Origin of the sequence: Bacteroides sp. AM54-2NS, assembly GCF_003602935.1 — a bacterium.
Classification (GTDB): domain Bacteria; phylum Bacteroidota; class Bacteroidia; order Bacteroidales; family Bacteroidaceae; genus Bacteroides; species Bacteroides xylanisolvens.
Genome location: NZ_QTMZ01000041.1, coordinates 1 through 52,636 on the forward strand (window position 1 = coordinate 1; position 52,636 = coordinate 52,636).

Here is a 52,636-nt window from a genome sequence, read left to right on the forward strand (position 1 = left end):
GTATACGGTTCCGCCCTTTCAGGGCTTGTGGCTGGTGTGTTTTTTTCGTAGGGCGTTGCCCTACGCTATATAATTAAGCCCTTTCAGGGCACCCCAATAAATATATAATTGTAAGGCTTTCAGCCTAACTGCAAAATTCCCATTTAACCGCTAAATTCCCATTTAACTAATAACCTGTACCGTGATGGATGAAAAAGAATTTACCACAGATTTACAGGTTACACAGAATTTGAGGATTGCCTACAAAGCAATCGTTTTTTCGGATTGATCCTAATTTAGTCTGTAAATATATTTGTGTATGATTCGCCAAAGGATACAATGGCTCTCCAAGGGGTTGTAGGTGGGGGATCCGTTCCTCGGTGAGCAATGCTCTCTTTCTCGGTGAGGAACAGGTCTTTCCTCGGTGAGGAACGGGGTGTTGGTCGGTGAGGAAGAAAACGGACGGTTTCCGTCTTCTTCTTTTATGTAGATTTATTACTTCTTCTTTTTCTTCAGTTCCTCTGCAATTCTCCATTGTAACGCAGCTTCCACTTCTTTTCCGGCTTTTAACAGGGCATCCCCGAAAAGTTCGTGTGCGCCGGCGTGTTCGGGTTTCAGGCTGGTGGCTTTGTCCAGGTCGGCGATGGCGCCTTCTGTGTTTTCTGTTTTTAGTCGGAGCTTTCCACGGTTATAGACTGCTTTAAAGTTTGCAGGATGGAGGCTGACTGCGGTGTTGAAACAGTTTTCAGCGTCGAAGTACTCTTTGCTGTTGAAGAGTGTGATTCCTTTTCTTATCCAGGCATCTATATAGTTGGGGTCGAGGCTAAGGGCTTTGTCGTAGTTGGCAAGGGCGGCACGTACGTCGTGGGCTTGGGTGATACATTCGTTTCCCATTAACAGGTACTCGTGGGCGTATTGTCGTATACGTTCCTGTTGTTCGCGCATCTGTTCTTTGAGTTTCTTGTTCTGTTCTTTCAGTGTATTGATAATGCCGAGTTTACGGCGGATCAAACGACGGGGAACGGGTTTCTCAATATCGTAGCGGGAATGGATGGCACGGAAAAACTGTTCCAGACATTCTTCCATATCCCTTTGTCGAAGGCACGTGAGGCAGCGGCATATTGCACATCGGCTTGTGCTTGTTTCAGGGCTTTGTCGATGGCTTGGCGGTTGTTGAAGCGTCCGGCAAAGTTGACGATTTCGGGACGGACGAAGACATCAGCACGGTTGACAGGCTTTTTGAGCTGGATGCCGTCCAGTGAGGTACAACGGCTAAGTGCTACGTATGCTTGTCCTCCGGCAAATACACCGCCGGTGAAGTCGATGACTACACGGCTGAAGGTCAGTCCCTGGCTTTTATGAACAGTGATGGCCCATGCTAACCGGATAGGGTATTGAGTGAAGCTGCCTAATACTTCTTCCTCTATTTCTTTTGTTTTTTCGTTGTAGTGGTAGCGGATATTTCGCCATGATTCCAGTTTTACGTCACATTCTTTTCCATCGTCGGTGATGACGTAGATCGTTTCTTCTTCCTCATCAATTCCGGCAATGACACCAATCGTACCGTTTACCCACCTGCGATCAAAATCATTCTTGATGAAGATGATTTGTGCACCGGGTTTGAGTACAAGCTCTTGTGAAGTAGGCAGACTGCTTTCCGGAAAGTCTCCTTCGATAACCCCTTCAAAAGTAATGGGTTCTCCGGGGAGTTCTGCTAATTTCTTCTCATTAATGGAGTCGACCGTATCTCTTCGGGTGGCGAGTGTGATGTACATATCTGCTTCAGATTCTTCAATCTGGCTTCCGTAGCGGGTGTTGAGTAGTTGCAGGTCTGCAGCTCCGGCTGTATTGGTGCGGATATGGTCGAGGACACTGACGAATACAGGGTCTGTCTGTCGATATACTTTTTGAAGTTCGATAGAGACGAGGTCTATTTGTCCGAACACTCTGGCAGAGAAAAAGTAAGGAGTGGGATAGAAGCGGTTCAATATTTCCCGCTCATCGTTCTTTACAACGGGTTCCAGTTGGAAGACGTCTCCCACTAATAAGAGTTGTTTTCCACCGAAAGGTTCGCGAAGATTATGTGAATAAACTCGTAAGATACGGTCGATGGCATCGATGATGTCTGCCCGTACCATAGAGATTTCGTCGATAATGACCAGTTCTATTTGTTCCAGCAACTTACGATGTGGCTTGGTGTATTTGAAGAACTCGTGAATACGGCCACGTTGGAGACTTAAATTAGGATCATCCGGCAATAGCGGATAAAAAGGTAGTTTGAAGAAGCTATGCATCGTACTTCCACCGGCATTGATTGCGGCAATTCCGGTCGGTGCAAGTACAACATGCTTCTTCTTGGTATGCTCGCAGACATAACGCAGGAATGTAGATTTTCCCGTACCGGCTTTTCCTGTCAGAAAAACCGATTGGCGGGTATATTGAATCAGATTCAGTGCATCCTGAAACTCGGCGTTGTTAGTGTCTACGCTCATAATATAATAATATGCAAATTTGTTGATGTGTTAATTTGCCAATACGTTGTGTCATGAAATCGCGGGATAATAGTTTTTTTGGCGCATTGGTAAATCGGCACATTATTAAATAATTCCGAAATGTTTCATTGCCTTACTTATTCCGTCCTCGTCAATGGGAGCCGTAACGTAATCGGCAGCGGCTTTCACGTCTTCCTTAGCCTGTCCCATAGCAACTCCGATGGCTGCGTGGCGAAGCATACTGATGTCGTTTCCTCCGTCTCCGAATGACATCGTTTCTTCCAGTTTAATATCGAAGTATCGGATTATTTCATCAATCCCTTTCTGCTTGGTATCTCCTTTAGCCGTGACGTCAGCAAAGGCAGGATACCAGCGCCCGATTTCGCAGGTAGGGATGGACGGTCGGATTTCTTTTTCTTCTTCCTCTGTGATAAAAGGAGTCATCTGTATAATTTCCTTGCTTGTTGCTTCTTCAAAAGATACAGTAGGAATTACATTCACATGCAGAAAATCGTAGAATATCTTTTTCACCATATCATCAGGTTGGCAGACAGAAATATGATGTTCCTCTACGAAAATGCAGGGAACACCTTTCTTCTCGCAAAAAGCTGCCATTGCTTTCACTTCTCCCTGTGGTATGGCACTTTTATAAATAACCTGTTCACCGACAAAACAATAGGCTCCGTTCATGGTTATATATCCATCGATAAGGTTCCGGTCCTGCAATTCGGAAAGGTTGTTGATAATGGCTTTCGGGCGTCCGGTAGCAATAAATATCTTCAGCCCTTTTGCGTGGGCAGCTTCCAACGCCTCGATGGTAGAAGACGGTATACGGTGAGTTTCAAAACTGACCAGCGTTCCGTCTATATCAAAAAATAAAGCTTTCGTCATAAATTCCTTTTTGAATTGAGTACAAATGTACTACTTTTGTCTCACATAACATAAAAACATTATGCAGTATGAACTATAATTTTGATGAAATAATAAACCGTAACGGTACAGATTCCGTAAAATGGGATGCTGTAGAAAGCCGTTGGGGACGCAATGACTTGATTCCAATGTGGGTAGCTGATATGGATTTCCGTACGGCTCCTTTTGTAATAGAGGCTTTGAGAAAACGGCTGGAACATGAAGTGCTCGGATATACTTTTGCTTGCAAAGAATGGTCGGAGTCTATTGTTAACTGGGTGAAAGAGCGTCATGGCTGGACGATCCGTGAAGAGATGTTGACTTTCACTCCCGGTATTGTCCGCGGATTGGCTTTTGTTATTCAATGTTTTACGCAAAAAGGTGATAAAGTAATGGTCATGCCTCCTGTTTATCATCCTTTCTTTTTGGTAACGCAGAAGAATGAGCGTGAGGTAGTATACAGTCCATTGGTACTGAAAGATGGACAGTATCATATTGACTTTGATCGTTTTCGCCGGGATGTACAAGGATGCAAATTGCTGATTTTAAGTAATCCTCATAATCCGGGTGGACGCGTATGGACGAAAGAGGAACTTTCTCAAATAGCTGATATCTGTTATGAAAGCGGTACTCTGGTGATCTCTGACGAAATTCATGCCGACTTGACTTTACCTCCTTATAAACATCCTACTTTTGCTTTGATTTCGGAAAAAGCACGGATGAATTCACTTGTCTTTATGTCTCCGAGCAAAGCGTTCAATATGCCGGGGCTGGCCAGTTCTTATGCAATCATTGAAAATGATGAACTTCGTCACCGTTTCCAGAAGTATATGGAAGCAAGTGAATTCAGTGAAGGGCATCTGTTTGCTTATCTTAGCGTAGCGGCTGCTTACAGTCATGGAACAGAATGGCTGGATCAAGTGGTAGGCTATATTAAAGGAAATGTAGACTTCACGGAAACTTATTTGAAGGAGTATATTCCCGCCATTAAGATGATTCGTCCGCAAGCCTCTTATCTTATTTTCCTGGATTGTCGTGCGTTGGGACTCAATCAGGACCAGCTGAACCGCCTTTTCGTAGAAGATGCACATCTTGCATTGAATGACGGAACAACATTTGGCAAGGAGGGGGAAGGCTTTATGCGATTGAACATCGCTTGTCCGCGTGCCGTGTTGGAACAAGCATTGAAACAATTGGAACAAGCAGTAAACAATAGATAGATTTATTTATTCTCAACTGTACTTATCCCTATGAGAAAAAATACTCATACCTATGAGAATATATTTCCATTGGTATGAGAATCTTTCTCATAGGGATGAGAATAATCTCTTGTCTGCATGGAATGAAACAGCGTTTATAATCACTTGTCTACTAGCTTGTAACTACCTGAAAAGGTTGATTACTTTGAAATTTGTACGGAAAATATGTAATATTAGACTTTATCAGCCGAGATGAGGCGTTTTATCTCTTCTGCAGTCTCCGTGATGTATTGAGGCGCAAATTCTTCCAGTTCTGTGCGCGGTCGAAATCCCCATGTCACTCCGCAAGCGGTTACACCGGCATTGGCTGCTGTTTGCATATCTACACCGGAATCGCCTACATAAAGAACATCTTCTTTTCGTACATTGGCAAGTTTTAATATATCAAGAACGACTGTCGGGTCGGGCTTGACATTCACTCCTTCCCGCTGCCCGAAAACAGCAGTAAAGCGGATTTCCGGGAAATAATGAGCAACGAGTTTCTCGGTAGCAGCCTGATATTTGTTGGAGCTACGGCAATCTGAATACCTGCGGATTGCAGATACGACAATAACGCTGAAATACCCGGATAGGGACAACTATCGTCTGCATTGTGAATATCATAATAAGGAATAAACTCGTTGCGAACGCGGAGCACATTTTCTTCCGTCTTTTCCCCTTCGGGTAATGCACGTTCAAAGAGTTTGTTGATGCCGTTTCCTACCATGAAATTATACTTTTCTATTTCGTGTGTAGGATAGCCTAATTTATTTAAAGCGTAATTTGTACTGTGGGCAAGGTCGGCGATGGTATTCAGCAATGTTCCATCCAGATCGAATATAACTAGTTTCTTCATTGAGTTTTTGGTTTATTGTTTATCCTATATAGACTATCTTTTAGATGCAAAGGTAGAAATAAAAAATGGATTAAAATGAAACGAGGGTGCCTTGAAAGTAAAAACAGTCTATAAATATGAAATTATTTAGGCACGGATTTCACGGTTCTTAAATTAGCTAAAACCGTGTAATCTGTGCCTAAAAGACAGTTGTTGGAGACTTTTGACATCCTCATTAACTATGCTTGTTCAGAATAAAGCTGCTTACTTCTTGGTGATACGGAACCAGTCTACATCTGTCCATCCTCCGTCGTTAGTAACGATGGCAGGACGTGTGCAGAACATACCGACCTTAGCGCCGATCCATTGTCCTTCTTTTGCCTGGAAAGGATTACCCAATGATTCATACTTCTTTCCATCGAGGCTATAGCTGAAGTTGCACATCACAATGAGGTCATGTCCGCCTTCGCTACCCTTGATTTTCTTGCCATCACAACTGAAACGAACTTTCAGGTAAACTGTATTTTGAGAAAGATCGACAGAAGCATTTGCCTGTTCCGGTTTTCCTTTATCCGCTCTTTTACATTCAACTTGAGATAAGATCAAACCTTTATCTGTATTTTCCAGAATGATTCCGGCATAATCTCTGCCCATAACAACAAGTCCGGTGCGTTCACCTTTAAGTTTAGGATTAGGGCTGAACGTAAGTTTCATTGTTGCGGTGAAATTATCAGAAGGAGTTTTCTGCAAGAGCAGATTGGCTACATCCCACAAATTCTTATATTCTTTTAAAACCGGATAAGAATATAATCTCACATAACTCTTGTCACCTGCATAATAGGCCCATTTCTCATTGATGTTAGCGTGCCATTGCCATTGTGGAGAAAGTGTATATCCGTCGAACTCGTCACTTTCCTGCGGAGTGCAGATAGGGTATGTTTTACCTACATTCGGCTTCTTGTAAGTCAAAACAGGTTCGCCGCAGCCGTCACCGTCTTTATCGATGCCGATCACAGGCCAGTCGTTCACCCACTTCATCGGTTGGAGATGCATAATACGTCCGTAAGCGCCGACATCCTGAAAGTGGAGGAACCAGTCTTCTCCGGTAGGAGTATCCACCCATGCACCCTGGTGAGGACCGTTGACTGGAGAGTTACCTTGCGCGAGTACTGTTTTCCATTCGTAAGGACCGTAGATGTTTTTAGAACGTAGTACGACCTGCCAGCCTGTCGGTACCCCGCCGGCCGGATGGAAGATATAATAATAGTCGTTTCTCTTATACATTTTAGGACCTTCGCAAGTTTGATGTGCTTCGTGACCGTCGAAGATAATACGAGAAGGAGTGATCGCTGCATTTGCTTCCGCATTCAGTTCGCAGATAGTGATTACACTTTTCAGTCCGGCACGGCTTCCTGCGTATGCGTGTACCATATATACTTTTCCGTCTTCATCCCAAAACGGACAAGTGTCAATAATACCTTTTCCCGCTTTCACCAAGACCGGTTCGCTCCACGGACCTTTCGGATCTTTGGCTTTCACCATAAAAGCTCCCTGATCGGGATCTCCCCAAAAAATATAGAACTCACCGTTGTGGTGACGGATAGCCGGAGCCCAGACACGATTGCCGTGTTCCGGCCGTTCCGGAGTTTCGATAGGAGGGAGGGCATTGGGAACTGCAGCACCAATGATTGTCCAGTTGACTAAATCTTTGGAATGAAGGATTTGCAATCCCGGCAAGCAGTTGAAACTGGATGAAGTCATATAGAAATCATCCCCTACGCGACAAGCGTCCGGATCGGAGTAGTCGGCATAAAGTACCGGATTTTTGTATTTACCGTTTCCGAGGTCGGAAACCCATACTTCAGATACATAGTTCTTCTGTGCTACTGCGGTGAAAACCGTTAATAAGCAAAAAGCTAAAGTCTGTGTCAATCGTTTCATGTTATAGATAGATTATTTTATAGATATGATTCGTTGGTTTTATCTGATGGCAAAGGTAAATAAAAAGACTCTGCACAAGGAGGAATATTTGTGCAGAGTCATAGAAAAATTGGTAGAAACCTCGTAATTTTTGTTTAGTTGTATTTGTTTCTACCCTATTTATTGGTGCGGTTATCTTTTATTTTCACTGTCACCGGATGAGCCAGCTCTTCTTTCCATTCGCGGAGATGAGCAAACCATGCTTCCGGTGTTTTATATCCGAATGTCTCTTTCATCGAAGTGAAAGTAGTGTGATACTGGAAATATTTATTTCCCGGAGCGGTAATGGTATAAAGGAAATTGGCTTTATCCTTTTCTTCCGATTTCACATAACGTTGAGGGATACAAGTGCCCAGCCCTACAGTTTCTTTGGCATATTTCACGGTGTCGTTGACCGGCCAGTCTGTTCCCCAACTTCCTACGAGCCCTTTATGATCGGAGAAAGACTTGGAAGTACCTACGATGTCTTGCACACCTGTGCAGAAAACTTCTTTATTGAGTGGTTCGTCAAAGAATGTTTCGATATGAAGATCGCGATGTCCGGCATAAAGCGTGTAGCGTGTCATCATATTCAGTTCCTGATCCTGATATTTCCATCCGGTCACTTCAATTTCTGCAATCACCCGCACCGGTCCGTAAGAGATGATACGTTCTGTGCGAGTGTCCACCGGAGTGATATGCGTTGCTTTTTGTCCGTCCCAACCTTTCAATGCGCCCGGTCCGCAGCTGTCGAACACACGAAGTACGTCGTCTCCGAATCCTTTAGCTAACTGTTCATCCGTCGGGTAGAATTGCGATTCTTTAATCTCCAGTCCTTTGTTGAACTTGCCGTAAATATCCGGTGTCTGTTTCTCATTGAAATAAAGGCGATAGCCCACTAGTTCCGATTCCAAAACCGGACCGTGCGGACGTACCATGCTGTATATATTGCTGGTGCCGGGAACGGTGATAGCCTGTACCCGTTGATGTTTGCCTTTCCGGTTGTCTACTATAAACATATCGGCATAAACCCGTTCCGGATAAGTCTTTGCACTTTTCTCGGAAGAGAGTGTAACCTGGAATGTTTTTCTACCGTGAGCAGGGAGGTCGGTCACAAAGACCAGTTCGTCCATCTTGCGGTCTCTGTTCAAATCGTCCAGCTGCGATGGAATTTCTTTTGTTCCTTCCATGACAACAGCGGATTTAACTTTGAAGCCGGCGTGCAACTCATGCAGCTTGATAACAACCGGAGCATCCGCTTTGGCCTGATTCCAGTTGTTTTGTACTTCAACTGTGATGGTTTTCTCCTGTTTCTGCGCCTGGGCAGACAGACTGAAAACTCCTAAAAGGAAAGTAAAAATAAAAAGATTCTTCTTCATGATTTTCTAAGGCTGAAATTATACGTCGTATTTCTCCTTGCAAAAGTAACAGAAAAAATAGCAGACTGTCTATCTTTTGAAAAGATTATAGTCTGCTATTTGAGCTTTTTACTCTATATAATGATATTGTGGTTTTCTTTTTTGCAATGAACTTTATTTGAGGCTTAAAATTTCTTCTTTCGCTCCCAATTCTTCATAAACCTTTCCGTCTACGATCAGATTCTTAGCATTTTTGACATTTAATATATTGTTACCTTTGGATGATTCTACATATACATTCTCCAAAGTAACTCCGTCAACTTGGCTGATAACAACTCCGTCCGTAGCTTCTGTCATCACGACATTCTTAACGGTAATATTGCTGATCGGCATTTCCGGCAAACCATTGAAGAACATGGCACGTCCCGAACCTCTACAAACAATATTAGAGATATGAATATTGCGGAAAGCGGGTGTTTCTTCCGTTACCGGAGGAATACTTGTCTTCATGCGGTTCAGCAAATCCTCTTCCGATTCTTCGCCGGCACCTTTTCCACCGTAGAACAGGTCGAACAACAACGGTTCGTTCGGAATATTAATCATGTTGATATTATTAATGTAGATGTTTTCTACCACACCGCCACGTCCGCGAGTGCTCTTGAAGCGCAAACCTACGTCTGTGCCCATAAATGTGCAGTCTTCTACATAGATGTTCTTCACGCCACCCGACATTTCACTACCTACTACGAATCCACCGTGTCCGTGCAGTACCGTATTATTTTTAACGATAACGTTCTGGCAAGGTTCACCGCGACGGCGGCCGTCTTCATCTTTACCGGATTTGATACAGATAGCATCATCTCCCGCATCGAATACACTATTAATAATGAGCGCGTTCTTGCAAGATTCCAGGTCGATAGCGTCACCATTCTGGGAATACCACGGATTGATGACCATGATATTGTTAACTGTAAAATCTTCGCAGGACAAGGGGTGCAGACACCAGCTTGGTGAGTTTTTGAAAGTAACACCTTCCAACAGTACTTTCTTGCTTTTGACGATGCTTAACAACACCGGGCGCAACCACGGACGGATTTCAGCCCATTCTTCGTCTGTATTGATACCTTCGGGTACATTGAAATCTTTACAAGCCATTGCACCTTTCAGTGAACCGGCCGTGGGGTACCATATCTCTTGTTTTTCATCAAGAACACCTCCCGAGTTTACTAGCTTTTTCCATTGTGAAGCAGTCAGTTTGCCTTTTTTTACCGGACGCCAGCAGTCGCCGTTCCCGTCAAATGTGCATATCCTGTGATAGCGATGTTCTCTGCATTGCGTGCGGAAATAGGCGATTGGCAACGACGGGTTTCCAATCCTTCAAAAGAAGTGGCAATGATAGGATATGCCTCAAAATCACCGGTGAAAAGCACCAATGCATTCTGTTCCGTATATAAATTCACGTTGCTCAACAGTTCGATAGGTCCTGTCAACCAGATGCCTTCCGGGATAACCACTTTACCCCCTCCGCGTTGATTCACCTCTTTAATAGCATCGTTGATTGCTTTGGTATTCAGAAACAGACCATCGCCTTTGGCTCCGAATTTCTCAATGTTTACCTCGTAAGCAGGAAAAACCGGTTGCTGTACTTTGGGCATTTCAAAAGGTAGATTCTGGTAGAGAGCGTCACTGATGGAGCTTTCTTTTACGGCAGTCTCGCTTTGTTTACATCCTGATGAGATAAACGGTAAACAGCATAGGGCCATCCAGAAGAGTCTTTTTGTCAATGTGTTCATTTAGTAACTTATTTCTATAGGGTTATACATCTATTGTTTTTCTTGGTAGTTGGGTGATGATTAATGAGGGTGATTTCATAATCCTTATGTCCTTCCGCAGGCGATCTGTCGCAGGCAGCCTGCAGGAGAGGAATAAGACAAATTCATGTTAACCTAATTCTAACCTTAAATAAATATTATGAAAAAACCTCTTAATTATCGATTGCAAAGATAGGTGGCAAACCCCAAGAGGATGTGGACTAATTGATAGAATACGTGTATTTTTTGTCATTTCTGTCTATTATTTGCACACTTCTCGTGTTTTTATGCAGAAAGTTCCTATCTTTGCACAAAATTTAACTATTAAAAGATATGAGTTATAACTTGTTGAAAGGAAAAAGAGGTATTATCTTCGGTGCTTTGAACGATCAGTCTATTGCCTGGAAAGTAGCAGAGCGTGCCGTAGAAGAAGGTGCAACTATTACATTATCAAATACTCCGATGGCTATCCGTATGGGAGAAGTCGACGCTTTGGCCCAGAAATTAAATTGCCAGGTTATTCCGGCAGATGCCACCAGCGTAGAAGATTTGCAAAATGTATTCAAGACCTCCATGGATATACTGGGTGGACAAATTGATTTTGTACTCCACTCTATCGGTATGTCTCCCAACGTGCGCAAAAAACGTACTTACGATGACCTTGACTATGGAATGTTGGATAAGACATTGGATATTTCAGCTGTTTCATTCCATAAAATGATTCAGTCGGCCAAGAAATTGAACGCTATTGCAGATTACGGTTCTATCGTTGCTTTGAGCTATGTGGCCGCGCAGCGTACTTTCTACGGCTACAATGATATGGCAGATGCTAAGGCATTGCTGGAATCTATTGCACGTAGCTTTGGTTACATCTACGGACGCGAACATAGCGTACGTGTGAACACTATCTCGCAGTCTCCTACATTTACTACTGCCGGTTCGGGCGTGAAGGGTATGGATAAACTGTTTGATTTCTCCAATCGTATGTCTCCGCTCGGAAATGCTACGGCTGACGAATGTGCCGATTATTGCATCGTGATGTTCTCCGATCTTACCCGTAAGGTAACTATGCAGAACTTATTCCATGACGGTGGATTTTCCAGTGTAGGTATGAGTCTTCGTGCCATGGCTACTTACGAGAAAGGACTCGATGAGTATATGGACGAAAATGGTAACATCATTTACGGATAAAAGATTATGAAACTACGGATCTCTCTTCTTATTATTTTAATTAGTATGCTTTTCGCCTCCTGCGGGATAAGCACGGGAAAGGGTACGGAGCAGAAGGAAGAGGAGATTTCTGTTCTAAGATATGATAAGCTGTTGAGCGAATACGTTCGCTCCAACAGCTTTTCTGCTATGCAGAAGTTGACGATGGACTACCGTATGCCGACGAAAATCCTGATTGAGGATGTATTGTCTATCGGTACGGTGAAAGATGATACCATTTCGCAACGTCTGCAGAAATTCTATTCGGATACGACTTTAGTCCGTTTGCTTAGCGACGTAGAAGCAAAGTACCCTAATCTGGATGAGGTGGAAAAAGGACTTAACAAAGGATTCCGGAAACTGAAGAAGGAAGTGCCTGATACGAAAGTGCCGTTTATCTATTCGCAAGTGTCTGCCTTCAACGAATCTATTATTTTGGTGGATTCTTTATTAGGGATCAGTCTTGATAAATATATGGGGGAAGATTATCCTCTTTATAAGCGTTTCTATTACGATTATCAATGTCGCTCGATGCGTCCGGAACGGATTGTGCCGGATTGTTTTGCTTTTTATCTTTTGAGCCGTTACGGAATGAACTATCATGAGGGTACTTGTTTGATTGACTTGATGATGCACTCCGGAAAAATCAACTACGTCGTGCAAAACTTATTAGGATATAGTGATATCGGCGAAGCGATGGGATATTCCAAGGAGGAAAACGACTGGTGTAAGGAGAATGAAAAGGAGATATGGAATTATATCTGTACCAACGATCATCTGCATGCACGAGACCCGATGGTGATCCGCTATTATATGAAGCCTGCTCCTGCTGTCGATATGTTGGGTGCTCAAGCTCCGGCATTGATCGGAACATGGATGGGAGCAAGAATCATCGCTTCTTATATGAAAAAGCATAAGGACATGAAACTGAAAGATCTCCTGGAATTTACTGATTATCATGTGATGTTAAGTGAATCCAACTATTTGGCTTCCTAAACTGTTGCATTTTTCAATTTTTAATTAGCTTCGCTCAAAACCTTATTTGATTTTTAATATTAAAGTATAGTCTTAATTCTCAATTTAAAAAGTGGAAACTGCCCTCTATTTGTTGCCCGTGACGTTAGGTGATACGTCTATTGAAAAGGTATTGCCTTCTTATAATAAGGAGATCATTTCTGGTATCCGGTATTTTATAGTCGAAGATGTTCGTTCTGCCCGGCGTTTCCTGAAAAAGGTGGACCGGGAGATTGATATTGATGCATTGACATTTTACCCGTTGAACAAGCATACTTCTCCTGATGATATTTCCGGTTATCTGCAACCTTTGGTGGGTGGAGCTTCAATGGGGGTTATCTCCGAAGCAGGTTGTCCGGCAGTAGCTGACCCGGGAGCGGATGTGGTTGCTATCGCACAACGTAAAAAGCTGAAAGTGGTTCCTTTGGTCGGACCTTCATCCATTATCCTTTCCGTGATGGCTTCCGGCTTTAACGGACAGAGTTTTGCGTTTCACGGTTATCTGCCGATTGAACCGGGAGAACGTGCCAAGAAACTAAAAGCATTGGAGCAGCGTGTGTATGCTGAAAGTCAGACGCAACTTTTCATAGAGACGCCTTACCGGAATCATAAGATGGTAGAGGATATTTTGTTGAATTGCCGTCCTCAAACAAAGCTCTGTATCGCTGCCAATATTACTTGTGAAGGAGAATATATACAGACGCGTACAGTGAAGGACTGGAAAGGACATGTGCCCGATTTATCTAAGATTCCCTGTATTTTTCTCTTATATAAATAACGCCTTTCAGGTGTTCATATTCATCTTCGAAGCAGCTGCTGAAGAAGCCTTTTCCTAAGTTTTCCTCTATCTGTTTGAAATTCCACAGCTTACTGTTTTTAAAGCGGGGGGTACAAAGGATGGAGTCATCTTTGATATCGACAATGAATAGATAGATAAGACGGTTGGTCACTTCATTCTCGAAGTGATAAACGATGTTGAATTCAGGTTTGATACCTTTTTCATGAGGAAAAGCATTGTTGATTAAACGAGTGGCGCCTGCTTCCAGAGATTCTCCGTAGCGGAGATAACATTCCATGGGAATATCTACTTTTCCTCTATCCAGAATGGCTGTTGATGGCCTGTCGCAAAGGAATAACATTCCGTGAGTGGATATGGCAATTCTTATCACCGGATTGATGTATGCGTTTTTGTAATTAACAGCTTCTATTGCAGGTGTTTTCCCGATCACGTCTCCTTTGGTATTCACAATAGGAACATATTCCGTGTGTGACATTAAATGATTGAAGAAACGGATGGCGATCTGATTGAACAGGATACTCATCAGAAAGACAGTAGGAGGTAACACTTTATAGAGTACAAACAGACTTGTCTTACTTAGTGGGTTTTGGAAAATGACGGTGATGCTGATTATAATAAAATGCAGTATTCCGAAAATCAAGGCAATGCGGGCAGATACAACGGCTGCTTCTGCTCCCTGCGCATATAACGTTTGTTGCAAGAACCTATCTGTTTTAAGAAGTGGTTGATAAACCTTTTCTTATGCATGTAAAGGCTCAACATCGGAATGAGAATACTGACTTCCAGCGTAAGTGGAAGTGCACCGGATGGAACGTAATCACCAGGAATGAGAGCTGCTACGGATAATAGTGCTAACACTCCGGTTGCTATATAGAGGATAAAATTAGGAATTAACAATCCTTTACGTCGATAAGAAAGGTATATACCTATAATACCTATGCCTGTACCGATGTAAATAGCCGTGTCTTGCGTTATAAGTTCACACAATAAAATGGAAATAATAACGGGGATAAAACCCAGCGACATGTTAAATGCGGAAGAAAGTGTTCCTTTATGAGCCATCTCTATATTTATGTTTATTTGTCGGTTCTATCAATAAAACAAATAGGGGATATGTTTTGTTTGCTAACGAATATGTTTCTCTGCATGGTAGGAGGAACGAACAAGGGGAGCGCTTTCTACGATGTTGAATCCTTTCTCTAACCTACAGTTTTATATTCTGCAAATTGTTGCGGAGTGATGTATGCTGCAACGGGATAATGCCGGTGACTCGGTTGAAGGTATTGGCCTATGGTAAGAATCTGGCAACCGGTTGCTAACAGATCATCCATCAATGTTTCGACTTCCTCCGGGGTCTCACCCAGTCCGACCATAATGCCGCTTTTAGATTTAACTCCCTTTCCGGAAATGTGTCTGATGACTTGCAGACTTGTATCATAATTTGCCGCGCTACGCACTAGCGGACTAATGCGGCGTACGGTTTCCATATTGTGTGAAATAATGTCGGGACGGGCTTCGATTACCAAATCTAACAATTCCATCCTGCCTTGAAAATCAGGAATGAGCACTTCGATTGTTGTTTGTGGATTCAGCCGTTTTATTTCCTGGATGGTACGTGCCCAATGTGTTGCTCCCAAATCCGGCAGATCATCTCTGTCTACGGAAGTGATGACAGCATGATCCAGTTTCATCAGTGCGATGGATTCTGCGACATGGGTAGGTTCGTTTGCATCTAGCGGGTGCGGGCGGCCGGTTTGTGTGTTGCAGAATTTGCAACTGCGCGTGCAGATGTCACCGCCAATCATAAAGGTAGCAGTTCCTTTTCCCCAGCATTCTCCCATATTAGGGCAACGCCCACTGCTGCATATAGTATGCAAGCAGTGGGAGTCGACAATCCGTTTGGTTTCGGTGTATCGTTCGTTGGCACCAATATTAATTTTCAGCCATTCGGGCTTACGTACTCTGTCCGTCATTATAAATTGTTCAAGAAAAAGTTGGTCAACCGTGTGTATAGGTGTTGGCGGGTATTGCCACCATATATTCCATGATTGCGGTTTGTATACACTTGCATATCAAATTGTTTTCCAAGCTGAACCAACTGCTCGGCATATTCCGCACAATTTTGGAAGTGCACATTATCGTCTGCCATGCCATGCACCAACAACAAGTTCCATGTAGTTTGTCAGCGCGGGTGAAGGCTGATGATTCCTTATATCCTTCCGCGTTCTCTTTCGGAGTACGCATGAAGCGTTCGGTATAAATCGTATCATAGAAACGCCAGTCGGTGGGTGCAGCTACTGCTACTCCTGCTTTGAATACGGGAGTTCCTTCGCTCATGCTCATAAGAGTCATGTATCCGCCGTAGCTCCAGCCCCAGATTCCGATGCGATCTTTATCCACGTATGGCTGTTTGCGAGATACAAAGCAGTCTCTACCTGATCTTTGGCTTCTTTGACTCCGATTTTCAGATAAGTGCATTTCTCGAAAGCTTCTCCACGACCTCCTGTGCCGCGACCGTCCACGCATACCACGATATAACCGAGGCTTGCCATGTATGTTTCCCAACTGATTCCCCAGGTATCTAATACCTGTTGAGAGCCCGGACCGCTATATTGATACATCAGTACCGGATATTTTTTAGATGCGGAAAAATTAACCGGTTTCATCATCCAGCCGTTCAACTTCACGCCATCTGTGGTTTGGAAAGTGAAGAACTCTTTTTGTGGCACAGCATATCCAGACAATGTTTGTTTCAATCCGTCATTGGTAATAAGCGTTTTGAGTGTTTTGCCCGAATTATCATTCAGTGTAACCAGCATCGGAGTATTCAAGTTGGAGAACTTGTTCATGTAATACTTCATCGATTTGCTGAAGAGTGGTGTATTGGTTCCTACCTGTTGGGATAGTTTGAGCTTCTTGCCCTTCTTGTCTATTTTATAGACAGCTTTGCGCAGAGGGCTTTCTTCATTGCTGGTATAATAGAAAGAACCGTCTTCTTCATCATATCCCAGAAAATCTTTCACCTCAAACTTACCGTTAGTAACCTTTTTAATCAGATTCCCCCCCATGCTATACCAATAGAGGTGACTGTAACCGTCACGTTCGCTAAGCAGGCTGAAGTATTCCGGATAGAACTGGATATTATCGAAAATATTCTCCTTTATGTAATAAGGAGACTCATCACGAAGTATAAGTTTGCAAAGTGTGGAACGGGGATCGGCAAAGTAAAGATCAAAACGGTCTTGATGGCGGTTCAATGTCATGATAGCCAATTTGTTGGCATCCTTTGTGAAACGGATACGCGGAATGTATCCGTCCGCATCCAATGGGAGTTTCATTGTACGGGTGACATGTGATTTGATGTCATACGTGCGTACCTCTACTTTCGAATTCGGATATCCGGCTTTCGGATACTTGTATGTATATTCGCCCGGATAATCTTTTAAAGCATCAATGCGGGGTGCTTGTCCGGCAAATACCGGGAAAGAGTAGGAGGGAACTTCCGACTCGTCGAAACGGATAAAAGCAATCAGCGTATTGTCGGCGCTGAATTCCAAAGCACGGTCGAAGCCGAACTCTTCTTCATACACCCAGTCAGGAATACCGTTGATTACCGAATTCTGTTTGCCATCTTCTGTGACCTGGCTTTCGCTGTTGCCGTAAAGCAACTTAACAAGAAATATGTTATTGTTGCGTACAAATGCAATCATGGTACCGTCCGGAGAAAAGACGGGGACCTGTTGAGGTCCACCGTCAGACAGCCGTTCAATAATGTTGTTTGTCGTAACGCCCTTATCATTTCGTTTCAAAGGGTAAATGTAATGTACAGCTGTGTATGAATGCCTATAAATAGGTGTTGTTTTAGTAGCAATCAGCAATTTCTGACCGTCGGGAGAGAACTGATAACTGTCGAAGTTCTTGAAGTCACATTCGCGTGTAGTATTTACATCGAAAATCACTTCTACTTTCTCACCTGTCTTGAAAGAGTATTTAATGATTTGCGTGCCGTCAGCGTTCATCTGTGTGTAGTGTTCGCCATCAGGCATAGGGATTACTCCCTGAATATTTTCCGGGCGGAAACGTCCGGAAGTAATATCTTTTAAATCGAGTGCCTTTTGTCCTTGTGCCATTCCGGTCAGACAGAGAAGGCAGAGTAATAAAGTGATGCTGATCTTTTTCATCTGCGTTTATAATCGGTTTTGGTTTTAATTCGTACTTGCAAAAGTAACAATAAACTTAGATTCAACAAAGCCTGACCGATTTTTATATAGATTTGATAAGGATTATTGGGTGAGATTCAATATCTTTGTGAAAAGGACTTTAAACATTACCACTATGAATTCAAAAAGAAAAGACTTGCAATATGCTTCTGTCTTCTTATTGGCCGTGGCATTGACGTTCCTGATGGGAAAGGGTGATAATCTGTGGTTGGTGTCATGGGGTGACTTGATACCGAGTTTGTTTGTACTGTTCATAGCAGGTGATTGTTTACATAGTTCCCTGCTTCGTATCAAACGTGGCGAAGAGGAGGGAGGAGCCCGGTGGAGTACTTGTTTCACTTTCCTAGTATTCAGCATTATTTTTATGGGCGACTTGTTCTTTATCGGCAACTTTATTGTCAATAAACTGTGGAGTTAAAAGAGATGTAAATGTTTTGTTCCATAGGTGTTTAATAGTGGACTCTTCTTCTTAACTATAATTATAAAGATTGACGGAGGTACGCTAGTATCTCCGTTTCTTGTTCCGGGTGGAACCATTTTATTTCTTCATCTCTTTTGAACCAGGTCATCTGTTTACGCGAATAAATGCGGGAGTTTTGCTTGATTTTGTCTATAGCAAAGGAGAGTTCCCATTCTCCGTCCAGATATTTGAACAGTTCTTTATAGCCTACTGTATTGAGTGAATTGAGGTGACGATAGGGAAGTACGGAACGTACTTCTTCCAATAATCCTTCCTCCATCATCTGGTCTACCCGACGGTTGATACGGTCATAAAGTTCTTCCCGATCACGAGTCAGGCCGACTTTCAGAATACGGAAAGGACGCTGTTTTTTTTGTTGGGTGCGAAAAGAAGTATAAGTGCGTCCGGTCATATAGCAAATCTCCAACGCATGAATCACCCGCTTGGGATTCTTTAGGTCTACAATCCGGTAATATTCCGGATCTAACAAGCGAAGTTCTGCGCAGAGTTGTTCAAGGCCTTCCTCTTCATACTTTTGTAACATGAGTTGACGGGTTTCCGCATCAACGGTAGGAATATCGTCAATTCCCTTACAGATAGCGTCTACATACATCATTGAGCCACCAGTGAGAATCACGACTTCGTGTTGCGTGAATAATTTCTCCAGAATTTCCAGTGCTTCTGTTTCGTATTGGGCAGCGCTGTAATAGTCTGTGAGGTGGAGCGTGCCGACCAGTTGATGGGGGACACGTTTAAGTTGATCGGGAGTCGGAGCTGCCGTACCTATTTTTAATTCGGCATAAAGCTGTCTCGAATCGGCAGATACAATGCTTGTCTGAAATGTTTCTGCCAAGCGCAGGCTCAACTCTGTTTTCCCCACACCTGTAGGACCTATAAGAACAATGAGAGTAGGCATAGATTTTTAAGTATTAAGTATAGAAGTATTAAGTATTAAAGCGTACGGGACTAAAAAAATATTAGGTATTAACTGCCTGACACTACATAGCAATTAATACCTAATACTTGATATTTAATACTTAAAATTTTTCTTCTTCGTATGGGCTGCTAGTGTCACCACCTATGTCAAATCCTTCCTGATCGAAATCTTCCATGTCGAAGTCCTGGTCTCCATAGAAGTTTTCATCCAGATCAAGAGAACCTCCCGCAGCGGTCATTTCTTCAAAATCTACCGTTTGTTTAGGAGCATCTCCTGATTTCTTGGTACATTTGGCACCATTCATATCTTTTCCGGTGATAATTTCGGATAGTTCGATGAAGAAACAACGTTCTGTTATGTAATCGAATACATATAGCAGTTTCTGTTTTTCGTCTTCTACCAATTCACTGATAGCAGTGTCTTTCATTACCCAGCTATCTATTTCCGGATTGTCGTCCATTTCTTCTAAGGTTACTTCTTTTCCTTTTTCCCAGTCGTCATCGCAGATAAAGAAAGAAGTCATCTGGTCGTTTGCGTACCCTACTGATTTCAGTATTGCTTCATGGAAGTCATAAAAAGTTGCTTCCGGATCAATTTGTATTTCTCTGACAAAATCGTCAACTTCATCAGATATGATAGTAAATCTGTATATCATAATATGACTATTTTGAACTGTTTATTTAATAATACCACGTTCTGAATTACGGATAAAATTGACTATATAGTCAATCTCCGGGCTCTTTTCGAATTCATCTTCTATTTTTTTCAATGCTTCTGTCGTGTTCAAACCACTTTGGTAGATGATACGATATGCATTGTGAATACTTTCGATCACTTCATTGGAGAAGCCACGACGGCGCAAGCCGATGATATTGATTCCGCTAAAAGCGATCGGTTCACGTCCTGCAATGATGTAAGGAGGAATATCTTTACTGAAACGGCATCCGCCCTGAATCATTACATGACTGCCTACATGACAGAATTGATGCATCAATACATTGGCGCTGACAATCGCGTTATCATCAATGACGATTTCGCCTGCCATCTTGGTAGAGTTACCGATGATACATCCGTTACCAACCAATGCGTCGTGTGCTACGTGTACACCTTCCATCAATAAATTGTTATTTCCCACAATCGTGCGCCCTTTAGCTGCCGTACCACGGTTGATTGTTACATTTTCACGAATCAGATTATTATCTCCGATTTCGGCTGTCGATTCTTCACCGCGAAACTTGAGGTCCTGCGGAATGGCTCCGATAACGGCACCCGGAAAAATCGTGTTTCCGTTACCAATACGTGAACCGTATAAAATATTGGCGTTAGCCATAATTTTATTGTTGTCGCCGATAACTACGTTCTTATCTATAAATACAAAAGGCGCAATTTCTACATTTTCTCCGATCTTAGCTTCGGGATGGATATACGCTAAAGGACTTATCATGCTTTTAAATATCAATTATTACTTATTTTTTACTATTTGTGCCATGAATTCTGCTTCGCAAACAACTTTCTCGCCGACAAACGCATATCCTTTCATGGTAGAAATGCCACGGCGGATAGGTGCCAGCAGTTCTACACGAAAGATGATTGTATCTCCCGGCACTACTTTCTGACGGAATTTCACTCCATCTATTTTCATGAAATAGGTAGAATAACGTTCAGGATCATCTACGGAATTCAAGACGAGCAAGCCTCCGACTTGTGCCATTGCTTCCACTTGAAGTACTCCCGGCATAACGGGCTCCTGTGGAAAATGTCCCTGGAAGAAAGGTTCGTTGGCTGTGATATTTTTAATACCTACAATGTAGTTGGCACCAATTTCAATCACTTTGTCCACCAGTTGGAAAGGATAGCGGTGCGGTAACAATTCGCGGATACGGTTTACATCCATTATTGGTTCACGGTTACAGTCGTAACTTGGTGCCTGTATTTCGTGCAGACGGATTTCTTTCCGCATCTGACGGGCAAATTTATTGTTGATGGTGTGTCCCGGACGGGTAGCGATGATACGACCTTTAATCGGTTTTCCAATTAGAGCGAGGTCACCAATGACATCAAGCAGTTTGTGACGGGCACATTCATTGGGCCAAACTAACGGTTTGTGATTGATATAGCCTAACTGATCGGCATCCATGTGAGGTACTCCCATCACATCTGCCAACTTATCGAAGCTTTCCTGTGACATCTTGCGTTCGTAGATTACGATCGCATTGTCCAGGTCGCCACCTTTAATCAATCCGGCGGAGAGCAACGGCTCTATTTCACGAACAAAGACGAAAGTACGGCTGGCAGCCACTTCGTCTTTGAAATTATGCATATCTTCAAGGGTAGCAAACTGATTCGGGATAATAGTCGAATCGTAAGAAACCAGTACATTCAGACTGAAATTCTCGTCAGGTAGTACAATAATAGAAGAACCAGTCGTTTCATCCCGGAACTCAATTTTAGACTTGATAATATAAAAGTCTTTGACGGCATTTTGTTCTACTGTTCCTACACGTTCTATTTCTTGTACGTAATATTGTGCACTACCATCTAAAATAGGAAATTCCGGTCCGTTAACTTGGATCAGGCAGTTATCAATGCCCAATGCGTAAAGGGCTGCCATACCATGTTCAATGGTGCTTACTTTGACTCCATTTTTCGACAATACAGTACCACGGGTGGTTTCTGTTACATTGTCGGCTACTGCGTCGATAGTTGGTTGTCCTTCTACGTCAATGCGTTGGATTTTATATCCGTGATTGTCCGGAGCTGGATTGAATGTTACAGTGAGATCAAGTCCAGTGTGAAGACCTTTCCCGCTCAGTGAAAAGCTATCTTTCAGCGTTTTTTGTTTCAGCATTGGTTACTTATTTACTTATTTAATAGTTGTTTTAATTCTTCTACTTCTTTGCGCAGATTACGCAGTTCTTTCTGCATATCCGGCAGGCTTCTTTGTGCAATGGATGATTTGAAATATTGCTTCAGTTCCATAGGAGGAGTTCCGATAAGCTGGCTACCGGACTTGATGTCTCCCGGCACACCTGATTGTGCGCCTAATCCAACTTTATCTCCTATTTTAGCATGTCCTGCAATACCTACCTGACCACCGATCATACACCATTCACCCACTTTGGTAGAACCGGCAATTCCGGCTTGCGCAGCCATAACGGTATGCGAACCTATTTCATCATTGTGTGCTATTTGTATCAGATTGTCTAACTTGACACCGCTGTGTACTACCGTAGCTCCCATTGTAGCACGGTCTACACACGTATTAGCACCTATATCTACTTTATCTTCCAGAATAACAATTCCGATTTGCGGAATCTTATCATATCCGTTCGGAGTGGGAGCAAAACCAAATCCGTCAGCTCCGATCACTGCACCCGAATGAAGGATACATTCATTACCTATGCGGCAGTCATGATAAACATTTACATTGGAGTAAAGCAGGCAACTGTTGCCTATCTTCACGCCGTCTCCAACGAAAGTGTGGGGGTAAATTTGAGTATTATCTCCAATCACGGTATTTTCACCGATATAGGCAAAAGCACCGATGTATACATTCTCACCAATTTTGGCGCTGGGTGCAACGAAAGCTAATGAATCTATCCCTTGTTTCTTAGGCTTGCTCATCTCATAAAGATTGAGCAATTTAGCTAGACTTTCGTATGCATTGTCTACTTTGATAAGAGTAGCTTTAATTTCGTGTTCGGGAGTGAAGTCCTTATTAACCAAGACAATGCTTGATTGTGTTTCGTAGATGTAAGGTGTATATTTGGGATTTGACAGGAAAGAAATTGCTCCGGGCATTCCCTCTTCAATTTTAGCGAATGTGTGTACCGTAGCGTTTTCGTCTCCAATGATTTCCCCTTGGATAAATGCTGCAATTTGCTTAGCCGAGAACTCCATGTCTTTTATTTAAAATTTAATTAGTTCACAAATAACGGATTTTTTTTTCAGATTTCCGTGTTATTGCATGAATATTTTATACTTATCTGTGTAATCTCTGATAGCAGAGATAGTATTTCTTTACCTTTTTGGACAATAATGAGATGTTCAGCATGTCCGATGCTTCGGCAATATTTTTGATAGTGCCGTCTTTGTAGATAATATCAATACTGTCATCTGCCGGGTCATACATATTCTTTTCGATGCTGGGGGTAGAGACAAAATAGTTCGCTTCGGAAAGGGTTATGTCTAGTTGCTGGCTGATGTGCAAAGTTAATTCTTTTTTTCTGTCCTCACTAATAGGTTCCGACGAAATTTCCACTTTAAAGATATTTCGGTTTATCATTCCCGTGCTTAAAGTGGAAAGTACCTTATCTGTGTGGGTGCTCCACACTTTCAAGGCTGTCCATATATCATTGTCGTCCAGCTGGATAAAATTCTCCAGACAGTCGGGGTTGTTATAGAATTCCGTTGGATTGATATCATTGTAAAGGAAAAAACGTAATGCAGGAGATGCAAACAGTTCCACTCCTTGTGAAGCCAGTTCTTTGGCACGCAAGAGAGTACTAATCAGCATCTTTTCGTATGCCACAGACGTCTTATGCAGGTATACTTGCCAGTACATCAGGCGACGTGCCGTGAGGAAATTCTCGATAGATAGATCCCTTTGGATTCGACAACCAAACGGTCATCCGCTACATCAAGCATTTTGATGATTCGGGCAGAGCCGATGTTACCTTCCGTTACGCCTGTATAAAAGCTGTCGCGGCGAAGATAATCAAGTCGGTCCATATCCAACTGACCGCTTACGAGTTGATGCAGAAAGCGTTTCGGGTATTCGTCCTTGAAGATTTGAATGGCAAGACTCAGCTGGCCGTTCATCTCTTTGTTCATCCGTTCCATCAACATAAGAGAAATCTCTTCGTGCGAGACTCCTTTTACAATCGTGTCTTCCAGTACATGCGAGAAAGGGCCGTGTCCTATATCATGCAACAGGATGGCAGCCTGCACGGCCTCCGCTTCACTATCAAAGATAAAATTGCCTTTGGAGGCCAGTTGGGTGATAGCTTCACTCATCAGGTGAAAAGCACCTAAGGAGTGTTGGAAGCGGGTGTGTTGTGCACCGGGGTACACAACAGATGATAATCCTACTTGCTTGATGCGGGTAAGACGCTGCAAAAGGGGATGCCGTACTATATCGTACAGTAACCCCTTTGGAATATTGATGAACCCGAATACGGGGTCGTTAATTATCTTTCTTTCGTAAGGCATTCGTTTTCTTTAGAGATCCTTTTTCCCTTTTCAGAGAATTGCTTTGAGTTGTTCAGCCATTTGTGCTTGCACTTCTTGTGCGGCGGTGCGGGCAGCTTCTGCAAATTTCTCTGTTTTATCTACGTAGATAATACCACGCGACGAGTTAACAATCAATCCGCATGTACTGTTCATACCATATTTGCAAACTTCTTCGAGTGAACCGCCTTGTGCTCCCACGCCTGGTACGAGAAGGAAATGGTTCGGGACAATCTTGCGGATGTCCTCAAAAGCACGTCCTTGAGTAGCACCTACCACATACATCATGCGGTCATCGCCAGCCCATTCCTGTGATTTGCGTAATACTTTCTCGAACAGACGTTCGCCGTTTACGTCTTCTGTCAATTGGAAGTCATGAGATCCTTTGTTGGAAGTCAATGCCAACAGGATCACCCATTTGCCTTCGTAGGTAAGGAACGGAGTAACGCTGTCTTCACCCATGTAGGGGGCTACTGTTACAGAGTCGATATCCAATTCTTCAAAGAATGTGCGGGCATACATTGCAGAAGTATTTCCGATGTCACCACGCTTTGCGTCAGCGATGATGAATTGATCCGGATAGTTATCTTTGATATATTTTACTGTCTTTTCAAATGCGATCCATCCTTTTACACCCATGCTTTCATAGAAAGCCAGATTGGGTTTGTAGGCGATACACAAATCAGCTGTCGCGTCAATGATTGCTTTGTTGAATGCAAAGATCGGATCTTCTTCTTTCAACAGATGTTCCGGGATTTTCTTGATATCAGTATCAAGTCCTACACAAAGGAATGACTTTTTGCGCTTTATGTTTTCAAATAATTGTTGCTTATCCATCTTGTTATTTACTATTTTGCAATTTACTATTTACTATTTTAAGAAACCGTTCTCAACTCTCAATTCTCAACTCTCCACTTCTCTAAAGTTCGCTTTCTTTCAGGCGTTCTGCATTTTCCGCTACGATCAGATGGTCGATACAATCCTGGATATCCCCGTCCATGAAGGCTGCCAGATTATAGATTGTATAGTTGATGCGGTGGTCGGTGATACGTCCCTGGGGATAGTTGTAAGTTCGTATTTTGGCTGAACGGTCTCCGGTAGATACCATTGTCTTACGTTTGGAGGCAATGTCATCGATATATTTCTGATGTTCTTTGTCGTAGATAAAAGTACGGAGACGGGCCAAGGCGCGCTCTTTATTTTTCGGCTGGTCGCGTGTCTCGGTACATTCGATAAGGATTTCTTCGGCAATACCGGTGTTCGGGTTCTTCCAGATATAGCGCAGACGTACTCCGGATTCTACCTTGTTTACATTCTGTCCGCCGGCACCGCCGCTTCGGAAAGTGTCCCATTTGATTTCTCCTTCGTTGATGACTACATCGAATTCTTCAGCTTCGGGAAGCACGGCCACGGATGCGGCTGAAGTGTGAACACGTCCTTGCGTTTCCGTCGCAGGAACACGCTGTACGCGGTGTACTCCCGATTCGTATTTTAAAATTCCGTATACATTATCGCCTGTCACACTACAAACAATTTCTTTGAATCCACCGGCTGTCCCTTCGTTCGCATTGGAGACTTCCATTTTCCAACCTTTGGTTTCACAGAATTTGGCATACATACGGAAGAGGTCGCCGGCAAAGATAGCTGCTTCGTCGCCTCCTGCACCTCCGCGGATTTCGAGAATAGCGTTCTTGCTGTCTTGCGGATCGGCAGGGACAAGCATCAGTTTGATTTCTTCTTCCAATACCGGAAGGCGCTCTTGACTATTGTCCATTTCTTCTTTCGCCATTTCGCGCATTTCAGCGTCCGATTCATTGGCAAGGATATTTTTAGCTTCTTCAATATTACCCAGTAATTGGATATATTCTTTCCTTGCTTTCATCAAGTCGTCTAATTCCTTATATTCTTTAGTCAACTTGACATAACGTTTCTGGTCGGCAATCACTGCCGGGTCTGTGATAAGGGTAGATATTTCTTCAAAACGGGCTACGAGTCCGTCTAATTTTTCTAGTATGGTACTATTGTCTGCCATTCTTTAATATCTAAATTCTCCGAATTCGCTCTTAATGATTAATTCTGTTTGCTCGCATGCTTCAACACGTCCTACAATCTGTGCCGGGATACCGAATGACTCGGAGATAGCTATCACTTTTTCTGCATGTTCCGGTGACAGGTAGACTTCAAGACGATGTCCCATATTGAATACCTTGTACATTTCTGCCCAGTCCGTACCGCTTTGTTCCTGGATCGTTTTGAATAAAGGAGGAACAGGGAAAAGATTATCTTTTACTACGCGTACGTTTTCTACAAAATGCAGAACTTTAGTTTGTGCACCACCGGAGCAGTGTACCATTCCGTGGATTTCCGGACGCAATGCATCAAGCAATTTTTTGACTACCGGTGCGTATGTACGAGTAGGAGAGAGTACTAACTTACCTGCATTAATTGGAGAATCTTCCACGCTGTCTGTTAGTTTTAATTTACCGGAATAAACTAACTCTTCAGGAACTGCAGCATCATAGCTTTCCGGATATTTTTCAGCAAGATATTTTCCGAATACGTCGTGGCGGGCACTTGTTAAACCATTACTGCCCATACCGCCATTGTATTCTTTCTCGTAAGTAGCTTGTCCGTAAGAAGCCAGACCAACGATCACGTCACCCGGACGAATATTGGCATTGTCGATAACGTCTGAACGTTTCATGCGGCAAGTTACGGTAGAGTCAACGATGATGGTACGTACCAAATCGCCGACATCAGCAGTTTCACCACCGGTTGCATATACGCCTACACCCATTTCACGGAGTTCGGCCAGCAATTCGTCTGTTCCGTTGATGATGGCGGAGATTACTTCTCCGGGAATCAACAGTTTGTTACGTCCAATAGTAGATGAAACAAGGATATTGTCTACGGCACCTACACAAAGGAGGTCGTCGATATTCATAATCAATGCATCCTGTGCAATACCTTTCCAAACGGATAAGTCACCCGTTTCTTTCCAGTACATATAAGCAAGAGATGATTTGGTTCCGGCACCATCGGCATGCATAATGTTGCAATATTCCGGGTCACCTCCCAATATATCGGGAATAATTTTACAGAATGCTTTCGGGAAGATTCCTTTGTCGATGTTCTTGATGGCGTTGTGCACATCTTCTTTTGATGCGCTTACTCCACGCATCATGTATCGTTGATTACTCATGAGTTATAGAATTATTTTGTATACGGCTGCAAAAGTACAGCTTTTTTTTTGGTACAGCCAACTAGGTACTAGTAAATGTTAATCATTAACTTTTATACTTTGGGATATTCTATTGAAAAGGAGAAGAATAATAGAAAATTAAGAGTTAAATTCATAGTTTTCATTACTATGAATTTAACTCTTAATATAGAAGTGTTTTATCTAATGAAAAAATGCCGAGATAAATATCTCAGATGATATCAAGTATCTTTTTGGGTAAATCAAATCTTTTTTAGAATTCTACCTTCGGAGCTTTCTCGCTTCCTTCTTCTGCTTCAAAATATGCTTTCTTATCGAAGCCGAACATTCCTGCAAAGATATTCTTCGGGAAACGGCGGATATTGGTGTTATAAGCTTGTGCAGCATCATTGAAGTTTTTGCGTGCTACATTGATACGATTTTCCGTTCCTTCCAGTTGAGCTTGAAGTTCCAGGAAGTTCTGGTTAGCTTTCAGGTCCGGATAATTCTCGGTGATGGCTAATAACTTGCCCAATGCTGATGTTACAGCACCTTGTGCTTTTTGATATTGCGCCAGCTTTTCCGGTGTCAGGTCGGCAGCATCTACTTTGATTTGAGTAGCCTGGCTACGTGCGGCAACAACTCCTTCCAATGTTTCCTTTTCATGTGTCGCATATCCTTTCACTGTGTTTACCAAGTTAGGAATCAGGTCGGCACGACGTTGATATTGAGTTTCTACATTTGCCCATTGACCACTTACATTCTCGTCCATAGTAACCAGACCGTTATATACACTTACTGCCCATATAACAAGGATAACCACAACGGCTAAGATGATAATAATTGACTTCTTCATGTTTCTAATTATTCTATAGTTTTTGTTAATTTATCAGGGTTTTGACGAACGTCCCAAACTGTCACAATGATTACATCCTTATTAGCATCAACGTAATAAATAAGTTTATAATTAGTGTCTACTACTAATGCTCTGTAACAGAGTGTAACTCTTTCTGAAGTATTTAGAATGTTTCCCGCATTTGGGAAAGTTCTAAGCATCTCTGCTTCTTTGATAAGTTTATTATGTAATTTAGCAGCTATACGTTCGTTTTTTGTATATTGTAATGTTTGTAAATAAACTAATTCTAGCGTTTGCAAAGCCGATTGAGTCCAAACAATATTTGTCATTTCATATAATATTTGAGAACATCCTCATGTGAAACAATTCTTCCTGCCTTGACATCCTCCATACCTCTATTGATTGCGATCTCTAATTCTTCTTGAGTATGTGGTAATAACCATGATTTTTGTTCCAATTCGTTGGAGAATCGAAGCATTTCTTTGAGCTGATTTTCTTCCATTAACATAACTCGTTCCATAATTTTCTGTCTCATGGTGATGGTGTCCATACCGTAAGAACCAGTTGGCTCATGGACAACTTTTTCTTGTTCTTTTTTTTCTTGATATTCTTTATTCTCTTTCATTTTCTTCTGTCTTAGTCATTAGGTAAAGTTACTAATTTATTTCGAAACTAGGGCATTGGATAACATTTATTTTAGAAACGAGAACCGGCACCACCGCCTCCGCCCATTCCTCCGCCAAAGCTGCCTCCACCGAAACCGCCTCCGCCTCCGAAACCACCTCTGCCTCCGCCAAAACCACCAATGAACGGACCGCCTCCGCCGCCGCCCCGGTGATGGTAATCATTGTCATAACTTTGCTGGCGGCGTATGATGGTATGTCCGCAGTTTCTACATGTATAGGTGACATCTTCGGTCTTCACTCCATTAATCCGGGATACGACTCTGCTTCCGCTTCTCTGCAATTGATGTTTACCGCAATTCGGACAGCGACTTTGTTTGCGTGCCGAAAAGAAAGCAAGACCTCCGCCAATGGCGATAAAACAAAGGATAGCAAGAATAAAATCAAAAGAACCACCGTCATTCGAATCGGAGAGAGCATCATTTTCCATCGAACCGTCGAGCCGCTGGCAAGTCGCTTTTAGACCAGCCACCATTCCTGCATCCCAATTCCCATCTTTGAGGTAAGGAATCATATACCTTGTTTGAATCCTTTTGCAGATAGCATCAGGAAGTACTCCTTCCAGGCCATAACCGGTATAGAACTGTATACAGCGTTGATCGGTGACTAATAAAATGACCAATCCATTGTTTTTGCCTTTTTTTCCTACACCCCATTTATTAAGCAGCTGATGACAGAAGTCGAAACAATCTTCTTCTCCAATTGAGGGAACTACGGCAACCACTGTTTCAATTCCTGTTTGTTGTTCCAAGGCATAAAGCATGGAGTCTATACTGTCACAAGCAGCCTGTGAAAGTATTCCTGCCGGGTTGCAAACATATTGCATTTTGTTTTGCAGGTGAACTTTCGGAAGGTTGTCCACCGTGTATACTTTCTCTTGAGCTTGTAGTGGGAACAGAAGAAAAGTTGCTAGTATAAAAGTTAATATTGATTTCATAACGCTTGTTTTATCTTTGCAAATATAGAAACTTTTTCTGTTATGAATCTAAAACTCCTTGTTATAATAGGTTTAATGGATGTATCGTCCGACGAATGCACGGACTCGGTCGGTGTACTCCTGTTTATTCTCTTGGTATGAAACGGCATGAGCGGCTCCCGGCACAATCCATAGTTCCTTGGGCTCCGGTTTGGCTTCGTAAAGCGGGTATACCATCCAGGTAGGCACATACGTGTCTTTGTCCCCGTGGATAAATAACATTGGAAGTTGTGATTTGGCTACCTGTTTCAGTGAAGAAGCTTCTTTGAAATTCCATCCATATTTCTTCTCGCAAAGCCAGCTTGTGGTGTACATGAGTGGAAAAGGAGGAAGATGGAACTTGTTTTCAACTCGTGTGAGAATTCATCCCATACACTGGTGTAACCGCAATCTTCTACAAAGCATTTGACAAATGGCTTTTGTTCCTCACCAGATACCATCATGGTGGTGGCACCTCCCATTGAAATTCCGTGTACAACCATTTGCGTGCTGTCTCCGAAGATTTCATTGGCGATGTTCATCCATTGCAACACGTCCCAACGGTCTTTCCAGCCCATTTGAATGGCAGGGCCTTCACTTTCTCCCTGATGTTGCAGGTCAGGAAGTAATATATTATATCCTAAATCACGATTATACAGATAACCGATCATAAACATGCGGATAGCATTATCCGTATACCCGTGTACAATGACTGCGGTCTTGCTGGTAGGTTGGGGAGCAGCCACATAATAAGCATGCAGTTGTATTCCGTGCGGGTTAATAATGAAAGTGTCTTTCAGTGCATCCACTTGTTTCAGACTATCCACCCATGGACGCAAGAAAGGGTAGTTTTTATACATAAAAGGATAAGAGTCAGCATCTTTAGACAAAATTTTGCCATTCGGAGTCAATGAGAAGTTTAACATATAAAAACTTCCTCCGATGGTGCAGCCGGTCAATGCCAGCATGATAAAAATGATGCTATATACTACTTTTCTCCTCATAAAAACTTCTCTCTAACCCTTATTTATGCCATATCTCCCAGGCGGCAAATGCCTGAAGCAGGAGCATTTCCAGACCGTTTTTCACAACAGCCCCTTGTGCTTCTCCTTTTTTCATGAACAGCGTAACGTTCGGATTATATAACAAATCGTAGAGCAAATGGTTTGGTGTCAGAAGTTCATAAGGGATATTAGGGCAGAAATCTACCTTAGGAAACATTCCTACGGGGGTACAATTGACAATGACTGTGTATTCTGCCATAATTTCGGGAGTCAGTTCTTCATAAGTCAGCATATCGTCGGCTTTGTGGGTGCGCGATACGAAGATGCTTTCGATACCTAGATTCTTCAGACCGTGGTAGACAGCTTTGGAAGCTCCGCCGGTACCCAAAATCAACGCTTTCTTGTGATGAGGCTGCAACAAGGGCTGGATAGATTGAGTGAATCCAATGATATCGGAGTTGTAACCCACCAACTTGACTTTTCCTTTTGGCTGGCGAATGATTTTAATCACATTGACTGCGCCTATCTTTGCGGTGTCACGATCGAGTTCATCCAGAAAAGGAATCACTTGTTCTTTGTAAGGGATGGTGACATTGAGCCCGCACAGGTTGGGATTCTCTTCGATCACTTCCATGAAGTTATTGATACTGGGAATCTCGAAATTCACATACTCTGCATTGATTCCTTCGGATTTGAACTTCTCATTAAAGTATCCGATAGAAAATGAATGTCGCAGAGGATAGCCGATTAAACCATATTTTTCCATAATATAATAAGGGTTAAATTAATCATTCACAATGAATTGCTATTTTGTTGCGGTATAAAGAGTGCAGATGCCAAAGGTCAGCCGTTTGAAGTTGACTTCGCTAAATCCGGCTCGGGCGATGACTCCTTTCATCACTTCCCCTTGAGGAAATACTTTGATGGTATCCGGCAGATAGCGGTAGGCACTGTTATCTTTGGAGAGCAGTTTGCCCAATAATGGAATGACGACTTTAGAGTAGATGGAAAATAACTGTTTCATCGGGAAACGGTCCGGAGTGGTAAGTTCCAGAATCACAAGATGACCGCCCGGTTTCAATACACGGCACATTTCGGAGAGTCCTTTGTCGAGGTCTTCGAAGTTGCGGATACCGAAAGCTACGGTGATGGCGTCAAAATCATTGTCGGCAAAAGAGAGTGAAGTACAGTCCTCCCGGGCAAAAGAGATCTTGTCCGACAGTCCTTCCTTTTTTACTTTTTCACGTCCCACATTCATCATGCCTTCCGAGATGTCCGTCCCGATCAGTTCGGCAGGCTGTAGTTTGCGGCAGGCGAGGATAGCAAAATCTCCTGTGCCGGTAGCTACGTCCATCATACGCTGCGGTTGGAAAGGGCGTAACCAGGCAATCGCTTTTTTGCGCCAGCTGCGGTCGATACCTAAAGATAAGGTATGGTTCAGCTTATCGTATGCATGCGCGATGTTGTCGAACATTCGTTCCACTTGCTCGGTCTTTTTTCCTTCTTCGTCGTAAGGCTTGATATGTTGTTGTGGGTAGTCCATTCTTTTTAATTGATAGTTGATAAATGATAGTTGGAAGATGATAGTTGATAAATGATAGTTGGCGGATAATAATTAAGGTTGAAGTTATATGCGATGAATTGCATACGAACTGTCATTCATTATCTGTCAACTATCATTTATTATCTGTCATTTGTTGACTATCAACGATTCAAGAACGTTTCAACGTTTTTGAATATACGTTCAGCGATGTTGGTGGTATCTTCTTTCACAAACTTCTCACCGGTGATGTTTTCGAACAATTCGATGTAACGGTCACTGATGCTTTGTACGATAGCCGGAGTCATTTCAGGCACTTTCTGACCGTCTTTGCCCTGGAAACCGTTTTCCATCAACCATTCGCGAACGAACTCTTTAGAAAGTTGTTTCTGTGGTTCGCCTTTTTCGAAACGTTCCTGATAACCTTCAGCATAGAAATAACGGCTTGAATCGGGAGTGTGGATTTCGTCCATCAGGTAGATAGTACCGTTGTGCTTGCCGAATTCGTATTTTGTATCTACGAGAATCAGTCCGCGTTCTGCTGCGATTTCAGTACCGCGTTTGAAAAGGGCTAATGTATATTTTTCGAGGATTTCATACTCTTCCGGAGTAGCCAATCCCTGTTTCAGGATTTCTTCTTTAGAGATGTCTTCGTCGTGCAATCCCATTTCTGCTTTCGTAGTCGGAGTGACGATCGGTTCGGGGAATTTTTGGTTTTCGCGCATTCCGTCCGGCAATTTCACGCCGCATATTTCGCGTACACCGCTTTTGTAAGCCCGCCATGCGCTACCGCACAGGTAACCACGTACAATCATTTCCACCGGAAAACCTTCACATAACACACCCACTGTCACCATTGGGTCCGGAGTAGCCATTTTCCAGTTCGGACAGATGTCAGTAGTGGCATCGAGGAATTTAGCTGCAATCTGGTTCAGCATTTGTCCTTTGTAAGGAATACCTTCAGGTAGTACTACGTCAAAGGCCGAAATACGGTCGGTTGCTACCATGACGAGTTTTTCGCCGTTGATGTTGTACACATCGCGCACTTTTCCGTGGTACACACTTTTCTGTCCCGGAAAGTTGAAATCTGTTTTTGTTAATGCTTTCATAATGATATATATATTAAAATTATGCTTCTTTCTTTAATTTCACCACGGAGGACGCGGAGTACACAGAGTCTTGATTGATATATTTGGATTAAATCCTCTGTGTACTCTGTGTCCTCTGTGGTGAACCGTTCCGTTCGGCTTTCGCTTCTTTATCGAACTTTTCGTAAGCATCCACGATACGTTCCACCAGTTTATGGCGTACAATATCTTTCTTATTCAGTTCAACAAAACTGATCCCTTTCACTCCCTTCAAGATGCGGAGGGCTTGCACCAATCCCGATGTTTGTGAAGCGGGAAGGTCAATCTGTGTCATGTCTCCCGTCACAATCATTTTGGTGTTCATACCCATACGGGTGAGGAACATTTTGATTTGTTGTGCGGTAGTATTCTGGGCTTCGTCCAATATAACGACTGCATCATTCAGCGTACGTCCGCGCATAAAGGCTAACGGGGCAATCTGGATAATGTTCAATTCCATGTATTCCTTTAACTTGGCGGCAGGTATCATATCCTGCAAGGCGTCATATAAAGGTTGTAGGTATGGATCGATCTTATCTTTCATGTCGCCGGGCAGGAAACCAAGTTTTTCTCCGGCTTCTACGGCGGGGCGGCTAAGAATGATTTTTTTGATTTCTTTGTTTTTCAATGCACGCACGGCAAGGGCAATAGCGGTGTATGTTTTTCCCGAACCTGCCGGACCGATGGCGAATACCATATCATTCTTGGCGAATCCTTCTACCAGTTTCAACTGGTTTTCGCTTCGGGGGATGATAGGCTTGCCCGTGACGCTGAACACAATCACGTTTCCTGTCTGTTCCGCTTGCGGAGCATTTCCTTTTATAATGTCAATGATGACTTCTTCTTTCAGTGAATTATATTCGGCGCAGTACTTCTCAAGTTTGGTGATATTTCTTCGAAGGCACACATTTCCTCCTCGTCGCCCAGCACTTTGATGACATTGCCTCGGGCAACTATGCGTAGCTTTGGATATAAAGCTTTAATTAACTGTATGTTGGCGTTGTTTACACCGTAAAAAATAACCGGATCAATGTCCTCAAGAACAATCAGCTTCTCTATCATTAAGTTGTATTAAAGAAAAATTTCTGCAAATTTAATCAAACGTTTTGGATTCTCTGATTGTTTGGAGGTGAATTTTACTGCAAATCTTCTACTATCCACTTTTCGATGTTTCTTGTTTCATTACTGAAATTAATGCCTATTTTAAATATTTGTCGCTTGTCGGCAGCAAATGCTTGTGCATAATGTTTGTCATTGATTTGTTGCAGAGCTTCTTCGGCGGTTCCCTCCAGCTTGAATTCCATTACATAGATGAAATGATCGGTTTGCAGGACGAGGTCAATGCGTCCTTGTGAGGTATGATACTTTGCTTTTACATAGAATCCAATGAGTTTAAATACGATGAAGAGTACATTTTGATAATGTAGTTCCAAATCGCGTACCAATTCGTAAGGTGTATCGGCAAAGAAACTTTGCAGGCGGCGGAAAAAGGCATCATAATCACCGCTTCGTACTTCGGCTACAAATTTACGAATTTGGAATGGTGACTCGATAGCATCTATGTTTGTGTAGAATGGAAGAAGATATTTAACAAAACCTTCTTCTACTTCCCGATTGGGAAATCCCAGGCGATAAGTTCCAAACTCTTTGTCGAATCCTTTGATAGTAAGATATCCACTTTGATAGATGACCGGAATAGGATTTCGGGACGTCGAATCAATGCTGTTCAGTACATCTGCATCCGTTTCTTCATGCGTGATACGTTGGAGATTGTAATTGGATTTCTTTAGTAATTCTACCAGATAAGTCGGGGTGCCGGTCTCAAACCAGTAACTACCGAATTTCATCTTATAGAATGTGTTGAGCAAACTGAATGGGTTGTATATTCCTATGGAGTTTTCTACGAAATGATAACCATCATAACATTCTTTCAGTTCGGAGCATACCTCCTCATAAGTCATTTTTTGCTTATCAGCCAAGATATGCAAGTCTTCTTCCATATTGTCGTGGATTTCTTTCTCTGTGATGCCGCAGAGTTCCACGTACTGTTCATCCATTGAAATATCAATCAGATTGTTCAGGTCGCTGAATACACTGACTTTTCCGAATTTGGTGACACCTGTAAGGAATCCGAGTTTGATGCATCCGTCTTTACTCTTTAATGCTCCATAGAAAGGCTTTAGTGTGTTTCGGTAATATTTTTGCAGTTCTTCGTTTCCGATAGCTTGCAGCATAGGTTTGTCATATTCGTCTACAAGGATAACGACACGTTGCCCGGTCTGTTCGTAAGCCCGCTGTATGATGCCTGCAAAGCGTAAAGAAAAGGAAACTTCCGACGGGCGTGTGCCATACAGGCTTTCCCAATGTTCCAGATTGTCATTGAGTATTTGGTCCAGACTTTCGGGAGTATCATATTTCTCGATATTTAAATCAAGGTGTAATATCGGGTGTTTGATCCAGTCTTTTTCCAGTTGTTCGATAGCCAATCCTTCGAATAGTTCTTTCTTTCCCTGATAGTATGCTTCAAGAGTAGATATAAGCAGACTCTTCCCAAAGCGGCGGGGACGGCTAAGAAAATAGTAACGGCCGGTTTTTACTAATTGGTAAATGAGTCTGGTTTTATCTACATAGAGATAACCATCGTTACGGAGACTTTCAAAATTCTGTATGCCGATAGGATATAGCTTGCTCATAATCTGATTCTTTTAGCGTTGGATTCATACAAAGATAGCTGTTTTCCATCTTAACACAAAATTTACCTTGAAGGTTTTATGATATGCTAGTCAAAGATTTTGAAAAAAGGTATTTATCGGGCGGTGATATGGAAACATCCTTGCTTCAATTCATATTTGATGTAGCATTTTTCAGCTTGTCGCAGGTCTCTTAAAACCTCGGACAAGACAAGTTTCAGTGTATCGGCACTTACATCCTGTAACGGTCTTCCATCCTTGTCTTCTACCTTTTTGAAACGTTTCCAACTGACATCAAAGGTGGCTCCAAAGCAGTGTGCCGAGTTGGCGGAAGCATTTCCGTTGCGACGGCGGAGGCGTTTCACATCGTTTTCGGTACGCAGTACGGAAGTAATAATTACCTGGTTGGGGTTTAGACCTTTGGCTGCCAATGAATCGAGGAAATTGGAACCGATTGTATCGAGCAGTGCACTGGCACGCGGTACGAGATAGGGGATAGAGTGTGTCAGTGAATCTACTACATAAAACTCATTGTCGGTAATATGAGTTAGCTTTTCTTTCATATCTTCTGCTGCTTCCCGGTCTGCCAATGGACGGATACCTATCTTTTTGGCTACTTCCAGATGTGCGTCATTCAAATCAGGGAAAGAACGTTTATAGCTGACGACGCCACGAATATTGCGTGGCTCATTCAGTTTCAGCGACATGTCTTTCTTTTTGCAGCCCGAAGTAAGCGTTGTAAGCCCAATAACTAGTAAAAATAGCGGTAATATGCGAAGCTATAAATAGTCATTTTATATTTTTTGCTCGCAAATATACGCTATTTTTTCATACGTTCCATGCTTTGCATTATTTTCAATTCCATACTTTTGAGGTTATTCCAAAATATTCTCTGGTATTTCAGGATAGGTATTTAATATACCTATTATGGTATAATCTGTATTGTCAATTGTTGTTTTTAGTGTGGGTACTATTGTATGTTCGCTTCTGGTAAGAGCTTTTTCTACAAGTTCTTTCCAATCTACACCTAGAAATCTTGATATAAGATTTAGGACAGCATTTGCACTCGTAACCCCATCGTATAGCTCAAATCTTAATTTGTGAGGGGTGGGGGGAACTGATGCATCCGTGAAATTTTCTTGTTCGTCAGATGTATAATTTAATGTTAAATAAGGTATGGCGTATGTAGGAGACGAGTTGCCGGAACCGCTTTCTAACTTGGTGAAAAAGTCGTATGTTCCTTTTGCTATTGGAGTGTGAGATAGTTCGTCTCTAAACTCAATATAACGGAAAAAATAGCATTCTTTAGCTTCATTGTTAATCAGATAAACTACAGTGCCATTGGAAAGTGCCGGATGATTACTTTTTTCTATAGCGTACGCCAAATAGCTGTCTGTTATTTTAATTCTTAAATCAACTGTTTCGTTGGTGATATTATCTTTTACTTTCACCTTTGTTTCTCCTTTCTTTTTTGGGGTGACCCTTAAGCTTCCCATTCCTATCGAACTGGACAAATCTACATCTATATTTAAAATGTCAGTTTTTTCTACAGTTACGGTGTAGTCCCTGTTTCCACCTGTGATGGTGATATTGGTTGTTCCTAACAAAGGTCGTTCGTAATACTCTTTTTCGAAGGATAAAGAATATATCTTTTTTTCATCGTTATTTCCACAGCTAAAAAAGATAATTGTATAGAGAAATGACAGTAGTGCTCCAGGTAAATGTTTTGTCTTCATGATTATTCTGTTTTATAGTTTTGCAGGAGAGATATAGTTTTATAAGTTCCTGTATTGATGTTGGAGGCAAATATAAAGATTTTATCAATGTGTTGAAGTAAATAGTGTATTTATTTCTTGTCCTCCAGCTATTTTCATACATTTGTAGCGGTTTATAAAAATAGGCCACTTTTCCACTAAACATAACACACATGAAAACAGATTTCGATTACAATTCTATGCCCGTTAGCTTCGCTCATTGCTTGAATGGACATTGTTTGCGTGCGGACAAATGTCTGCGACGACAAGTAACTCTCCGAATGCCGAAAGAGCGGGCTGCTGTAATGGTTATTAATCCCGAACATGTCACCTCCGATGGTGAAGACTGTACTTACTTTATTGATGAAAAGCCGGTGTTGTTTGCACGGGGAATGAAACATTTGCTGGATCGGGTGCCGCTTGCTGATGCCACCGTTATCAAGCGACAGATGATAGCCTACTTCGGCAAAACGATCTATTATCGTTGTTGCAATAAAGAACGGTTGATTAAACCAAAGGAACAAAAGTATATACAAGAACTTTTTCGAAAGAGGGGAGTTACAGAAACGCCTCAATATGATGAATATATCGAATACTATGATCTTGGGTAAGTATATCCGTTAGTTCCGGTAATCCCATATATTGTGGGAAAGTATTCTCTTATATTATGGGAATTTATTCCCTCAAAATGAGGGAATAAATTCTCTCCAGCTAGGGAATCTTTTCCCACAATATGTGGGACTACCGGGGGCTGTAATACCCTGATAATAGTTGGCTGCCTTTTTTTTATCTTCGGGTTGGGTTGACATTTATTATGTAGGTATTATATAGCAGTTCCGGTATGAGAAATGCATGATGAAAGTATGAGAAATACCGGTTTTTTATGACATTTCAGGCAAAATACTATGAGAAACACCTTTCTAAAAAGTATTTCTCATAGTGCTATTGCTTTGAATTACAGATAATTATCATGTGAAGTATGAGAACATGAGAAATGATTCGCGAAATCATTTCTAGTGCGTATTAGATTACTGCATCTTTCAGCCATTTTCCGAAAAAACGGTCATAGACAATATACCCATCTGGTGTATTATATATCAGTTCTTTATTCAGTAAGGATTTTAGTGCCACGTTAACGCTGCTGGGCGTTTTTAAATGATGCTTTTTGATGAAGTCATTGGCATTTATGTTTTTTATACAGCCTTCTGTGGCAATAGCTTTCAATAAATCTACTTGGTTGTTGGTTAGTAGAGTCAGGTTACTTTGATATATGGTTTCCTGTTCATCTAAAATGTCGTTTATACATCTATCTACCAGTCGGTTATCAATGGGGTTGATTTTCTTTTCATACAATCGGTTGAGTATACTTTGGACGTACCATGTGTGTCCGTTTTCAAGTTGGTACAAATAAGAAAATGTTTCTAGTGTCAATTCTCTTTTTTCCTTAGCAAAGAATGAGTGTGCGAACGAATAATAATTCTCCAGTGGGATTTCCGTTAATACAATGATTTGGGTACTTTGATAAAAAGGACGTTTTGCAGAAGTAAACATTTCCTCCATTACATGCTTTTTACTTCCGGAAAAGATAAAATGTACATTGGGCATGAATTGGATATGAGAGCGGAGCAATGCTTCTACACCTTTTTCCGGATATTCTGTAATTTGTTGGAATTCATCAATGGCAAGATAACATTGTTTCTTTGAGGCTACCATATAATTGAGTATTTCTTTCAATGTTTGTTCAGCGTGGGTGGGAGCAAAGTCTAATGTTACGGTAAGCATACCACTTCTTTCGTCAGCACTGATAATAGGACGGCAAGATTTGAAGAAAGCAGTCATTTGCCGGAGTATGTTTTGGGATAGAGTATCTAATTCTCCAAGTACATTTTGAGCAAGTAACTGGATGAATGCTTTTAAATCACGTGTGGAGTAAATGTCCATATAAAAATAGGCAGCATTCGGATTATTTTCCCGCTTCATTCGATAGAATACATTTTTGATAAGTCCCGTCTTTCCCATGCGTCGGGGGGATATTAAGGTCAGGTTACGTTCATTTAGTAAAGCTGAAATCATTTTATCAGTTTCTTTCTCCCGATCGCAAAAGTATTCGGGACTGTTGTAACCGTATACAAGGAATGGATTGTATGGCTTCATGACTTATTACATATTTTACGTTACATATTTTATGTAACACAAAGAACGTAATAAATCTGGAATATTCAAAGATTTATTTGAATTATATAAAAACAAACGCTGATGAGAACAAGTAATCATTCTTTTCTCATCAGCGTATATTATGTCGGATTACAACTATTTCTTATCTTTTTTCTCGTCAGCTTTTGTTGCAGGCTTTTCCTCCGTTTTGCTTTCCGGATTGATAATACCTTTCACTGTTTCACCGATAGGCAATTTATCCAATACACCGAGACTTGGAGCTACCGTTTTCACCAATGTGTTCAGGAAGTTGCTTGTACCTCCGTTTCCTCCGTCGAAAACAGTGATATTTCCTAAGTTCATGTGTTCGAACGCCTTTACCTGTTCGCCGGCGATTTCCTTCCACTGGTCTACCATCTTATATTGGATAGCGATAGCCGGATTCGATTCGGCTGCTCTTACCATTGCTTCGAAACCTTCCGCTTCAGCAAGTAATGACCGTTTCTTACCTTCCGCTTCTGCTTCCAGTTTCATTTGGATAGCTTTTGCTTCCGCTTCGGCTTGTGCTAAAGTAGCCTTTGCGCGTGCTTCCGCTTCGCGGGTAATCTTTTCAGCGATGGCATTTGCCTGAAGGATAGCTTCCTGTCTGGCGATTTCCGCAGGAACAATCTTTTCAGCCTTCAATGAAGATTCCACTTTCCGTGCCTTAGCTTCTTCCACTTCCTTTTGCGCAATTTCGCGTGCAGTTTGTACGGCAGCTTCCGATTTTGCGGCAGCTTCACCTGCCTGCTTATCGGCATTGGCTTGTGTTACAGCTAGTTCCGCATTGGAAAGTGCTACCTCTTTCTGTGCGTCATTTCGTCCGATGGCAGCTTTCTTGGCAGCTTCCGCCTGTTTGATTTCCATATCCGAGTTTAGTTCGGCAACACGGCTTTCTTTTTCTGTATTTGCCTGCTCGATACGGATATTCTTTTCAGCTTCAGCCTTTGCTACTTGTGATTCTTTTTCTGCGTTGGCAATGGCTACTTGTGAGATTCTGCCTTATCTGCATTTGCAACGGAGATTTCCTGTAGTTTTTTGGTTTCTGCAATAGCAATATCCTGATCTTTGCGGGTTTCTGCTACTTTCGTTTCACGTTCCTTTATCTGGTTGGCAATTTTGATAGCACCCAGCTTTTCCTGTTCTTCGATGTTAGCCTGTGCTTCGTTCAGTGCTTTACTTTCAGCTTCCTTACCTAAGTTGACAATGTAGTTGGCAGCGTCGCGAATGTCACTGATGTTGATGTTCATCAGATACAAACCGAATTTGCGAAGTTCGGTATCGATGTTATCTTTCACTTTAGCCAGGAACTTATCTCGGTCTGAATTTAATTCTTCGATAGTCATATCGGCGATCACCATACGCATCTGACCATATACAACATCAGTAATTAAGTTCTGCTTGTCATCCATTGTTAATCCCAGCATACGTTCAGCAGCGTTTTGCATCACTTCAGGATCGGTGCTGATAGCTACAGTGATTGTAGTCGGCACGTCTACACGAATGTTTTGAGCGGATAATGCACCGGTCAGTTTACATTCGATCTGCATTGGTTTCATGGACAGGAATTCGTATCCCTGAATAATCGGCCATACAAAAGCCGCACCACCATGATATAGCTTTGCCGACTTCTTATCTCCTCCCGTTTTACCATATACAACGAGGACTTCATCACTCTTACATTTGCGGTAACGCGAAAGGATACCAATAAAAGTGAGTAGGATGACTGCCACTAATATAGCAGCCATGATTAACATTTCTTGTGTCATAAAATTGTGTATTTGAATAATTATTGAATGAATAGCGTTCCGTCTTTGTAGCTGGTAATCATTGTTCTGTCGCCAGTCTGATATGCTTTTCCGGATTCGGAGATGACGTCTACTTCGCGCATGGCTCCGTCCCGGGTGGTCTGTACAGTATATTTGCTGTCGCTTTGTTTGAAATAGATCACACATTCCCGTCCCACAAGCTGATCGGTTTGCTCGTTGTGGTTCACTTGTTGCAGTTGATAAGCTTTCTTATAGAGGAACCAGACGGCAAAAACAAAGAAAAGACCCACTAGAATACCGATTATGTAACTTTGAATTTCCGTGTTTCCCGCCAGATACATGTACCATCCGAATCCAATTCCGAAATGGGTAAGTCCTTTAAAAGAAACTACGCTACTGATATCAGCATCCACGTCTACATCTGCATCTATATCTCCGAAAAAGATGGATAATACGAATTGAATAAGAAAGATGCCTGTCGTGACGAGGGCGATGATGAGGAAAATGGTACTACTCATAATTGTGGGGTATTAGTAAATCATGATTATTTTGTTCTGTAAATATACAGGTTTATGTGAATTATACAAAGATAAATGAGATAAAATGATTAATTTTGCGCGCGAAAACCCTAAAATGAGGAATTAGCGTGCAAAGGTATTTTATTTATTTGGCTTACGACGGGACCAACTATCATGGTTGGCAAATTCAACCGAATGGGATTAGTGTGCAGGAATGTCTGATGAAAGCATTGTCTACCTTTCTGCGTCGCGAAATTGAAGTAATAGGGGCAGGTCGGACAGATGCCGGGGTACATGCTTCCCTGATGGTTGCTCATTTTGACTTCGATGAGCCGTTGGATGAAATATCAGTTGCCGATAAATTAAACCGTTTGTTACCTCCCGATATTTCCATTTATCGTGTTTGCCGGGTCCGGCCGGATGCGCATGCCCGTTTTGATGCGACTGCGCGAACTTACAAGTATTATGTAACGACATCGAAATATCCTTTTAACCGGCAATATCGTTGGCGAGTTTATAATCAATTGGATTATGCACTCATGAATGAAGCTGCACGTACCCTTTTCGAGTACACTGACTTTACGAGCTTCAGCAAACTTCATACGGATGTAAAGACCAATATCTGCCATATCACTCATGCCGAATGGACCCAGGAAGATGATGCTACGTGGGTGTTTACCATCCGTGCCGACCGTTTCCTGCGAAATATGGTGCGAGCTATCGTAGGTACGCTGATTGAAGTGGGACGGGGGAAACTTACTATCGAAGGCTTCCGGCGGGTTATCGAACAACAAGACCGTTGCAAAGCCGGAACATCTGCTCCGGGGCAAGCCCTGTTTCTGGTAAATGTGGAATATCCCGAAAGTATATTTGAATAATAAATAATAAATATTCTCATGTGGTTATTATTAGCATTTCTCTCGGCTACTTTGCTGGGCTTTTATGATGTATTCAAGAAGAAATCGTTGAAAGATAATGCGGTACTTCCCGTTTTGTTTCTAAATACATTTTTTTCCAGTCTCATCTTTCTGCCGTTTATCCTGATATCCGTATATAAACCGGACCTGTTGGGAGGAACGATATTTGATGTTCCCGTTGTTGGCTGGGAACAGCATAAATATATCATCATCAAGTCGTTCATCGTGTTGTCTTCGTGGATATTCGGATATTTCGGAATGAAACATCTGCCTTTAACCATAGTAGGACCTATCAACGCCACTCGTCCGGTGATGGTGCTCGTGGGAGCGATGCTGGTATTTGGCGAACGGTTGAATCTCTATCAATGGATCGGGGTAATGCTGGCCATTGTTTCTTTCTTTATGTTAAGTCGTTCGGGGAAGAAAGAAGGAATTGATTTTAAACATAACAAATGGATATTCTTTATTGTGTTGGCTGCCATTACAGGTGCTATCAGCGGATTGTATGACAAGTATCTGATGAAGTCTCTGAATCCGATGCTGGTACAATCCTGGTATAATGTTTATCAGGTGTTTATTATGTGTCCTATTCTATTATTGCTTTGGTGGCCTAAAAGAAAGTCTACCACCCGTTTCGCTGGGACTGGACGATTATCCTGATTTCTATCTTCCTTTCGGCTGCCGATTTCGTTTACTTTTACGCATTGAGCTATGACGATTCCATGATTTCCATCGTTTCGATGGTCCGTCGGGGAAGTGTAGTAGTCTCTTTCACTTTCGGTGCGCTTCTCTTCCGTGAAAAGAATTTAAAAAGCAAAGCGATTGACCTTATACTGGTGTTAATCGGAATGATATTCTTATATTTGGGGTCTAAAAATTAAAACAGTTACACAAAATCTGTTTGTCGCAGGTTAAATAAGATAGATATGAAAATAAATAAACTTGTAATCACTATATTCTTTTCTGCTGTCGGGCTCTTTGCTTCGACCGTTCTTTGGGCACAAGAAGCCAAAACACTGTTTGTGAATATGCCGGATTCTCTAAGCCCGTTACTAACCAAAGTAAACCGGGAAGATTGTATTGACTTCCTGGAAAGTAAGATGAAAGCGCAAGTAGAGAATCGTTTCGGCAAGAAGTCGGAGATGACTGATCTAAGTAAAGATTATATCCGTATGCAGATGTCTTCTCAATCTACCTGGCAAATGAAAGTGTTGGCTTTGAATGACTCGACGAACGTGATTTGTACAGTTTCTACAGCTTGTGCACCTGCCTACGACAGCAGCATCCGTTTCTATACAGATGACTGGAAACCGCTTTCAGCATCTCTCTTTATTACCCTTCCTGTGATGGGCGACTTTCTGAATACGCCGGATTCAGCAGGTGTTTATGAGTTTGACGAGGCACGCCGTTCGGCAGATATATTATTGATGAAAGCCGATTTTAATAAAGAAAATACAGAATTGACTGTTACATTAACTACTCCTGACTATATGTCAAAGGAGACGGCAGAGAAACTGAAACCATTTCTCCGTCGTCCGATTGTTTATCATTGGAAGAATGGAGCCTTTACCAAATAGATAATTCTCCATTCTCTTTTTTCCTCTATTCTCAATTCTTTAAGCAATCGTTGATGAATGCGATCATTTCCGGTGTGTTTGCTTCCACGCTTTGAAGCAATTTGAATTGTGCTTTAGTACGAACCAAATTATGCTCCGGATATTTGATTTTATAATAAGTATCTCCATTGATATAGTCTGCCAAGAACCGTACACACTGCATGTATGGGAATAAAGCGGCTGCATAAGGGAGATTCTCTATCTCAATTGGAGTCAGGAATGATTTGGCTCCTTTCAGATAGCCTTTGGTAAACGCTTTGAATATTTCCATATTGAAGTTTACACGATCAAGGTCTTTATCGTCCTCATCACCCGTGTTGGCGCCTGTACGAAGGAAATCGCCATAATCGGAGAAGACAAAGCTGGGCATTACCGTATCCAGGTCGATGACACAAAGCACTTTGCCATTCTCGTCGAACATCATGTTATTCACTTTCGTATCGCAGTGGCAAACACGTTTGGGGAGTTTTCCTTCACGATATAAACGTTCTGCTTTACACATTTCATCTGCACGCTTCTCTATTTCGTCCAGATAGTATTTCACTTCCGATACCCGTCCGGCAGCATCTTTCGCAACGGCTTCACGTAGTTGTTTGAGGCGGAACTCCATATTGTGGAAATCAGGTATGGTTTCACCCAATGTTTCCGGAATATCGGCCAACATAGCCTGGAAGTTACCAAAAGCTTCTCCAGCATAATTTGAATATTCGGGATTCACCGTCTCATACGTTTTGGCGCGTGGGATGAATACCATCACACGCCAGTAGTTATCACCGTCGAACCAATATGCCTTCCCCTCTTCTGTTTCGAGGAAACTCAAAACCTTGCGTTCTATATCCGATTCTCCTGCCTCCGTTAGTTTCTTGCGAATATGATTGGTGACAGCGGTAATATTGGATTGAAGCATCTCTACATTCTGAAAAATGGCATGATTGATGCGTTGCAAAACGTAGTCGGGAGCATCTGCTTCTTTGGTGTTTACTTTGTAAGTGTCGTTAATAAGTCCTGTACCCAAAGGTTTGATTTCTTCTATCGTACCTTGGACTTTAAATTTAGCTACAATGCTAGATAAATCTTTCATGGGTTTTTTCTTTAAAAATTTATACTAAGGTTATCGATAATCGTATTTAGCCGCTTCGTTGGCCTGATTAGCCGAGCGAACAGGTACTAATGTGAAGCCCCAATGGTAATCACGATTAGCCGGGATTTGGTGGAAAGGTTCCGGGCGTGCACCCCAACTGTCATATCCGCCTACACCTTGTTGCTTCATGTCCACACAAACCTCTACGAAATCTCTCGGAACGATGTCATTAACATGATGCATTCTCCGCAATACATTACGGGCGGCATCCTCATCATGATTGGCTACTTCTTCCGGGCTAAAGTTATTCCATTGGTAAGGGTGGGGCAGTGCCTCTTCAGAGTCAAAGTCTTCGATAGAATTGCGCAAGGCATTGAAACCGATCGTACTGTCGGCTACCAAAACCAGGCCGTTTCCTTTGGTGGGAGATAAAGCGATCCAACGGGTATCGGTGTGATGCCCGTTTTCCTGTGGACGTACATAGTTGAAGTACATTTTATCTGCTGTTGTCTTATATACGCCAACGAGGGTTCCATGATTACGGTCGATATAGTCTCTTCCGGACCACGGCCAAAGTATTGTACATTGTTCATCTGTGCCGGCAAGCGGAAACGAACACCGATACGGGGAACTTCCAGTTTGGAAGCGGCCTTGCGGGCAGCGTCACTTCCGGGAGTAAACGTAGCCATGCGGGTAGCTTCGGAAACTTCAGTTTCTGTTGCCTGCATATCTGTTGACGTGAATTTGGCATTTACATTGACTACTCCGTTCGGATAGATTTTGTATGTGACAACATACAAGTTGCCGGCAGCCAATAAGTAGGTCACATGTAAGGAAACTACCTTATTCTCTGTTGTCATGGTTGCATCCGTTACGTGGAAGTTTTTGCTTGATTGCTTCCATACCTGTAAACGTTTAGGAGCGCCATTACCATAATCATTATCATTAGGAGCACGCCAGAAGTTAGGCTGAATACCAAATCCGTCTTTGAAATATTCTGTGCCGTCCACTTTATACGAGGTAACTAATCCGCTATTCTTGTTGAATACAAAATTCACTTTGGAAGAAGAAACGATTAGCTCATCTCCTTGAGTCGTTGTTTTCAGTGCCGGACCGTTTGCTTTATAAATAGCTTTCTCTGCCTGGATAGGAAGCTGGAACTGGTCGTATGCTATTTCATATCCTGTTGGAATCAGCGGTTCAGGTTCTGTGGTTGTCACGCTGAAGTTTACAAAATATTCCACTCCCGGTTGGGCTTTCAAGCCGTTTACCGGTATGGTGAATTTTTTGGATGCCTGCGGAGCAATGTCCAAAGATACTTTTCCACCTTTTATAGTCTTTCCGTTAGCGAGTACGTTATAGTGAATCTGATACTTTTTCAGATTGGTGAAATAGAAACGGTTGGTGATTTTGAATATGCCGGCTGCGGCATCTACTGCCTCAAAGCCTACATTCTGATGTACATATTTCACTTCAGCCATTGCCGGATGCGGACCGCGATCCGGATTGACAAGACCGTTGCAGAGGAAGTTGCCATCGCTCGGCGCGTCTACACCGAAGTCACCTCCGTAAGCCCAGTATTCTTTTCCATTCTCATCTTTCTGGAGAAGACCTTGGTCTACCCAGTCCCAGATATATCCACCCTGTAGGTTCGGATATTTGTAAATCGCCTGCCATTGTCCCCACAGGTTTCCGGTGGAGTTTCCCATTGCGTGTGCATATTCGGAAGGAGCTACAGGGCGGTCGCTGCCGTTCTTTCCTGTATTTTCCAGCCAGTTGGCACCCGGATATTGCGGAACATACATATCGGAGTTCCATTCCCATTGAGCACGCTCATAGTTGACCGGACGATTCATCAGCTCTTTGTCAGCCTCTTTCAGCCACAAGTAAGTCTGATAGAAATTATATCCGTTTCCGGCTTCATTTCCCAGCGACCAGAAGGTGACGCTCGGATAGTTCTTGTTACGTTCGAACATATTGATGGTACGGTCCATGTGTGGTTTCAGCCATTCGGGATTGTTACCCAATGACCCGCCCTTCCGAAGATCGTAATACATTCCGTGGCTTTCGACATTGGCTTCATCGTATACATAAAGACCATATTCATCGCAAAGTTCGTAGAAACGGCGGTCTTGCGGATAGTGGCAAAGGCGTACGCTGTTCAGGTTATGTTGCTTCATAAGCTCGAAGTCACGACGCATTAACTCTTCTGTTACATAATGACCTGTTGACGGGTTGTGTTCGTGGATATTTACCCCTTTCAGTTTCAGTGGTTGACCATTGATGAACAGGCAAACGTATGGTTTTCCGTTAGCAGCTTTTTGTTCGATAGGTTTGATTTCAATACGGCGGAATCCTACATTAAAAGGAATAATCTCATTTATTTTGCCATTCTCTTTGACGGTCATCAGTAGTTTGTACAGATTCGGATGTTCGGATGTCCATGTATTGACATCTGCCAGCTTCTTATCGAAAGAAAGTGTACGTACTTCGTCCGATGGGATATAGGCGGTCTTCTCTTCAGTAGAGATTACTTTTCCCTGTGCATCCAATAGCTCATAAACTAATGTGAGATTAGTTGCTGCCTTCTCGTGATTTCTCAAATCGACATTCAAGCTGAAGATTCCATTCTTGTAGCTGTCATCCAGGGTAGACTTCACCCGGAAATCTTTGAGGGCTGCTTTAGGTTGTGAATACAGATAAACATCGCGTTCAATACCGCTCATGCGCCAGAAATCCTGACATTCCAGATAGGAACCAGTGCTCCAGCGGAAGATTTTAACGGTAAGCACGTTCTTGCCGGGCTTCACATAGTTGTTAATAAGAAACTCTGCCGGATTTTTGGAGTCTTCGCTATATCCAACTTCTTGCCCGTTGATATATACATATACGCCGGACTTGGCTCCTGCCAGATGCAGGTAGATATCCCGTCCGTCCCAATCTGCCGGAATATCAATATCCCGGCGGTAAACTCCCACCGGATTCGCTTCGGGAAGAGCCGGAGGTTGCGGATTGCGCGGCTTGAATTCATAACCATGATTGGTGTAGATGGCTATTCCGTGTCCTTGTACTTCCCAGTTGCCGGGTACCTGAATATCATTCCACGAATCTGTATTTGTATTCGGGTCAGTAATGTTGTCGGGAAGCTTTTTGTAAGAGTCTACAAAGTAGAATTTCCAGGTTCCGTTCAGCAAGCGGTAATACTTGCTTCGTTCGAACTTGCCACTCAAGCATCAGCGCGATTGTTGTATGTCATAAAAGAAGTGCGTGGATACTCTTTGTTGACTTCAACTACCTGCACATCCTGCCAATAGGGTTTCACGGCTTTTTCAGCCATTACATTAAATGTTGTCAGGGAAAATATTCCCATGAAAATGCCTGTTAATAAATTGGGGGTTGGTCGAAATTTCATGTTTCTCAATATTGGTTTTTCATTTCTTTTTTATTTTACTTTAATATGATCGAATCCTTCTCCATAAACTCCGATGACAGCACTTTGTGACACAAATGCATTCGGGTCTATATCTTTAATCAACCGGAAGATGATAGGTGATTCCCTCTTCTTGGCTAATACGAACAGCATCTTTACTTCTCGTCCTGTATAAAAGCCGGTTGCATTGATAATCGTAACTCCCCGGTGTGGATATTCGTTGATATGCCGTCCTATTTCTTCATATTTATTGGATATGATAAAGAACTGTACGGATTGACGGGCACTATTCACTACCTGGTCGAGAACGAAGCTACAAATATAAAGAGTAACAAACCCATATACCACTTTTTCCCAGTCTTTTAAGACAAAATAACTGGAAGAAATAATAATCATATCGCAGATGAGTACGACTCTTCCTAATGTGATGTCCCGGTATTTGTTGATGATGGCTGCGATAATATCCGTGCCTCCTGTGCTTCCGTTTGCCGAAAAAGCAACCCCTATACCACCTCCACAGAAGGATGCTCCAATGACACATGCCATAAAGGGCTGGTCGTGAAGGAGTCCGAAACCTGCTGTCAGCTTTTGAATGACGGACAGAAAGAAGGTGAGGGTAAATACTCCAAAAATAGTTTTAATGCAAAACTTCATCCCCAGCAATTTGAGGGCCAGTAGCAATAAAAAGAAGTTGATGCTGAAGTACGTATACTGTACGGGAAAACCCGTAGCCCAATATACAATAGAAGCAATACCTGGTACTCCCCCGGTAGTGATATCGTTCGGAAGTAGAAAAACGGTCCAACCGATGCCATACAAAATCATGCCGATGGCAATCATTACATAATCTCTGGCTTCACGGATAATGCTTTGCTTAGAAGGTTTTGGAATAGCTGTTTTCATAAAAGTGATTATGATAATCTATAAAATGTTCAAACACGAACCCATGAATAATCCGGCTTTGGGGGAGAAGCCGGATTGGTTCATTATGTTCGTGCTAAAAGGATATATTCAGTTTTATTTTGCAAAAGCGTGACGATAGCCTTGTACTTTATTCCATCCGCCGCGAGTGAAATCGGGAACTTCTACCGGAGCAGAATTGTTTTCGATGGAAAGTCTGGTAAGTTCGGCCATGCAACACCACTCTGCTAGGTCATAAACGTCCATATCTAATGGTAATCCATTTTGCAGGCAATATGCCAGACGGTAGTCCATGATAAAGTCCATACCACCGTGACCACCTACTTTCTTGGCAGTTTCTTCCAACTCTATGTGAATCGGATCTTTATATTTGTCCATCAAGCTTTCTTTACATTTTCGGGTACAGAGCCATGTGCATTCAGATTTTCATGATTAGGCACATCTTTAGAATCAACTTGTGTAGGTCGCAGGCAATATTCTTCAATCGGATATTTGCTTGCATAGCCATCGGCTCCCACTATCTGGTACATGCGGCTGTATGGGCGGGGTGTCATTACATTGTGCTGGATCAGCATCGTTTTGCCATTTTCTGTGCGAATCAAGGTCGAAGTCTGGTCACCATTCTGGAAATCGGTCACTTCTTCTCCTGTTTGTTTCTTAATGTAAGCCGGTCCGTTGACAGCTTTCGTATCCATAGATACCAATGTTTTCATACGGTCGCCACGGTGGATATTAAGTACCTGACAAGCGGGGCCCATACCGTGAGTCGCATATACGTCACCGCGATGCAGGTGATTATAATCCATTCGCCAGTTGTTCCAGTATTCAGGCCAGAAATCTTCCAGGTTGTGGATATATGAACCTTCTACATGAAGCACTTCTCCGAATACGCCCTGTTGTGCCATATTTAAAGAAGTCAGTTCAAAGAAGTCATATACACAGTTTTCGAGCTGCATACAATGCTTGCGGGTCTTTTCAGAAGTGTTGATTAACTGCCAGATTTCATCCAATGTCATAGCGGCAGGAACTTCGATGGCTACATGCTTGCCATGTTCCATGGCATAGACACCCATTGCAGTATGATGCTTCCAGTCTGTAGCTATGTATACAAGATCAATATCATCCCGCTCGCAAAGTTTTTTCCATGCATCTTCCTCTCCGCTGTAAGAAGCAGCTGCAGGGAGTCCGGCATTCTTCAAAATTTCTTGTGATTTTTCAACACGTTCGGGAAGCAGGTCGCATAACGCTACAATCTTAGTTCCCGGAATATGAGTCCAGCGTGCTACGGCGCCGGGACCACGCATTCCTAAGCCGATGAAACCAACACGTACGGTATCAATTTTAGGAGTAACGAGTTGGATTACATCTTCTTGTCCGGCAGGGCGGGCAGGAGTTTCTACTTTGATAGGAGTAAAGGCTTCCGGAGCCTTTGGTTGTTGAGTACAACTGGTGTGCCAAGTTAACAAAGCCAAGCCGATAGCAGTGGCTGTGAGTAGTTTCTTCATCATATTTTAAGTTTTTAATAGGGGTTATTCGCTGTTTTTCATTTACGTGTCAAAAATAGTAATTAATTAGCCAACTATTTATATTTATAACTGATATTTTCATCATAAACTTCTATATGAGGTAGAAAATGATTCAAACTTTTTCTACCTGATTTTGTATAGTCTTGTGTATCGACAAATACATATAAAAGACAGGCCATTAGAAGGTCTTTCCTAAAAAGAAGTGGTCTTTTTAAAATTGCTTAACGTTTATTTCTTTTGTTTTGATTAACTACATAAGCCGGTAATCCATTATAGTTCATTTCGGTACGGAAATGAGCTAAATGATAATTTTGCGGAGTGCCCTGAAAGGGCTTAATTATATAGCGTAGGGCAACGCCCTACGTAAAAACGACAATCTGAATTTGCGCCCTGAAAGGGCATAATTGT

34 protein-coding genes and 13 pseudogenes are annotated in these 52,636 nt (G+C 42.4%); 9 read left to right on the forward strand and 38 right to left on the reverse strand.

Translation table 11 applies throughout. The features are described 5' to 3' along the window. Positions 1-474: 474 nt before the first annotated feature. Positions 475-2,471 (reverse strand): annotated as a pseudogene (locus tag DXA05_RS19990) (AAA family ATPase). A 105-nt stretch (positions 2,472-2,576) separates the two neighbouring features. Continuing rightward, complete coding sequence (locus DXA05_RS19995; RefSeq protein ID WP_128859543.1) at positions 2,577-3,362, reverse strand: Cof-type HAD-IIB family hydrolase; 786 nt, start codon at positions 3,360-3,362, stop codon at positions 2,577-2,579. A 68-nt stretch (positions 3,363-3,430) separates the two neighbouring features. Between DXA05_RS19995 and DXA05_RS20000 the strand changes: the two genes are divergently transcribed. Beyond that, a complete protein-coding gene (locus tag DXA05_RS20000; RefSeq protein WP_128859544.1) occupies positions 3,431-4,600 on the forward strand; it encodes a PatB family C-S lyase in 1,170 nt (389 codons plus the stop codon). Positions 4,601-4,812: 212 nt separating this feature from the next. Here the strand turns inward: DXA05_RS20000 and DXA05_RS20005 are convergent. The 4 genes and pseudogenes from DXA05_RS20005 to DXA05_RS20020 all read right to left on the reverse strand — a co-directional run bounded on the left by DXA05_RS20005 (position 4,813) and on the right by DXA05_RS20020 (position 10,563). Further along, a pseudogene (locus tag DXA05_RS20005) lies at positions 4,813-5,474 on the reverse strand (HAD family hydrolase). A 243-nt stretch (positions 5,475-5,717) separates the two neighbouring features. Then, positions 5,718-7,394: a glycoside hydrolase 43 family protein gene (locus DXA05_RS20010; RefSeq protein ID WP_128859545.1), complete on the reverse strand. Its 1,677-nt coding sequence runs from the start codon at positions 7,392-7,394 to the stop codon at positions 5,718-5,720. A gap of 155 nt (positions 7,395-7,549) precedes the next feature. After that, positions 7,550-8,791 (reverse strand): DUF4861 domain-containing protein, encoded by a 1,242-nt coding sequence (locus DXA05_RS20015; protein WP_128859546.1) that lies wholly within the window; start codon positions 8,789-8,791, stop codon positions 7,550-7,552. Between the two features lie 153 nt (positions 8,792-8,944). Then, positions 8,945-10,563 (reverse strand): annotated as a pseudogene (locus DXA05_RS20020) (glycoside hydrolase family 28 protein). Positions 10,564-10,914: 351 nt separating this feature from the next. Between DXA05_RS20020 and DXA05_RS20025 the strand changes: the two are divergent. The 3 genes from DXA05_RS20025 (at position 10,915) to DXA05_RS20035 (ending at position 13,582) form a co-directional block, all read left to right on the forward strand. Beyond that, positions 10,915-11,772 carry an enoyl-ACP reductase gene (locus tag DXA05_RS20025; RefSeq protein ID WP_004301687.1) on the forward strand — a complete coding sequence of 286 codons (858 nt, stop codon included), beginning with the start codon at positions 10,915-10,917 and terminating at the stop codon, positions 11,770-11,772. Between the two features lie 6 nt (positions 11,773-11,778). Next, the gene (locus tag DXA05_RS20030) at positions 11,779-12,786 is read left to right on the forward strand and encodes a hypothetical protein (RefSeq protein WP_008020785.1); all 1,008 of its coding nucleotides are present in this window, start codon (positions 11,779-11,781) and stop codon (positions 12,784-12,786) included. Positions 12,787-12,877: 91 nt separating this feature from the next. Then, complete coding sequence (locus DXA05_RS20035) at positions 12,878-13,582, forward strand: SAM-dependent methyltransferase (RefSeq protein WP_128859547.1); 705 nt, start codon at positions 12,878-12,880, stop codon at positions 13,580-13,582. Here the strand turns inward: DXA05_RS20035 and DXA05_RS20040 are convergent. From DXA05_RS20040 to DXA05_RS20050, 3 pseudogenes are all read right to left on the reverse strand, one after another. Further along, positions 13,548-14,665 (reverse strand): annotated as a pseudogene (locus DXA05_RS20040) (hypothetical protein). The gene DXA05_RS20035 and the pseudogene DXA05_RS20040 overlap by 35 nt on opposite strands. 63 nt (positions 14,666-14,728) lie before the next feature. Beyond that, positions 14,729-15,576 (reverse strand): annotated as a pseudogene (gene lipA / locus DXA05_RS20045) (lipoyl synthase). Further along, a pseudogene (locus tag DXA05_RS20050) lies at positions 15,576-17,784 on the reverse strand (S9 family peptidase). Before DXA05_RS20050 ends, lipA begins: the two co-directional pseudogenes overlap by 1 nt. Before the next feature lie 154 nt (positions 17,785-17,938). On the opposite strand from DXA05_RS20050, the gene DXA05_RS20055 reads away from it, so the two are divergent. After that, entirely contained in the window at positions 17,939-18,241 is a 303-nt protein-coding gene (locus DXA05_RS20055) for a hypothetical protein (protein ID WP_004301693.1), read from the forward strand. A gap of 61 nt (positions 18,242-18,302) precedes the next feature. Here DXA05_RS20055 and miaA read toward each other — a convergent pair whose 3' ends face one another. From miaA to DXA05_RS20160, 21 genes and pseudogenes are all read right to left on the reverse strand, one after another. Next, positions 18,303-19,199, reverse strand: a complete 897-nt coding sequence (gene miaA, locus DXA05_RS20060; RefSeq protein WP_004308534.1) for a tRNA (adenosine(37)-N6)-dimethylallyltransferase MiaA — start codon at positions 19,197-19,199, stop codon at positions 18,303-18,305. A gap of 121 nt (positions 19,200-19,320) precedes the next feature. Then, the gene (locus tag DXA05_RS20065) at positions 19,321-19,875 is read right to left on the reverse strand and encodes a hypothetical protein (protein WP_004308535.1); all 555 of its coding nucleotides are present in this window, start codon (positions 19,873-19,875) and stop codon (positions 19,321-19,323) included. A gap of 21 nt (positions 19,876-19,896) precedes the next feature. After that, positions 19,897-20,664, reverse strand: a complete 768-nt coding sequence (lpxA, locus tag DXA05_RS20070; protein WP_004320906.1) for an acyl-ACP--UDP-N-acetylglucosamine O-acyltransferase — start codon at positions 20,662-20,664, stop codon at positions 19,897-19,899. A gap of 18 nt (positions 20,665-20,682) precedes the next feature. After that, complete coding sequence (locus tag DXA05_RS20075) at positions 20,683-22,068, reverse strand: bifunctional UDP-3-O-[3-hydroxymyristoyl] N-acetylglucosamine deacetylase/3-hydroxyacyl-ACP dehydratase (protein WP_004301699.1); 1,386 nt, start codon at positions 22,066-22,068, stop codon at positions 20,683-20,685. Between the two features lie 11 nt (positions 22,069-22,079). Beyond that, positions 22,080-23,120, reverse strand: a complete 1,041-nt coding sequence (gene lpxD, locus DXA05_RS20080) for a UDP-3-O-(3-hydroxymyristoyl)glucosamine N-acyltransferase (RefSeq protein WP_004320905.1) — start codon at positions 23,118-23,120, stop codon at positions 22,080-22,082. Between the two features lie 82 nt (positions 23,121-23,202). Beyond that, positions 23,203-24,431, reverse strand: a pseudogene (locus tag DXA05_RS20085) (HD domain-containing protein). Between the two features lie 30 nt (positions 24,432-24,461). Next, the gene (gene pyrF / locus DXA05_RS20090; protein WP_004301706.1) at positions 24,462-25,286 is read right to left on the reverse strand and encodes an orotidine-5'-phosphate decarboxylase; all 825 of its coding nucleotides are present in this window, start codon (positions 25,284-25,286) and stop codon (positions 24,462-24,464) included. Between the two features lie 82 nt (positions 25,287-25,368). Next, complete coding sequence (prfA, locus tag DXA05_RS20095; protein WP_004301709.1) at positions 25,369-26,481, reverse strand: peptide chain release factor 1; 1,113 nt, start codon at positions 26,479-26,481, stop codon at positions 25,369-25,371. A 3-nt stretch (positions 26,482-26,484) separates the two neighbouring features. Further along, entirely contained in the window at positions 26,485-27,651 is a 1,167-nt protein-coding gene (locus DXA05_RS20100) for an AIR synthase-related protein (protein WP_008997792.1), read from the reverse strand. 271 nt (positions 27,652-27,922) lie between these two features. After that, on the reverse strand, positions 27,923-28,504 hold the full coding sequence (locus DXA05_RS20105; RefSeq protein WP_004315685.1) for a LemA family protein: 582 nt from the start codon (positions 28,502-28,504) through the stop codon (positions 27,923-27,925). A gap of 8 nt (positions 28,505-28,512) precedes the next feature. Next, the gene (locus DXA05_RS20110; protein ID WP_008645477.1) at positions 28,513-28,833 is read right to left on the reverse strand and encodes a type II toxin-antitoxin system RelE/ParE family toxin; all 321 of its coding nucleotides are present in this window, start codon (positions 28,831-28,833) and stop codon (positions 28,513-28,515) included. Beyond that, positions 28,830-29,129, reverse strand: a complete 300-nt coding sequence (locus tag DXA05_RS20115) for a hypothetical protein (RefSeq protein ID WP_004315684.1) — start codon at positions 29,127-29,129, stop codon at positions 28,830-28,832. Before DXA05_RS20115 ends, DXA05_RS20110 begins: the two co-directional genes overlap by 4 nt. 71 nt (positions 29,130-29,200) lie before the next feature. Next, on the reverse strand, positions 29,201-30,124 hold the full coding sequence (locus DXA05_RS20120) for a TPM domain-containing protein (protein ID WP_004315683.1): 924 nt from the start codon (positions 30,122-30,124) through the stop codon (positions 29,201-29,203). Between the two features lie 72 nt (positions 30,125-30,196). Next, positions 30,197-31,146 (reverse strand): annotated as a pseudogene (locus DXA05_RS20125) (alpha/beta hydrolase). Positions 31,147-31,165: 19 nt separating this feature from the next. Then, positions 31,166-31,912, reverse strand: a complete 747-nt coding sequence (locus DXA05_RS20130) for a shikimate dehydrogenase (RefSeq protein WP_004315681.1) — start codon at positions 31,910-31,912, stop codon at positions 31,166-31,168. A gap of 39 nt (positions 31,913-31,951) precedes the next feature. Next, positions 31,952-32,689 carry a bifunctional demethylmenaquinone methyltransferase/2-methoxy-6-polyprenyl-1,4-benzoquinol methylase UbiE gene (gene ubiE, locus DXA05_RS20135; protein ID WP_004315680.1) on the reverse strand — a complete coding sequence of 246 codons (738 nt, stop codon included), beginning with the start codon at positions 32,687-32,689 and terminating at the stop codon, positions 31,952-31,954. 161 nt (positions 32,690-32,850) lie between these two features. After that, on the reverse strand, positions 32,851-33,795 hold the full coding sequence (locus DXA05_RS20140; protein ID WP_004315679.1) for a phosphoribosylaminoimidazolesuccinocarboxamide synthase: 945 nt from the start codon (positions 33,793-33,795) through the stop codon (positions 32,851-32,853). A gap of 88 nt (positions 33,796-33,883) precedes the next feature. After that, positions 33,884-34,875: pseudogene (locus tag DXA05_RS20145) on the reverse strand (PhoH family protein). 74 nt (positions 34,876-34,949) lie between these two features. Then, on the reverse strand, positions 34,950-36,506 hold the full coding sequence (locus tag DXA05_RS20150) for an ATP-binding protein (protein WP_165861538.1): 1,557 nt from the start codon (positions 36,504-36,506) through the stop codon (positions 34,950-34,952). Positions 36,507-36,619: 113 nt separating this feature from the next. Next, a complete protein-coding gene (locus DXA05_RS20155; RefSeq protein WP_004315677.1) occupies positions 36,620-37,210 on the reverse strand; it encodes a DUF5715 family protein in 591 nt (196 codons plus the stop codon). A 168-nt stretch (positions 37,211-37,378) separates the two neighbouring features. Continuing rightward, positions 37,379-38,239, reverse strand: a complete 861-nt coding sequence (locus DXA05_RS20160; RefSeq protein ID WP_004315676.1) for a hypothetical protein — start codon at positions 38,237-38,239, stop codon at positions 37,379-37,381. 191 nt (positions 38,240-38,430) lie between these two features. On the opposite strand from DXA05_RS20160, the gene DXA05_RS20165 reads away from it, so the two are divergent. Then, positions 38,431-38,868, forward strand: coding sequence for a DUF6078 family protein (locus DXA05_RS20165; RefSeq protein ID WP_008020821.1), 438 nt, complete (start codon positions 38,431-38,433; stop codon positions 38,866-38,868). 412 nt (positions 38,869-39,280) lie between these two features. On the opposite strand, the gene DXA05_RS20170 is transcribed toward DXA05_RS20165, so the two are convergent. The 3 genes and pseudogenes from DXA05_RS20170 to DXA05_RS20180 all read right to left on the reverse strand — a co-directional run bounded on the left by DXA05_RS20170 (position 39,281) and on the right by DXA05_RS20180 (position 42,737). After that, complete coding sequence (locus DXA05_RS20170) at positions 39,281-40,411, reverse strand: ATP-binding protein (RefSeq protein ID WP_128859550.1); 1,131 nt, start codon at positions 40,409-40,411, stop codon at positions 39,281-39,283. 156 nt (positions 40,412-40,567) lie between these two features. Then, positions 40,568-42,219: pseudogene (locus DXA05_RS20175) on the reverse strand (SPFH domain-containing protein). 20 nt (positions 42,220-42,239) lie between these two features. Continuing rightward, a complete protein-coding gene (locus DXA05_RS20180; protein WP_008020827.1) occupies positions 42,240-42,737 on the reverse strand; it encodes a hypothetical protein in 498 nt (165 codons plus the stop codon). 128 nt (positions 42,738-42,865) lie between these two features. Here DXA05_RS20180 and truA point away from each other — a divergent pair, with 128 nt between their 5' ends. The 3 genes and pseudogenes from truA to DXA05_RS20195 all read left to right on the forward strand — a co-directional run bounded on the left by truA (position 42,866) and on the right by DXA05_RS20195 (position 45,231). Beyond that, positions 42,866-43,615: a tRNA pseudouridine(38-40) synthase TruA gene (gene truA, locus DXA05_RS20185; protein ID WP_120143704.1), complete on the forward strand. Its 750-nt coding sequence runs from the start codon at positions 42,866-42,868 to the stop codon at positions 43,613-43,615. 18 nt (positions 43,616-43,633) lie between these two features. Continuing rightward, a pseudogene (locus DXA05_RS20190) lies at positions 43,634-44,535 on the forward strand (DMT family transporter). Between the two features lie 45 nt (positions 44,536-44,580). Next, entirely contained in the window at positions 44,581-45,231 is a 651-nt protein-coding gene (locus tag DXA05_RS20195) for a DUF3256 family protein (protein ID WP_128859551.1), read from the forward strand. Between the two features lie 31 nt (positions 45,232-45,262). Here the strand turns inward: DXA05_RS20195 and DXA05_RS20200 are convergent, their stop codons facing one another. The 5 genes and pseudogenes from DXA05_RS20200 to DXA05_RS20215 form a co-directional block, all read right to left on the reverse strand. Then, positions 45,263-46,351 (reverse strand): aminoglycoside phosphotransferase family protein, encoded by a 1,089-nt coding sequence (locus DXA05_RS20200; protein WP_128859552.1) that lies wholly within the window; start codon positions 46,349-46,351, stop codon positions 45,263-45,265. Positions 46,352-46,381: 30 nt separating this feature from the next. Continuing rightward, positions 46,382-49,581 (reverse strand): annotated as a pseudogene (locus tag DXA05_RS20205) (glycoside hydrolase family 2 TIM barrel-domain containing protein). Beyond that, positions 49,578-49,721 carry a hypothetical protein gene (locus DXA05_RS28445; RefSeq protein ID WP_347812616.1) on the reverse strand — a complete coding sequence of 48 codons (144 nt, stop codon included), beginning with the start codon at positions 49,719-49,721 and terminating at the stop codon, positions 49,578-49,580. Before DXA05_RS28445 ends, DXA05_RS20205 begins: the two are co-directional and overlap by 4 nt. Positions 49,722-49,793: 72 nt before the next feature. Then, complete coding sequence (locus DXA05_RS20210; RefSeq protein ID WP_015532437.1) at positions 49,794-50,684, reverse strand: YitT family protein; 891 nt, start codon at positions 50,682-50,684, stop codon at positions 49,794-49,796. A 114-nt stretch (positions 50,685-50,798) separates the two neighbouring features. After that, a pseudogene (locus tag DXA05_RS20215) lies at positions 50,799-52,207 on the reverse strand (Gfo/Idh/MocA family oxidoreductase). Between the last annotated feature and the right edge of the window lie 429 nt (positions 52,208-52,636).

Coding starts and splice junctions, on each gene's coding strand:
- DXA05_RS20065 (WP_004308535.1), bottom strand. CDS start 19,875: ATGATATACAGATTTACTATCATATCTGATGAAGTTGACGATTTTGTC.
- DXA05_RS20200 (WP_128859552.1), bottom strand. CDS start 46,351: ATGAAAGATTTATCTAGCATTGTAGCTAAATTTAAAGTCCAAGGTACG.
- DXA05_RS20105 (WP_004315685.1), bottom strand. CDS start 28,504: ATGAAGAAGTCAATTATTATCATCTTAGCCGTTGTGGTTATCCTTGTT.
- DXA05_RS20180 (WP_008020827.1), bottom strand. CDS start 42,737: ATGAGTAGTACCATTTTCCTCATCATCGCCCTCGTCACGACAGGCATC.
- DXA05_RS20100 (WP_008997792.1), bottom strand. CDS start 27,651: ATGAGTAATCAACGATACATGATGCGTGGAGTAAGCGCATCAAAAGAA.
- lpxA (WP_004320906.1), bottom strand. CDS start 20,664: ATGATAAGTCCTTTAGCGTATATCCATCCCGAAGCTAAGATCGGAGAA.
- pyrF (WP_004301706.1), bottom strand. CDS start 25,286: ATGGATAAGCAACAATTATTTGAAAACATAAAGCGCAAAAAGTCATTC.
- DXA05_RS20155 (WP_004315677.1), bottom strand. CDS start 37,210: ATGTCGCTGAAACTGAATGAGCCACGCAATATTCGTGGCGTCGTCAGC.
- DXA05_RS20030 (WP_008020785.1), top strand. CDS start 11,779: ATGAAACTACGGATCTCTCTTCTTATTATTTTAATTAGTATGCTTTTC.
- DXA05_RS20015 (WP_128859546.1), bottom strand. CDS start 8,791: ATGAAGAAGAATCTTTTTATTTTTACTTTCCTTTTAGGAGTTTTCAGT.
- DXA05_RS20170 (WP_128859550.1), bottom strand. CDS start 40,411: ATGAAGCCATACAATCCATTCCTTGTATACGGTTACAACAGTCCCGAA.
- DXA05_RS20010 (WP_128859545.1), bottom strand. CDS start 7,394: ATGAAACGATTGACACAGACTTTAGCTTTTTGCTTATTAACGGTTTTC.
- DXA05_RS20165 (WP_008020821.1), top strand. CDS start 38,431: ATGAAAACAGATTTCGATTACAATTCTATGCCCGTTAGCTTCGCTCAT.
- DXA05_RS19995 (WP_128859543.1), bottom strand. CDS start 3,362: ATGACGAAAGCTTTATTTTTTGATATAGACGGAACGCTGGTCAGTTTT.
- DXA05_RS20000 (WP_128859544.1), top strand. CDS start 3,431: ATGAACTATAATTTTGATGAAATAATAAACCGTAACGGTACAGATTCC.
- DXA05_RS20195 (WP_128859551.1), top strand. CDS start 44,581: ATGAAAATAAATAAACTTGTAATCACTATATTCTTTTCTGCTGTCGGG.
- DXA05_RS20150 (WP_165861538.1), bottom strand. CDS start 36,506: ATGAGCAAGCTATATCCTATCGGCATACAGAATTTTGAAAGTCTCCGT.
- DXA05_RS20120 (WP_004315683.1), bottom strand. CDS start 30,124: ATGAAATCAATATTAACTTTTATACTAGCAACTTTTCTTCTGTTCCCA.
- DXA05_RS20160 (WP_004315676.1), bottom strand. CDS start 38,239: ATGAAGACAAAACATTTACCTGGAGCACTACTGTCATTTCTCTATACA.
- ubiE (WP_004315680.1), bottom strand. CDS start 32,689: ATGGACTACCCACAACAACATATCAAGCCTTACGACGAAGAAGGAAAA.
- DXA05_RS28445 (WP_347812616.1), bottom strand. CDS start 49,721: ATGGGAATATTTTCCCTGACAACATTTAATGTAATGGCTGAAAAAGCC.
- DXA05_RS20025 (WP_004301687.1), top strand. CDS start 10,915: ATGAGTTATAACTTGTTGAAAGGAAAAAGAGGTATTATCTTCGGTGCT.
- lpxD (WP_004320905.1), bottom strand. CDS start 23,120: ATGGAGTTCTCGGCTAAGCAAATTGCAGCATTTATCCAAGGGGAAATC.
- prfA (WP_004301709.1), bottom strand. CDS start 26,481: ATGGCAGACAATAGTACCATACTAGAAAAATTAGACGGACTCGTAGCC.
- DXA05_RS20130 (WP_004315681.1), bottom strand. CDS start 31,912: ATGGAAAAATATGGTTTAATCGGCTATCCTCTGCGACATTCATTTTCT.
- DXA05_RS20115 (WP_004315684.1), bottom strand. CDS start 29,129: ATGAAAGAGAATAAAGAATATCAAGAAAAAAAAGAACAAGAAAAAGTT.
- DXA05_RS20055 (WP_004301693.1), top strand. CDS start 17,939: ATGAATTCAAAAAGAAAAGACTTGCAATATGCTTCTGTCTTCTTATTG.
- DXA05_RS20110 (WP_008645477.1), bottom strand. CDS start 28,833: ATGACAAATATTGTTTGGACTCAATCGGCTTTGCAAACGCTAGAATTA.
- miaA (WP_004308534.1), bottom strand. CDS start 19,199: ATGCCTACTCTCATTGTTCTTATAGGTCCTACAGGTGTGGGGAAAACA.
- DXA05_RS20140 (WP_004315679.1), bottom strand. CDS start 33,795: ATGAAAGCATTAACAAAAACAGATTTCAACTTTCCGGGACAGAAAAGT.
- DXA05_RS20075 (WP_004301699.1), bottom strand. CDS start 22,068: ATGCTGAAACAAAAAACGCTGAAAGATAGCTTTTCACTGAGCGGGAAA.
- DXA05_RS20210 (WP_015532437.1), bottom strand. CDS start 50,684: ATGAAAACAGCTATTCCAAAACCTTCTAAGCAAAGCATTATCCGTGAA.